Raw genomic sequence first — 54,466 nt, 5'->3', positions numbered from 1 at the left:
ACTCTCATCCGCCGCAACCTCTCTGGATCGCCGTATCCAGATGCTGCGCACGGCAATGGGGCCAGTCATCGCCGCTGCGCTGGCCGACCCCGACGTGGTGGAAATCATGCTCAACCCCGACCGCACCCTATGGGTGGATCGGTTGTCATCGGGCCGCATGCCGCTGGGCGTGGAGCTGTCCCAAGACGATGGCGAACGCATCATCCGGCTGGTGGCTGCGCACGTCGGCGCAGAGGTGCATCGCGGGCGGCCGCTGCTGACCGCCGAGCTGCCCGAAACCGGCGAGCGGTTCGAGGGCATCTTGCCGCCCGCAGCGCCCGGCCCAGCCTTCGCGCTGCGCAAGCGCGCCGTGAGCATCATCGGGCTGGATCGCTATGTGGCCGACGGCATCTTGACCACAGGCCAGGCCGAGTTCCTGCGCCGCGCCGTGCGTGAGCGCCAGAACATCCTGATCGCCGGGGCGACGAGCAGCGGCAAAACCACACTCGCCAATGCCTTGCTTGCGGAGATCGCCGCCACGGGCGACCGCGTGCTTGTGCTCGAAGACACCATCGAGCTGCAATGCGCAGCCCGCGACCATGTGCCGCTGCGCACCCGCGCTGGCGTCGTGTCTATGACCGAGCTGGTGCGGGCCACGATGCGCCTGCGCCCCGACCGCGTGATCGTCGGCGAGGTACGCGGCGGCGAAGCCCTGGACTTGGTTAAGGTGTGGGGCACCGGCCACCCCGGCGGCATCGCCACCATCCACGCCGGTTCCGCGCTGGGCGCGCTGCTGCGCCTCGAACAGTTGATTCTTGAAGTGGCGGTGAACCCACCGCGTGCGCTGATCGCCGAGGCGGTCAACGTCGTGATCCACATCGCCGGGCGTGGCCGCAAGCGCCGCGTCGAAAGCATCGCCCGTGTCGTCGGTTTCGACGGCACCGGCTATCGCCTGGCGGACGCGCTGGAAACACCGTTTCCCGAGCTGATGCCGGTTCCTCTCGCAGCCGATGCCGCTGCGCCTTCCTCGTCCCTTGACCTACCTGGAGAACTGCCATGACGCAGATGCACGTTCACGCTTTCCGTAATTCCGTAAATCCGGTTTCAACCATCGCACGCCTGCGGCGGCTGGCCGGCCCCGCGCACCACGGCCTGCTGCTGGCCGCAGTCATGCTGATGACGGCGGGCACGGCGAAGGCATCCGGCTCCTCGATGCCGTGGGAAGGCCCGCTGCAATCCATTCTGGAGTCGATTCAGGGGCCGGTGGCACGCATCGTCGCGGTCATCATCATCATCGCCACGGGCCTCGCGCTCGCCTTCGGCGACACGTCGGGCGGCTTTCGCAAGCTGATCCAGATCGTGTTCGGTTTGAGCATCGCGTTCGCCGCGTCCTCGTTCTTCCTGTCGTTCTTCAGCTTCTCCGGCGGGGCTGTCGTATGAGTGGCCCGGATAGCTTCGCGGCCGGCTTCGAGGTGCCGCTACATCGCTCGCTGACCGAGCCGCTCTTGATGGGCGGCGCACCGCGCACGGTGGCGATTGCCAACGGCACGCTAGCCGCTGCCGTCGGGCTGGGCCTGCAACTCTGGATTCCTGGCGTAGTGCTCTGGATCGTCGGTCACTCGCTGGCCGTGTGGGGCGCGAGGGTCGATCCGCAGTTCATGCAGGTCTTCGCCCGGCACATCAAGCACAAGCCGCTGCTGGACGTGTAGGAGACGCCGCCATGCTTAACCTTGCCGAATACCGCCAGCGGCCCGCCTTGCTGGCCGACTGGCTTCCCTGGGCTGGGCTGATCGCGCCGGGCGTGGTGCTGAACAAGGATGGCTCGTTTCAGCGCACGGCGCGCTTTCGCGGGCCTGATCTGGACAGCGCCACGCAGGGCGAATTGATCGCCACGACGGCACGGCTAAACAACGCGTTGCGCCGGCTGGGTTCGGGCTGGGCGCTGTTCGTGGAAGCCGAGCGCCAGTCGGCCGCGGACTATCCGCATTCCGACTTTCCCGAACCGCTGTCCTGGCTGGTGGACGAAGAACGCCGCGCTGCCTTTGAGGAATCGGGGAACCACTACGAAAGCAGCTATCACCTGACGCTAGCCTATCTGCCGCCGGAGGAATCCCGCGCTCGTGCAGCCAAGCTGCTCTACGAGCACGCGCCGGGCGATGGTGTGGACTGGCGCGGTCGGCTTGACGCCTTCCTGGCAGAAACGGATCGGGTTTTCGACCTGCTCGATGGCGTGATGCCAGAAATCGTCTGGTTGGACGATGCCGCGACGCTGACTTATCTTCACGCCACGGTGTCCACGCGGCGCTACCGGCTGGCCGTGCCCGAGGTGCCTTTCCACCTCGACGCACTGCTGGCCGATTCCGCCCTAGTCGGCGGCCTTGCGCCCATGCTGGGTGACCAGCATCTGCGCGTGGTGTCGGTGCGGGGCTTTCCGACCTCGACCTGGCCGGGCCTGCTGGACGACCTCAATCGCCTGGGCTTTGCCTATCGCTGGAGTACCCGGTTTCTCTGCCTCGATAAAGCCGAGGCGGAAAAGGAGCTGGGCCGCCTGCGTCGCCAGTGGTTTGCGAAACGGAAGAATGTCATTGCGCTACTGCGCGAAACCATCTTCCAGCAGGAATCGCCGCTGGTGGACACGGATGCCAGCAACAAGGCGGCCGACGCGGATGCCGCCTTGCAAGAGCTTGGCAGCGATCAAGTCGCCTTCGGCTACCTCACCGCCACGGTGACGGTGTTCGATGACGACCCTGCCGTAGCCGACGAAAAGCTGCGCATGGTGGAACGTGTCATCCAAGGACGTGGCTTCGTCACCATCCCCGAAACCTTAAATGCAGTCGATGCGTGGCTGTCGTCCATACCAGGCAATGCCTATGCCAACGTGCGCCAGCCCATCGTCTCGACGCTGAATCTGGCGCACATGATGCCGGTGTCCGCCGTGTGGGCTGGGCCGGAGAAAAACGCCCATCTCGACGGCCCGCCGCTGATCGTCACGCGCACGGATGGCGCGACGCCGTTCCGGCTGGTGACGCACATCGGCGACGTGGGGCATACGCTGGTCGCGGGGCCGACGGGCATGGGAAAATCTGTCCTGCTGGCGATGCTCGCCTTGCAGTTCCGCCGCTATGGCGGCTCGCGCATCTTCGCCTTCGACATGGGGCGATCCATGCGGGCGACGGTGCTGGGCCTGGGCGGCGAACACTACGACCTCGGCGCGGACGGCGCCATTGCCTTTCAGCCCTTGGCCCGTATCGACAGCGAAGGCTATCGCACCTGGGCCGCCGAGTGGATCGAAGGCCGCCTGCTGCATGAAGGCGTGACCGTCGGCCCCGACGAGAAAGCCGCCATTTGGTCGGCGCTCGGCAGCCTCGCTGGTGCGCCGGTGGAGCAGCGCACGATGACCGGGCTTTCGGTGCTGCTGCAATCGAACGCGCTGCGGCAGGCATTGTCGCCGTATGTGCTGGGCGGCGCGCACGGCAAGCTACTGGATGCCGACCGCGACCGGCTCGGCAGCGGCGACGTGCAGGGCTTTGAGATGGAAGAGCTAATGCACAGCCCCGCCGCCGTGCAAGCGGTGCTGCGCTACTTGTTCGCCCGCTTCGATGCACGTTTCGACGGTGCTCCCACGCTGCTGATTCTCGATGAAGCCTGGCTATTCCTTGATGAACCGTCCTTCGCGGCACGCATCCGGCAATGGTTGAAAACTCTGCGCAAGAAAAACGTGTCGGTGATCTTCGCCACGCAGTCGCTTGCCGACATCAAGGATTCGACCATCGCGCCCGCGATCATCGAAAGCTGCGCGAGCCGGATTTTCTTGCCCAACCCGCAGGCGACCGAGCCGCAGATTCGCACGGTCTACGAGGGCTTTGGCCTCAACAGTCGGCAAATCGAAATCGTCGCCACCGCGCAGCCCAAGCGCGACTACTACTACCAATCGCGCCTGGGCAATCGTCTGTTCGACCTCGACCTGGGGCCAGCCGCGCTCGCCTTCTCGGGCGCATCCACACCGCAAGACCAACGCGACATTGACCGAGTGCTGACGCAGGCCGGCGCTCCCGGCTTCGCCGGTGCGTGGCTACGCCATCGCGGCCTCGATTGGGCCGCCGACCTGCTGCCGTCCTCGCCGTCGGCGGCTTCTTTCCTCGCTACTCAACCCCTGGAGATTTCGCCATGAAGACCCGTGTACTTTCCGTTTCGCTCGCCGCCGCGCTGGCCGGCTCGCTGATGCTCGCTCAGCCAGCGGCGGCGCTCACTTTCGTTGATCCCGTCAACTTGGTGCAGAACACGCTGACTGCCATCCGCACGCTGGAGCAGATCAACAACCAGATCAACCAGCTCCAGAACGAAGCGCAGATGTTGATGAACCAGGCGCGCAACCTGGCGAATCTCGACTTCAACATCGTCAACCGGCTGCGCTCGACGCTCGCCACGACTGAACGCCTGATTGCCGAGGCGCAAGGGCTGGCCTACGACGTGCAGAGCATGGATGCCACGTTCTCGCGCCTGTACCCGGAGCAGTACGCCGCCACCATCAGCGGCGACCGCATGGCACAGGACGCACGCGAACGCTGGAAGAACACGCTCGACGGCCTGCACACCGCGATGCGGATGCAGGCGCAGGTGTCGCAGAACCTGACGCAAGACGAAAGCGCGCTGGCCGACCTCGTGAGCCAAAGCCAATCGGCCACGGGTGCGCTGCAAGCGATGCAGGCAACGAACCAGCTTCTCGCCTTGCAGGCCAAGCAGTCCATCCAGGCCCAGCAGCTCCAGATCACACAAGACAGGGCGGCCTCGCTGGAGCTGGCGCGGCAGGCAGCGGCCACCGAGCGCGCCCGCGAAGTGCGGCGGCGCTTCCTGGGCACCGGCACGCCGTACACACCGCAGTCCGTCAACTTCTACAACAACTGACGGGAGGCGGCCATGCGATGCGTTCCTGTCCTGCTGGCCGTGCTGCTGACCGCATGCGGCCAGCAGCCGGCTGAAGACCTGACCGCCACCTTGGCCGCCGATCCCGTGCGGCTCAAGGCGCTGCGCGCCCAATGCGCAGCCGACCGGCAAACCGCAGGCGAAGACACCTGTCGCGCCGCTGCCGAAGCCTTCCGGCGGCGCTTCTTCACCGGCCAGACTGGGCCGGACGAATACCGGACGCTGGCAGAACTGCCGCCGATTCCGGCGAGTTTCGACACGCCAACCGACGACGCGCCGGAAGGTGATGCGTCGCTCGCCGCTGCGGAGGACACGCCATGAACGACGTAACGATCATCGACAGATTCCTCGATACCTTCTCGCGCTACATCGACTCCGGTTTCGGTCTGCTGCAAGGCGAAGTCGCGTTCCTGACGGCCACTCTCATTGTCATCGACATGACCATTGCCGGTCTGTATTGGGCCATGAGCCATGCGACCGGCCAGGGCGAGGACGTGATCGCCAAGCTGCTGCGCAAGGTGCTTTACGTCGGTGCCTTCGCCTACATCATCGGTAACTTCAATTGGCTGTCGAGCATCGTGTTCCGCTCGTTCGCCGGGCTAGGCATCACCGCCACTGGCTCGGCCATAACGATGGAGAACTTCTTGCAGCCGGGTCGGCTTGCCAAGACCGGCATCGACGCCGCTGCGCCGATCCTCGACCAGATCGGTGACATGGCCGGCTTCCCCGAAGTGTTCGTGAACCTCGACCCCATCGTGGTGCTGTTCATCGCTTGGCTGGTGGTGATCCTCTGTTTCTTCGTGCTCGCGGTTCAGCTTTTCATCACGTTGATCGAGTTCAAGCTGACCACGCTTGCCGGCTTCGTCTTGATCCCGTTTGCGCTCTGGAACAAAACCTCGTTCCTCGCGGAAAAGGTGCTCGGCAATGTGGTTTCGTCAGGCATCAAGGTCTTGGTGCTGGCGGTAATCGTCGGCATCGGCTCGGGCCTGTTCGCGGAGTTCCAGGTTCATCCCGACGAGCCTTCCATCGACCATGCGCTTGTCGTGATGCTGGCTTCGCTTGCCTTGCTGGCGCTGGGCATCTTCGGCCCCGGCATCGCCACGGGCCTTGTGTCCGGTGCGCCGCAGCTCGGCGCGGGTGCGATGGCGGGCGCTGCCGTCGGCGCGGTAGGCACGGGTGTTGCCATCGGTGCCGCCGCGACCGGCGTGGGCGGTGCCGTCATGGCGGGCGCACGCATGGCCCCGGCCGCCGCAAAGCTGGCCGGGAGCGGCGCACGCGCCGCCACGTCGGCGGCCAGCAGCGCCAAGTCCGCATTCCAGGCCGGTTCCGCCGCTGCGGGCGGCGGGGCTAAAGGCGCGGCTGCGGGCCTCGGCAATGTCGCCAAGACCGGCGCGCAAGCGGCAGGCCGCCGAGCTGCATCGGGCGCTTCCGCTGCCGGTCAGAAGGTGGCCGACTCCTTCCGGGCAGGATGGAACGGTGCGGATGTCGGCGCTGCCGGTTCCGGCCAGGCCGCCGCAGGCGAAGGCGCAGCCAGCGCGCCGAAGCAAGAGCAACCCGCCTGGGCAAAGCGGATGCACCGCCGCCAGCAGATCACCCATGCCGCAACCACCGCAGCCCACACGCTGCGCAGTGGCGACGGCGGCGGCTCAGGGCAAGGCCCAAGCCTGCGCCCCGATGCGTGACCCGATACCTGACCACCAAGGAGAACCCTATGCGATTCAAACGCCCGCAGGTGCGCTATGCCGACACGCCGCAGCCTGCCACCCCGTACCAATCCGCCGCGCAGGTGTGGGACGAGCGCATCGGCTCGGCCCGCGTCCAGGCCAAGAACTGGCGTTTTATGGCCTTCGGCTGCCTCACGCTTGCGCTGCTGATGGCCGGTGGCCTGGTGTGGCGCTCGGCGCAGTCCATCGTCACCCCTTACGTCATCGAGGTCGATCAGTCGGGGCAGGTGCGCGCCGTCGGCGAAGCCGCCACGCCGTACCGGCCCGCCGATGCGCAGATCGCGCACCACCTGGCGCGCTTCGTGACGCTGGTGCGCTCGCTGTCTATCGATCCCATCGTGGTGCGGCAAAACTGGCTGGACGCCTACGACTACACCACCGACAAAGGCGCGGCGGTGCTCAACGACTACGCCAGCAAGAACGATCCTTTCGCCCGTGTTGGCCGCGAGTCGGTGACGGTGCAGATCACCAGCGTGGTACGCGCCAGCGATGCCTCGTTCAACGTCCGTTGGACGGAGCAACGGTTCATCAACGGTGCCCCCGCCGGGACCGAGCGATGGAACGCGGTGCTTTCCACCGTCCTGCAAACCCCGCGCACCGAACAGCGCCTGCGCAAGAACCCGCTGGGTATCTACGTCAACGGCCTGTCGTGGAGCCGCGAACTGGATTCTTCTGAAGGAGCCAAGCCATGAACCTGTCTTTCCGCTTATACGCTTTCGCGCTGACCGTGGTGGCCCTGTCGGGCTGCGCTTCGCAGGGCAAGCCGCCTCCGTCCATTTCGCTCGATGAGCCGGTGCAGGCACAGCCGCTGCCGGAGCCGCCTGCTCCAGTGGAAGTCGTCGCCATGCCCGAGCCGCTGGCGCTGCCAGCGCAGTTGAAGCCGCTGCACGAGTTGGACGCGGCCCCGGCTAAGCCGGAGCCGGCCGATGAGAAGGTGCGCGTTTCCCGTGCCAATGCCGAGGCGCGCATCGCGCCCACGCGCGAGGGCTACGTCAATGCGATTCAGGTGTGGCCCTTCACCGATGGTGCGCTCTACCAAGTCTATGCCGCGCCGGGACGCGTGACCGTGGTTTCCTTGCAGCCGGGCGAGGAACTAGTGACGGTCGCAGCCGGCGATACCGTGCGCTGGATCGTCGGTGACACGTCCAGCGGCAGCGGCGACGCGATGCGCATCAATGTGCTGGTCAAGCCCATCCGCTCAGGCCTCAAGACGAATTTGGTCATCACCACCAGTCGCAGAACATACCTGCTGGAACTGACCTCGACGGAAAAGGCATGGATGGCGTCGGTGTCCTGGGACTACCCAAAAGACCGGATGTTGGCCTTGCAGCGCCAGTCGCAGGCGGCTAGCGCCGCCGCACCGGTCGATACCGGACTGTCGCTGGAGAAGATCCGCTTCCGATATTCCGTCTCAGGCAGCAATCCGCCGTGGAAGCCGCTGCGCGCCTTCGACGATGGCGAGAAGGTCTATATCCAGTTCCCGCCGGGAATCGCCCAAGGCGAGCTGCCACCGCTGTTCGTCATCGGCGCGCAGGGCGACGGACAACTGGTGAATTACCGTTTTCGCTCGCCTTACTACATCGTGGATCGGCTGTTCGGCGCGGCCGAACTGCGCCTGGGCGGCGACAAGGGTGACGTGGTGCGTATCGAACGCACGGATGGCTTGGCGCGGAGGAACTGACCATGAGCCAGGACGACACTCCCGACCTCGCCACGCCGCATGCGGGCAAGGTGGCACCCGAGGCAGTTGCGCTGCGCGCCCAACCGCGCCCGGTCACGCGCCTGAACCGGCGCACGCTGGCCATCCTCGTCGGCGGTCTCTCGGTCGCTGTGCTCGGCGCGCTGATGTGGTCGCTGCAACCGCAGCGGCGCGGTGCAGGCGAGCAGACCGAGCTTTACAACGTCGATCGCGTCTCGAAGTCCGAAGGGTTGGACGCGCTGCCGGCGGACTACTCGAAGCTGCCGCCCCCCTTGGCGGCATCCGTGCCGGAGTTGGGGCCGCCGCTGCCAGGCGATCTTGGCCCGGCCATTGTGAAGTCGCAGCAGCCGGTGACGGCCGCCTACGCGGCCCCCGGCAACGACCCCAACGACGCGTTGCGCAAGGAAGCCGAAGCAGCAGCGGCATCGGCGGTGTTCTTCCGCTCTGGTTCGCAGAAGGCCGCGCCGGTGGCGCAGACACAGGTAGCCGCTGCGCCGGGCTTCACCGCCAATGCGGCCTTCGACCCGCTGGCGGCCGGGCCTGCGTCGACGGCGGCCCAGCCCGCCGACCCGACCGCCGTGCAGAACCGGCAAGACCAGAAAGAGGCATTCCAGAAAGCCGGAACCACGGAAGCCCGTGATTCCGGCAACCTGACGCTGCCGGCGTCGCCGTATCAGGTCATGGCCGGAACGGTGGTCGCCGGGGCGCTGGTGACGGGCATCAAGTCGGACTTGCCGGGCGATGTGATCGCCACAGTGACGGAGCCGGTCTATGACACGGCTACCGGCAAGTTCCTGCTGATCCCGCAGGGGTCACGCATCCTGGGCAAATACAACAGCCAGGTCAGCTACGGGCAGAGCCGCGTGCAAGTGGTGTGGAACCGGATCATCCTGCCCGACACGTCTTCGCTCAAGCTCGACAACTTGGCCGGCACCGATCCGGCCGGCTACGCCGGCTTGGAAGATGATGTGGATTGGCATTGGGATCGCGTCTTTGCCGGTGCGGCACTGACGACGCTACTGGGCATCGGTGCCGAACTGGCTGCGCCGGAGAACCGGCAGGACGGTGATCGCGTCATCATCGCCGGCCGCGATAGCGCCCAGGACAGCATCAATCAGGTCGGTCAGGAGATGACCCGGCGCAACCTCAACATCCAGCCCACCTTGACGGAGCGCCCCGGCTTGCCGGTTCGCATCATCGTCAACCGCGATCTGGTGCTGCGGCCGTACCAGCCACTTTTCTTCAACAGGGGGACTTCGCGATGACGACGCGCAAGCTACGGCTCGGGCCGCTGCCGAAAACGGAATCCACGAAGCTGACTTTTGCTTGCCCGGCCAGCCTGAAAGCCGACCTCGACCGCTACGCTACGCTGCACGCGCAGACCTACGGCGAGGCGGTCGATGCCACGGTGCTAATTCCGCACATGCTAGAAGCCTTCATGGTCGGAGATCGGGGATTCAGGAAGGGAGGCGCGGGCAAGGCCGCGCCGCCGAAGCCAAGCTGATGATGCCGGTTTCCGCTGGCGGCCATCCCTCAAACGCGCAGCCCAAGGCTGCGCGTTCTTCATTCTGGAGGACGGCGACCGATTGGGCTATGAAGACCAAACGCGGCTACCGCCTGCAGGCAACCGCCCCCGATGCAGCACGCTCGGGCTTTCTACCGCGAAGCTCCTATGTGGCTCCCAGCCCACAACGCCACAGCCCCGCAAGGCGGCCCGAAGTAGAGCCAAACCCGCACCCCATATAGACTTCCGGCCATCAGGCTGATTTCAACAATCGCTTGACTGCGGACATTTTTTATTGCCTGCGCGGCGCGCTCAATGCGTGGGCGATCGTCCCGTGAAGCGCACGGTGAAGCGCGCGCCGGGCGGCAGCTGGCCCGGATGGGCGTCGTCCAGCTGCACGCTGGCGCCGTGCTGGCGCGCGATCTCGACCACGATGGGCAGGCCCAGGCCGGAGCCGTCAGCCTCGGTGCCGAGCGCGCGGTAGAAGGGCTGGAAGATCAGTTCGCGCTCGGCCTCGGGCACGCCGGGGCCGGAATCCTCGATCTGGATCAGCACCACATGGCCGAAGGTGTCTGCCAGCACGCGCGCGGTGACCACGCCCGGGTGATCGGCGCTGGAGGGCGTGTAGTTCATCGCGTTGTCGAGCAGGTTGCGCGCGAGTTCCTTGAGCAGCGTGGCGTTGCCCTCCACCCAGACGCCCGGCGCACCGGGCTGCTCGCCTTCGTAGCCCAGGTCGATGTGGCGGTCCAGCGCGCGCGGCACGCAGTCGCGCACCACCTCGATGACCAGCCGCGCCAGGTCCACCGGCTGGCGCACCAGCACGCCGCCGCCTTCGGCGCGCGCCAGCGCCAGCAGCTGGTTGACGGTGTGCGTGGCGCGCATGCTGCTGCGGCCGATCTGCTGCAGCGAGCGGCGCAGCGCCTCGGTGTCGGAGCCCTCGCGCTGGGCCAGATCGGCCTGCATGCGCAGCCCGGCCAGCGGGGTCTTGAGCTGGTGCGCCGCATCGGCGAGGAAGCGCTTTTGCGTGGCGATGGATTCGTTGAGCCGCCGCAGCAGGTCGTTGACCGAATCGACCAGCGGCGCGACCTCCATGGGCACGGCCTTGTGGTCCAGCGGCGAGAGGTCGTCGGGCTTGCGCGCGCGGATGCGCTCTTCGAGCTGCGAGAGCGGCTTGATGCCGCGCGCCAGCGCCAGCCACACCAGCAGCACCGCCAGCGGCAGGATGGCGAACTGCGGCAGCATCACGCCCTTGATGATTTCAGTGGCCAACATGCTGCGCTTCTCGCGCGTCTCGGCGACCTGCACCAGCGCGGCGGGCGCGCCCGGCAGCGGCACGCGCACCCACAGGTAGGCGATGCGGATGTCGATGCCGCGCAACTCGGCATCGCGCAGCCGCACCTCGGCGGAGAAGGGCTTCTCGTCGTCGGGCGGCGGCGGCAGGCCGCGCTCACCCGAGAGGAAGCTGCCGTCCGGCGCCAGCACCTGGTAGTAGACGATGTCGGACTCGTCGGCGCGCAGGATCTCGCTGGCCGGCTGCGGCAGGTTGAACTGCACGCGCTCGCCCTGCACGGTCACCAGCTGCGCGAGCGCGTGGGCGTTGTATTCCAGCGCCCGGTCGAACGGCTTGTTGGCCAGGCCCTGCGCCACCAGCCAGGTCAGCGCCAGGCTGACGGGCCAGAGCAGCAGCAGCGGCGTGAGCATCCAGTCCAGGATCTCGCCGAAGAGGGAGCGCTGCTCGCGCTGGAAGATCTTCATGGCGCGGGCCGCGAATATTTGAAGCGAATGGGACCCGGGCGCAGGTGGATCAAGCGCATACAGCTATAAAAAACATAGCAAATGCGCAGCCGGCGCATCAGGCGGCGGGCCGTTCGGCGGGCGCCGCCACCCTTTCGAGGCAGTAGCCCAGGCCGCGCACGGTGGCGATGCGGATCGGGCCGCGCTCGATCTTCTTGCGCAGGCGGTGGATATAGACCTCGATGGCGTTGTTGCTCACCTCTTCGCCCCATTCGCAGAGGCGCTCGACCAGCTGCTCCTTGCTGACCAGGCGGCCGGCGCGCTGCAGCAGCACCTCCAGCAGGCCCAGCTCGCGCGCCGACAGCTCCACCATGCGCCCGTCGATGGTGGCCACGCGCCCGGCCTGGTCATAGACCAGCGGGCCGTGGCGGATGACGCTGGTGGTGCCGCCCATGCCGCGGCGCGTGAGCGCCCGCACGCGCGCTTCCAGCTCCTGCAGCGAGAACGGCTTGGCCATGTAGTCGTCGGCGCCGAAGTCCAGCCCCTTGACGCGCTCGTCCACGCTGTCGGCCGCGGTGAGGATCAGCACCGGCATGGCCGAGCCCCGGCCGCGCAGGCGCTTGAGCACCTCCAGCCCGTGCAGGCGCGGCAGGCCCAGGTCGAGGATGAGCAGGTCGAATTCGCTGTTGGCCATGAGCGCGGCGTCGGCCTCGGCGCCGCTCGCCACATGGTCCACCGCCGCGCCGGAGCCGCGCAGCGTGCGCAGCAGTCCATCGGCCAACACCTGGTCGTCTTCGGCGATGAGGATGCGCATGGGGAGGTCTCCTGGATTCTTCTGTGGGGCACGGCGGGGGGCGTGCAGCGATTCTAGGAGCGGGCCAGCCGCACGGGGGCGTTCACGCCGCGCTGCCGTCGCCGCCGGCATAGGCCTCCAGGCCCAGCGCGACCACGGCCGCCACCTCGGCGCCCACGGCGTCGCGGAACTCGGCCTCGGCCCGCGCCACCGCGCGCTGGAAGGCCTGCAGCCAGGCCCGCCCCGTGGCCGTGAAGCGCACGCGCCGCGCGCGCGCATCCAGAGGATCGGGCTCGCGCACGACGAGGCCCCAGGCCTCGCACTGGTCCACCAGCGCGGCCATGGACTGCTTGGCCATGCCGGCGCGCGCGGCCAGGTCGGTCAGCCGGTCGCCCTGCAGCGAGAGGTGCCGGGTGATGTGGATGTGCGCCGCGCTGACCTGCTCGCGCGCGGCGAGGTTGGAAAGCGCCAGCGGCACCTGCACGTCGTGCGCCATCAGTTCCAGCACGCGCGCATCGAAGCGGCGCATGGCGTGGCCCAGCAGCCGGCCCAGGTGGGTGAGGCGCCAGGCGTCGTCGCGCAGGTCGGCGGCCGAAGGGGTTGCAGGGTCGGTGGAAACCATACGGATATTGTCAGCCAAACTGACCATTTAATGCATTGCAGAGCAGATATACCGCCCCTACACTACTGTTCAAGCATCCAGCCTGTGCTTAACCGCAGACAGTCCTGGAACCACGCACCTCACCGTATCTCAAGGAGTTTTCCATGGACGTCGCCGTCAAGAACCCCAACCCCGCCCAGCCCGTCAACGCCGAAAAGGCCAAGGCCCTGCAGGCCGCGCTGGCCCAGATCGAGAAGCAGTTCGGCAAGGGCACGATCATGCGCCTGGGCGAAGGCGAGGTGATCGAAGACATCCAGGTCGTCTCCACCGGCTCGCTGGGCCTGGACGTGGCCCTGGGCGTGGGCGGCCTGCCGCGCGGCCGCGTGGTCGAGATCTACGGCCCGGAAAGCTCGGGCAAGACCACGCTCACGCTGCAGGTCATCGCGCAGATGCAGAAGCTGGGCGGCCAGTGCGCCTTCGTCGATGCCGAGCACGCGCTGGACGTGCAGTACGCGCAGAAGCTGGGCGTGCAGCTCTCCGACCTGCTCATCAGCCAGCCCGACACCGGCGAGCAGGCCCTGGAAATCGTGGACAGCCTAGTGCGCTCGGGCGCCGTCGATCTGATCGTGATCGACTCGGTCGCCGCACTCACGCCCAAGGCCGAAATCGAAGGCGAGATGGGCGACGCCCTGCCCGGCCTGCAGGCCCGGCTGATGAGCCAGGCGCTGCGCAAGCTCACCGCCACGATCAAGAAGACCAACTGCATGGTCATCTTCATCAACCAGATCCGCATGAAGATCGGCGTGATGTTCGGCAGCCCCGAAACCACGACCGGCGGCAACGCGCTGAAGTTCTACGCCTCCGTGCGCCTGGACATCCGCCGCACCGGCACCATCAAGAAGGGCGACGAGGCCATCGGCAACGAGACCAAGGTCAAGGTAGTCAAGAACAAGGTGAGCCCGCCCTTCAAGACGGCCGAGTTCGACATCCTCTTCGGCGAAGGCATCAGCCGCGAAGGCGAGATCATCGACATGGGCGTGGAAGCGCGCATCATCGAAAAGAGCGGCGCCTGGTACGCCTACAACGGCGAGAAGATCGGCCAGGGCCGCGACAACGCGCGTGAATTCCTGCGCGAGAACGCCGACCTCGCCATCGAGATCGAGAACAAGGTCCGCGAAGGCCTGGGCATCGCCCTGCTGCCCGGCGGCGCACCGGCCGAAGGCGCGGGCAAGACCGAAAAGGCCGCCAAGGCCGAGAAGTAAGCCGCAGCCCAACAGCAGCCCGCCCGGCAACGGGCGACGAGCTTGGGGGACCCCACAGCGCCAGGCGCCTTGCGAACGGGCGCCTGGCGCTTCCATTTCGATAGCATCCGCCACATCCACCATGGGTTTCGCCAGCCTCTCCCTCAAGGGCCGCGCCCTGCGCCTGCTGGCGCAGCGCGAGCATTCGCGCACCGAGCTGCAGGCCAAGCTGGCGCGCCACGTGCAGGAAGGCGACGACCTCGCCGCCGTGCTCGACGAGCTGGAGGCCAAGGACTTCATCAACGCCGAGCGCGTGGCCGAATCGGTGGTGAACCGCCGCGCCGCTCGCCTGGGCACCCAGCGCGTGGTGCAGGAGCTGCGCAGCAAGGGGCTGGACGACGCCCTGGTGCGCGCCACGGCCGAGCGCCTGAAGGACACCGAGTTCGAGCGCGCCCGCGAGGTCTGGCGCCGCCGCTTCGGCAGCCCGCCCGCCAGCCTGCAGGAGCGCGTGCGGCAGACCCGCTTCCTCGTCGCGCGCGGCTTCGGCGGCGACACGGTGCGCCGCGTGCTGGGCAGCGCGGCGGACGACGCCTCCGAAAGCGGCCACGGCGACCAAGGCGGCTGGGACGACGAGGCCTGACGGGCAGGCGCACTGCTGTCCATCCGGCTCATGCCGGCACGGCATAGCAGCCAGACCGCGCGGCCCCTCGCCACATCGGACGGCAGCGGGCATAGTGGCTCCCCGCCGCCCGCCCCGCAGGGCGGCGACCGAGAGGAGACATTCCGCATGCAGAGAAGACAACTGGCCGCCGCGCTGCTGGCGCTGGGCACGGCCCCCCTTTCCATCCTGGCACGGGCGCAGGGCGCGCTGTCCTCCCGCCCCATCCGCATCGTCGTGCCCTTCGGCCCGGGCGGCGTGGCCGACCTGACGGTGCGCAGCGTGGCGCAGAAGATGGCCGCCTCGATGGGCCAGAGCATCGTGGTGGACAACAAGCCGGGCGCCGGCGGCATCGTGGCGGCCGACGCCGTGGCCAAGGCCGCGCCCGACGGCCACACGCTGCTGCTGATGTCCAACGGCACGGCCGTGAGCGCCGGCCTCTTCGCCAGCCTGCCCTACGACACGCTCAAGGACTTCGCGCCCATTTCCACGCTGGGCTATTTCGACCTGGCCGTGCTGGTGCCCTCGGGCAGCAAGTTCGCGTCGATGCAGGCGCTGATCGCGCACGCCCGCGCCCATCCAGGGCAGCTCAACATCGCCACCATCAACACGGGCAGCACCCAGCATCTGGCGGCCGAGCTGCTCAAGAGCACGCTGGGCATCGACGTGCAGGTCGTGCCCTTCAACGGCACGCCGGCCGTGGTCACGGCGCTGCGCGGCGGCCAGGTGGATGCGGCGGTGGAGATCCTCGCGCCGGTGATGGCCCAGGTCACGGGCGGCGCCCTGCGCGCGCTGGCCGTGCTGGGCGCCCGGCGCGCACCCGCGCTGCCGAACACACCCACGGTGGCCGAAAGCGATGCCGCCGGCCGGGGCCTGGAAGTGGCCTCTTGGAACGCGCTGGCAGCACCCGCACGCACGCCGCCCGAGCTCATCGCCCGGCTCAACGGCGAGGTGCAGAAGGCCCTGGCCGCGCCCGATCTGAAGAAGACCCTGCAGGGCTTCGGCGTGGAGGCGTGCGGCAGCACGCCCGCGCAGCTGGCGGCCCTGCTGGCCAGCGAGGTGCAGCGCTGGTCCGCCGTGATCCAGCGGGCCGGCATCCCGAAGCAGTGAATGCCGCGGGCCCGCGAGGGCCCCGGCTCAGCCCAGCAGGCGTTCCGGGTTGGCGTCGAGCTTGGCAAGCGCCTCGCGCGTGGCGCGGGTGGTGATGCCCTCGTCGTCCTGCGCCACCAGCAGCCCGGCCTGCAGGTAGGCGCCCAGGCGGCGCAGCTGGATCAGGTAGTTGCGGCCATCGGGCGCGGCGAACAGGTGCAGCTGCCGGCGCGCGCTCCGCCAGGCGTACTGCACCTGCGCGGAGGAGCCGTTGTGGTCCAGCGTGAACCACTGGCCCGGCAGCAGTTCCTGCGCCGCCGCGAGGATCTCGGCCGGCACCGGGACGTCGTTGTCGGCCACCACGTGGATCGAGGAGGCGTCGATGCCCAGCAGCATCTCGATGCTGTCGGCATTGAGCGGCATGTCGCCCAGCATGTCCTCGGACAGATAGTCCTCCAGCCGGTCCAGCCGCTGCACCAGCGCGTCGATATGGGCCTGCGGAATGGAAGCGGTCTTGGAGAGGAAGGCGTCGGCCAGCGTGTCGGTCAGCACCTTCACCTGCGCGTCCTGCGCGGCTTCGTGGATGCCCACCAGCGCCAGGCCGTGGCGCACGCGCTGCAGCAGCGCCGGCAGGCTCTGGATGACCAGCGCCCGCTCGCTGCGGTTGGGCTTGGCGCTGGCGGCCCAGACCAGGTCGGCCGCCGTGCGCTTGAGCGCGGTGGTCTCGGCATGCCGAGGGCCGTCGCGCACGGCGGACAGCGCCAGCACCTCGGCCCAGGTCTTGAAGAGGAATTCGCGGATCTCGTCGCGCACCGGCATGTCCTTGAGCAGGGTGCGCAGCTCGATGGTGTACTGGATGGCGAGCGTCTCGCGCTGCTCGACCTGCTGCGCCACCGTGACCAGGCGCGCCGTGTCGGATCGCTCGGTCAGGAAGCCGGCGAGGAATTTCTCGAACTCGTCGTACACCAGCTGGAAGACGCGCTGCCCGGTTTCCGGATATTGCTCGATCACCTGCACCACGCGGCGGATCTCGCGTTCGATGGCGCTGCCGCTGATGTCCGACGGGTCGAAGCCCAGCACCACCGCGCCCATGCGGTCGATGAGCAGGCGCGCGGGGTGGTTCAGGTCGCCGAAGAACTTGGGCTCGGCCAGCGCCACGCGCAGCACCGGCACCTGCAGGCGGGCGAACCACACACGCACCGAAGGCGGAATGCGGTCTTCGCTCAGGATGCTCTGGAACATCAGGGCCACGACCTCGATGACGGCCTTCTCGCTCGGGGTGGAGGCCTTGTGCTTGAGCTCGGCGGCGCGCTCGCGCAGCTCGCCCGCCAGCTGCATGAGCGAGGCCGGGCTGTAGTCCTCGACCATGGTGGCCAGGGCGCTGACGTAGAAGCTGTCGGCCTGCACGCGCTGCGCCGCCAGCGCCTGGGCCAGTGCGGGAGACGGTGCCGAGAACGGCGCCATCGCCGCTGCGGCATCCACGCCTGAGCCTGCGCCGGCACCTGCAGCCGGCACTGCGTTGCCGGAAACGAAGCCCACGCCGGGCTGGCCCAGCAGGCGCCAGAGCTGCCCCATCACGCCTTGCGCCCGCATGCGGGCCCGGCCCATGGGCGTGGCCGCTGCGCCGCCCTCGCCAGGCGCCGCCGCATCGCCATGCCAGGCTGCGCCGCCCGCCTGCCTGGAGGCCTGCTGCGCCTGGGTGACGGGGCCCCCCATGCCGCGCCCCATGCCCTGCGTGGACGACGCGAAGCCCGTGGGAGCGCCCGCGCTGCCGCTGGTGCGGCGCACGCGGGAGCGCAGGTCGTTCATCGCCTGCACGCCCTGCGCCTCCAGCAGCGCGGTCACCTGCTGGTACTGCGCCTCGACGAGCCGGGCGAGCTCCCGCTGCAGCGTGTCCAGCGGCCATTGCAGGTCGGTGCGCGGCAGGCCCGCATGCACCCACTGGTCCACCAGCATGAGGCACAGGGCCTCGGGCCGCAGCACGTCGCCGCTTTCGAGCTCCATGCCGTCGAGCTGCAGCATGCGCTGGCGCAGGCCTTCGTAGGCGAGATCGGAATATTCGGCCACCGTGAGGGCCAGGCGCGAGGCGACGATCTTGTTTTCGACCACGTCGTCGCTCAGCAGCTCGAAGCCGTCGAGGGAGTCGGTCAGCGCACCGCGCCCGGTATTGACCACCGGCGCCAGGCTGCTGCGCCAGGCGAGGGCGAGGCCCTCGATCCAGGTGTGGTGGTATTGCTGGTAGCGCGTGAGCGCGTCACGCCAGGCCTGCATCTCGCGCTGGGTGGCGGTCTTGCCCGTCAGCGCGAGCAGGTAGTCGAGCAATTGCCCGTCCAGCGCGGGAAGGCCGGCGCACAGCCCCTCGACGAACCGGTGCCGCACGACACGGCCGAGACGGCGGTGGGCAGGGGATGAAGAGGCGGCGGCGCTTTGCATGGTGGAAGGATCTTAGCGGCGCCCCCAGACAAAGTCGTAGGGATAAACCGACGCCCTTTGACACAGATGGCCCTCTCTGCCGGACGAGGGCCGGACATCGCAGCCGCACGCCAGGCGCGGCTGCGGCGGTGCGTCAGACGGTGGCGCCTGCGTTCGGGTCGTTGGGGTCGCCTTCCTTGCGGGCCGGAGCCTTGACCAGGTCCTCGCGCTTGACGCCCAGCCACATGGCGATGGCCGCTGCCACGAACACCGACGAATAGATGCCGAACAGAATGCCGATGGTCAGCGCCAGCGCGAAGTAGTGCAGGCTGGGGCCGCCGAAGAAGAACATGGACAGCACCACCGCCTCGGTCGAGGCGTGGGTGATGATGGTGCGGCTCATGGTGCTGGTGATGGCGTGGTCGATGACCTCGCGCGTCTCCATCTTGCGGTACTTGCGGAAGGCCTCGCGGATCCGGTCGAAGATCACGACCGATTCGTTCACCGAGTAGCCCAGCACCGCCAGCACGCCCGCCAGCACGGCCAGCGAGAACTCCCACTGGAAGAAGGCGAAGAAGCCCAGGATGATGACCACGTCGTGCAGGTTGGCGATCACCGCGGCCACGCCGAACTTCCATTCGAAGCGGAAGGCCAGGTAGATCACGATGCCCAGCACCACCACGCCCAGGGCCATCAGGCCGCCGTGGACCAGTTCCTCGCCCACCTGCGGGCCGACGAACTCGGTGCGGCGCAGCGTCACGCCGGGGTCGGACGCCTTGAGCGCGCCCAGCACCTGCTCGCTCTGCTGTGCCGAGGTCACGCCCTTTTGCACCGGCAGGCGGATCATCACGTCGCGCGAGGTGCCGAAGTTCTGCACGATCACGTCGGCATAGCCCAGGCTGGAGACCGTGTCGCGCACCTTGCCGATGTCGGCGGTCTGCGTGTAGGCCACCTCCATGACGGTGCCGCCCGTGAATTCGACCGACAGGTGCAGCCCGCGCGTGAGCAGGAAGAACACCGCCAGCGCGAAGGTGATGAAGGACACCGCGTTGAGGACCAACGCGTACTTCATGAACGGGATGTCTTTCTTGATGCGGAAAAATTCCATGATCCGCTCCCTTTATTGGTTCTTGCCGGCCACCGGGCGCGCGGCTGCGCTCTCGGGTCTCCAGACCTGGCCGATGGACACGCTCTTGAGCTTCTTCTTGCGGCCATACCAGAGGTTGACCAGGCCGCGCGAGAAGAACACGGCCGAGAACATGCTGGTCAGGATGCCGATGCAATGCACCACGGCGAAGCCGCGCACCGGGCCGGAGCCGAAGGCCAGCAGCGCCAGGCCGGCGATCAGCGTGGTGACGTTGGAGTCCAGGATGGTCGCCCAGGCGCGCTCGTAGCCCGCGTGGATGGCCGCCTGCGGCGAGACGCCCGCGCGCAGTTCCTCGCGGATGCGCTCGTTGATCAGCACGTTGGAGTCGATGGCCACGCCCAGCGCCAGCGCCATTGCGGCGATGCCGGGCAGGGTCAGCGTGGCCTGCAGCATGGACAGGATGGCCAGCAGCAGCAGCACGTTCACCGACAGTGCGATGGACGAGATCACGCCGAACAGCGCGTAGTAGATGCACATGAACACCGAGATGGCGACGAAGCCCCAGACCACGCTGTGGATGCCGCGCTGGATGTTGTCCTCGCCCAGGCTCGGGCCGATGGTGTATTCCTCGATGATCTCCATGGGCGCGGCCAGCGAGCCGGCGCGCAGCAGCAGCGCGGTGTCGTTGGCTTCGGCCGTGGTCATGCGGCCGGAGATCTGCACGCGGCCGCCGCCGATCTCGCTGCGGATCACGGGTGCCGTGACGACCTCGCCCTTGCCCTTTTCGAAGAGCACGATGGCCATGCGCTTGCCGATGTTGTCGCGGGTGATGTCGCGGAAGATGCGCGAGCCCTTGGCGTCCAGCGTCAGGTTGACGGTGGGCTCCTGGGTCTGGCTGTCGAAGCCGGGCTGCGCGTCGGTCAGGTTGTCGCCGGTCAGGATGACCTGCTTCTTGACGATGATGGCCTGGCCGTTGCGGTCGAGGTACTTCTCGGAGCCGAAGGGCACGGGGCCGGAGCCCATCTCGGCGGAGCGGGCGTCGGAGCCCTCGTCCACCATGCGCACTTCGAGCGTGGCGGTGCGGCCCAGGATGTCCTTGGCCTTGGCCGTGTCCTGCACGCCGGGCAGCTGCACGATGATGCGGTCCAGGCCCTGCTGCTGGATCACCGGCTCGGCCACGCCGAGTTCGTTGATCCGGTTGTGCAGCGTGACCATGTTCTGCTTGAGCGCCTGCTCCTGCACGCGGCGCACGGCCTCGGGCTTGATGGTGGCGCGCAGGCGGAAGCCGTCGCCGTCGGGCGAGCTGGTGGTCTGCAGGTCGGCGAACTGGTCGGCGATGAGGTTGCGCACCGCCGTCAGCGTGGCGTCGTCGCGCACGCGGATGTCCACCGCATCGCCGTCGCGGGTGATGCCGCCGTGGCGGATGTTCTTGTCGCGCAGCGTGGTGCGCAGGTCGCCGGCCAGCGATTCGGCCTTCTTGGTCAGAGCCGCGGCCATGTCCACCTGCAGCATGAAGTGCACGCCGCCGCGCAGGTCCAGGCCCAGGTACATGGGGCGCGCATGCAGCGCCGTGAGCCATGCGGGCGAGCGCGACACCAGGTTCAGCGCCACGATGTAGGAAGGATCGTTCGGGTCGGTGACCAGGGCGCGCTGGATGGCGTCCTTGGCCTTGAGCTGGTTGTCGGGCGTGTCGAAGCGCGCGCGCACCGAGCTGCCTTCCAGCACGACCTGGTCGGCGGTGACGCCGGCCGCCTGCAGCGCGGTCTCGACCCGCTGCAGCGTGGCCGTATCCACCTTGACGGTGGACTTGGCCGAGGAGACCTGCACCGCAGGCGCCTCACCGAAGAAATTGGGCAGGGTGTAGAGCACCCCCACCAGCAGGACGATCACCAGGATCGCGTACTTCCAGACCGGGTAACGGTTCATGTTCGCGCTCTTCTATCAGTTATGGACCCAGGCCAGCGGACGCCGCGCAAGGGCCGCCCCGCAGCGCTGACGTCGTCCCCCTTCCCGTCGCACGGCGATGGGATAAGGGGGAAGCGGCGCAGCCGCTCAGGGGGTTGTCACTTACTTGACCGTGCCCTTGGGCAGCACCTGCGCCACGGCGCTGCGCTGGATCTGCACTTCCACGCCCGAGGCGATCTCGAGGTGCAGATAGCCTTCGGACAGGCGCGAGACGCGGCCCAGCAGGCCGCCGGAGGTGACGATCTCGTCGCCCTTGGCGATGGCTTCGATCATGGCGCGGTGCTCTTTCTGGCGCTTCATCTGGGGGCGGATCATGATGAAGTACAGCACCACGAACATGAGCACCAGCGGCAGCATGCCGGTGAGCGAGCCCATCAGGCCACCGCCGGTGGCGGCAGCGGCAGGAGCGGTTTGGGCGAATGCGGAAGAGATGAACACGGCGGGAAACTCCACGAAAGTGAGAGAAAGGGTCGATTCGGCAGCCCGCCCGGCAGCTTGCGCGGCCGGGCGGACGTAACCGCGCATTGTATTCGTGGCCCATGCCGGGGGTGCGTCATACCCCGGGCCCCACCGGGCCATGGCGGCCGGCAGCGCCGGCGGCGCTCCATCACGCGGCCCGGAAAGCCCGGCAGCGCCCGTGGCATGGGCGCATGCAGCTATCGAAAGAGGAGCAGCCGAGCAGCAGCCGGACCGTGCTCCGCCGCGTCAGGCGCTGCGGCGGCCGGCCTGCGGGTCGCGCCACTGGCCCATCAGCGCCGCCCACTGCGGGCGCACGCTGGCCAGGTGGCGGGCCTTGACGTGGCCGTAGCCGCGGATGCCTTCGGGCATGCGGGCGATCTCCACCGCCAGCGGCAGGCGGGCGGCGTTCAGCCCGGCCAGCAGCTCTTCGATGCAGGCGCGGTATTCCTGGATCAGCGCGCGCTCGGTACGGCGCTCCTCGGTGCGGCCGAAGGGGTCGAGCGCCGTGCCGCGCAGGCCCTTGCAGCGGGCCAGGATGGCGAAGGCGCGGCGCATCCAGGGGCCGAAGGCCTGCTTGACGGGCTCGCCGCGCTCGTTGGTGCGGCCCAGCAGCGGCGGCGCCAGATGGTGCACGACGCGGTAGTCGCCCTCGAACATGCCGTCGATGCGGGCGGCGAAGGCGGCGTCGGTGTGCAGGCGGGCGACCTCGTACTCGTCCTTGTAGGCCATCAGCTTGAAGAGGTAGCGCGCCACGGCCTCGGTCAGGCGCGTGCCGCTGCCCAGCCGGGCCTCGGCCGCCTGCACCTGGCCCACGAAGGCCTGGTAGTCGGCGGCATAGGCCGCGTTCTGGTAGGCGGTGAGGAAGTCCACGCGCTTGGCGATCATCTCGCCCAGCCCCGGCTTCTTCACGAACTGGATCACCTGCGCGGCCCGGAAGAGCGCCTGCACCGCGGCCAGGTCGTGCGCGCAGCGGCGGCCCCATTCGAAGGCGGCCTGGTTGTTCTCGACCTGCACGCCGTTGAGCGCCATCGCCCGCATCAGCGCCGCATGCGAGAGCGGCACCCGGCCCTGCTGCCAGGCGTAGCCCAGCATCAGCGGGTTGGTGTAGATGCTGTCGCCCAGCAGCTGGGTGGCGACCTGCTCGGCGTCGAAGGCACCCAGCCCTGCCTGCCCCACCGTGGCGGTGATGGCGGCTTCGCAGCTGCCGGTGGGGAACTGCCAGTCCGGGTCGTTCACGAAGCTGGCCGAGGGCGTGCCGTGCGTGTTGAGCGCCACGTAGGTGCGCCCGGGCTGCATGGCGGCCAGCGTGGTGCGGGTGGCGGCCACGATGGCGTCGCAGCCGATGACCAGGTCGGCCTTGGCCGTGTCCACCTTGGTGGTGTAGATGGCCTCGGGCCGGTTGGCGATCTGGATGTGGCTCCAGGTGGCGCCGCCCTTTTGCGCCAGGCCCGCGGAGTCCTGCGTGATGACGCCCTTGCCGTCCAGGTGCGCGGCCATGCCCAGCAGCGATCCGATGGTGATCACGCCCGTGCCGCCCACGCCCGCCACGACGATGCCCCAGGCCGTCTCGGCCACCGGCAGCACCGGCTGCGGAATGGGCGGCATGGCGGAGAGGTCGCCCTTCTTCTCCTTCCTGGGCTTCTTGAGCTTGCCGCCTTCGACGGTGACGAAGCTGGGGCAGAAGCCCTTCACGCAGGAATAGTCCTTGTTGCAGCTGTTCTGGTTGATGCGGCGCTTGCGGCCGAATTCGGTCTCCACCGGCTCGACCGAGAGGCAGTTGGACTGCACGGAGCAGTCGCCGCAGCCCTCGCAGACCAGCTCGTTGATGACCACGGTCTTGTCGGGCGTGGCCAGCGTGCCGCGCTTCCTGCGGCGGCGCTTCTCGGTGGCGCAGGTCTGGTCGTAGATGATGGCGGTGCAGCCGGGAATCTCGCGGAATTCGCGCTGGATCGCGTCCAGCTCGTCGCGGTGGTGCACGCTGACGCCCGCGGCCAGCGGCGCGCCCTGGTACTTGGCCGGCTCGTCGGTCACGATGACCAGCTTCGCCACGCCTTCGGCCGTGAGGCTGTTCATGATCTGCAGCACCGAGTGGCCCTCGGGCCGCTCGCCCACCTGCTGGCCGCCGGTCATGGCCACCGCGTCGTTGTAGAGCACCTTGTAGGTGATGTTGGCGCCCGCGGCGATGCTCTGGCGGATCGCCAGGAGCCCGCTGTGGAAGTAGGTGCCGTCGCCCAGGTTGGCGAAGACGTGCTTTTCCCGCGTGAAGGGCTGCTGGCCCACCCAGGTCACGCCCTCGCCGCCCATCTGCGTGAAGGTGGAGGTGTGGCGCCCCGGCATCCAGTTGACCATGTAGTGGCAGCCGATGCCGGCCACGGCGCGCGAGCCGTCGGGCACGCGGGTGCTGGTGTTGTGCGGGCAGCCGCTGCAGAACCAGGGCGTGCGGTCGCCCGTCTCCACCTTGAGCTCGGCCATGCCGCGCTCTCGCGCGTCGATCACGGCCAGGCGCTCGTCCATGCGCGCCGCCACGTCGGCCGGCACGCCCAGCTTCTTCAGGCGCTTGGCGATGGCGCGCGCGATGATGGCCGGCGTCAGGTCGGCCTTGGGGCGCAGCAGCCAGTTCTGGCTGGGGTTGGGCATGCTCCACTCGCCGCCGGAGTTGTCGCCCTCCACCTCGTCGAACTTGCCCAGCACGTTGGGACGCACGTCGGCACGCCAGTTGTAGAGCTCTTCCTTGATCTGGTATTCGATGACCTGGCGCTTTTCCTCCACCACCAGGATCTCCTGCAGCCCTTGCGCGAAGTCGCGGGTGATGGTGGCCTCCAGCGGCCAGACCACGTTCACCTTGTGCAGGCGCACGCCCAGCTGGTGGCAGACGTCTTCGTCCAGCCCCAGGTCGATCAGCGCCTGGCGCGTGTCGTTGAAGGCCTTGCCGCTGGCGATGATGCCGAAGCGGTCCTGCGGGCCGGCGATGACGTTGTAGTTGAGCCGGTTGGCGCGGATGTACGCGAGGGCCGCATACCACTTGTAGTCCATCAGCCGCGCTTCCTGCTCCAGCGGCGCGTCGGGCCAGCGGATGTGCAGGCCGCCGGGCGGCATGGCGAAGTCCTCGGGCAGCACGATCTTCACGCGGCCCGGGTCCACCGAGATGCTGCTGGACGACTCCACCACCTCCTGGATGGTCTTCATGCCCGCCCACACGCCCGAGAAGCGGCTGAGCGCGAAGGCGTGCAGGCCCATGTCCAGGATCTCCTGCACGCTGCTCGGGAAGAACACCGGCAGCCCGCAGGCCTTGAAGATGTGGTCGCTCTGGTGCGGCGCGGTGCTGCTCTTGCTGATGTGGTCGTCGCCCGCGATGGCGATCACGCCGCCGTGCCGGGCCGTGCCGGCCATGTTGGCGTGCTTGAAGACGTCGGAGCACCGGTCCACGCCCGGGCCCTTGCCGTACCAGATGCCGAACACGCCGTCGTACTTCTTCTGCTCGGGGTAGAGGTCCAGCTGCTGCGTGCCCCAGACCGCCGTGGCGCCCAGCTCCTCGTTCACGCCGGGCTGGAAGACGATGTGGTTGTCGGCCAGATGCTTCTTGGCCGCCCAGAGCGCCTGGTCGTAGCCGCCCAGGGGCGAGCCCCGGTAGCCGCTGATGAAGCCGGCCGTGTTCAGCCCGGCCACCGCATCGCGCTGGCGCTGCAGCATGGGCAGGCGCACCAGGGCCTGCACGCCGCTCATGAAGGCGCGGCCTTCCGGCAGGGTGTACTTATCCTCCAAGGACACCGTCTCAAGGGCGCGGCGGATGTGTTCGGGCAGCGGGGCGTTCATGGTCTTGTCTCTCCATCGTCGTGGGGCCGCGGCCTCGTGGGTGCGGCGGGTCGGCGCGCCCGGTGGGGCGGGGGCCTTTTCGGTCCAGTGTAGGGACGCGGGCCCGATATGTCCTTTCTCGTTCATGCCGTGTTTACCCTCGTTTCAGAAAGATCCTTTCTCGAAACAATCGCCATATGGAAGAACTGGACAGATACGACATCGCCATCCTCGGCGAGCTGCAGGCCGACGCGCGCCTGACCAATGCCGAGCTGGCCCAGCGCGTGGGCCTGTCGGCGGCGCCCTGCTGGCGGCGGGTGCGGGCGCTGGAGCAGGCCGGCTTCATCAAGGGCTACCGGGCGGAGATCGACCGCCACCGGATCGGCCTGGGCGTGCTGGCCTTCGTGCGGCTCGATGCCGACCGCAGCACGGGCGGGCTCACGCGCGAGATGGAAGAGGCCATCGCGCAGATTCCCGAGGTGATCGCCTGCCACTACATCAGCGGCACCGGCACCTTCGAGCTGCAGGTGGTGGCGCGCGACCTGGACAGCTTCTCGCACTTCGCCCGCAACGTGCTGCTGAACCTGCCCAACGTGAAGGACATGCACACCAGCTTCTCGCTGGGCGAGGTCAAGGCCGGCGGCGCGCTGCCGCTGGCGCACCTGGAGCGCGCCGTACGCAAATGAAATCAGCCGGCAGTGGCCCCAGAGGGCTGCAGCGCAGCGGCCACCTGGGCATTCCGCTATGCATTCAATAGCAATCTGATCGGCGCAGCGCTGCGCCACAATCACGCCCATGCTGCAACTCCAAGACATCCGCGACGCCGCCACCCGCCTGCAGGGCCAGGTGCTGGCCACCCCCTGCGTGGAATCCCAGACGCTCTCGCACATCGTCGGCGCCCAGGTGTTCCTCAAGTTCGAGAACCTGCAGTTCACCGCGTCCTTCAAGGAACGCGGGGCCTGCAACAAGCTCAGCCAGCTTTCGGCCGAAGAGCGCGCCCACGGCGTGGTCGCCATGAGCGCCGGCAACCACGCGCAGGGCGTGGCCTACCACGCGCACCGGCTGGGCATCCACGCCGTCATCGTCATGCCGCGCTTCACGCCCGGCGTGAAGGTGGAGCGCACGCGCGGCTTCGGCGCCGAGGTGGTGCTGCATGGCGACACGCTGGAAGAGGCCCGCGCCCACGCCTATGCGCTGGCCGACGAGCGCGGCCTGACCTTCGTGCACCCCTACGACGACGAGGCCGTGGCCGCCGGCCAGGGCACGCTGGGCCTGGAGATGCTGCAGGCCGTGCCCGATCTGGACACGCTGGTGATCGCCGTGGGCGGGGGCGGCCTCATCTCCGGCGTGGCGACGGCCGCCAAGGCGCTCAACCCGGCCATCGAGATCGTGGGCGTGCAGACCTCGCGCTTTCCGGCCATGGTCAACGCCGTCAAGGGCACGCAGCACCCGCAGGGCACCTCCACCATCGCCGAGGGCATCGCCGTGGGCCGCCCGGGCAAGATCACGCAGGAGATCATCACCCGCCTGGTGGACGACCTGGTGTTGGTCGAGGAAGGCGACATCGAGCAGGCCGTGCTGATGCTGCTGGAGATCGAGAAGACCCTGGTCGAAGGCGCGGGCGCCGCGGGCCTGGCCGCGCTGCTGCGCTACCCGGAACGCTTCAAGGGCCGCAAGGTGGGCCTGGTGCTCTGCGGCGGCAATATCGACCCGCTGCTGCTGGCCGCCATCATCGAGCGCGGCATGGTGCGCTCCGGGCGCCTGGCGCGCATCAAGGTCGGCGTGCGCGACGTGCCCGGCGCGCTGGCGCGCATCACCGCCACCGTGGCCGAGGCCGGCGCCAACGTGGAAGAAGTCCACCACCAGCGCGCCTTCACCATGCTGGCCGCGCAGAACGTCGAGGTCGAGCTGGTGCTGCAGACGCGCGGGCACGAGCACGTGCAGCAGGTGCTGCAGCAGCTGCGCAGCGCGCAGATGCAGGCCGACCTGATCTGATCGATCAGGCCCGCCCGGGGCCGCCCGCCCGGCCCCGGAGCACGTGATTCCTGTAGGAGAACGCGCCCATAGCGCGTCCCGAAGCCCTGCATTCACACCCGGTTGCAGGCTGCGGCGCAGGTTGTCGGCACACTGCGTTGCCATGCAGAAACCGCAACGACGCCACTTTCTCCGCACCCTCGGCCGCGGCGCCGCGCTGGCCTCCGCCGGCAGCCTGGGCCTGAACTGGACGCAAGCCTTCGCCGCGCTCAAGCCGCTGGGCCAGCCCCGGCCCTTCGACTTCGCCGCGCTGAAAGGGGAGGCCCGCACCCTCGCCGGCAAGCCCTACGTGCCGCCCGCCGCCACGCTGCCCGCATCGGTATCGGCGCTGGACTGGGACCAGTACCAGTCGATCCAGTTCCGGCCCGACCACGCCCTCTGGGCCGACGAGCACCTGCGCTTCCAGGCCAAGTTCTTCCACCTGGGCCTCTTCTTCAAGAAGCCCGTCCACATGTACGAGCTGGCGAACGGCCAGGCCCAGGAGCTGGCCTACGACCCGGCCATGTTCGACTACGGCAAGAGCGGCCTGAAGGCCGGCGATCTGCCGCCCGACCTGGGCTTCGCGGGCTTTCGTCTCAACTTCCACACCGACCCGGTGCGCGACGTGGCCGCCTTCCTGGGCGCGAGCTATTTCCGCGCCGTGGGCGGCGAATGGCAGTACGGCCTCTCGGCCCGGGGCCTGGCCATCGACACCGGGATGCAGCAGCCGGAGGAGTTCCCCGACTTCACCGCCTTCTACCTGGAGCGCCCGGCGCCCGGCTCCAACACCGTGGTGGTGCTGGCCCTGCTGGATTCGCCCAGCATCAGCGGCGCCTACCGCTTCGCCATCACGCCCGGCGACGTGCAGGTGATGGAGATCGACGCCGCGCTCTACCCGCGCAAGCAGATCGAGCGCATCGGCATCGCGCCCTGCACCAGCATGTTCCAGCACGGCGAGAACGACCACCGCATGGCCAACGACTGGCGCCCGGAGATCCACGATTCCGACGGCCTCTCGATGTGGCGCGGCAACGGCGAATGGGTCTGGCGCCCGCTCACCAACCCGCCCACGCTGCAGTTCAACGCCTTCGCCGACGAGAACCCGCGCGGCTTCGGGCTGCTGCAGCGCGACCGCAACTTCGACCACTACCAGGACGACGGCGTGTTCTACGAACGCCGTCCCTCGCTCTGGGTCGAGCCCAAGGCCGACTGGGGCAAGGGCTCGATCCAGCTGGTGGAGATCCCCACCGTCGATGAAACCTTCGACAACATCGTGGCCTTCTGGAACCCGGAGCGCAAGCCGCAGGCCGGCGAGGAGTGGCTGGTGGGCTACCGCCTCTTCTGGGGCGCCGACACGCCAGCGCACCTGCCGCTGGCGCGCTGCGTGGCCACCCGCACCGGGCTGGGCGGCGTGGTGGGCAAGCCGCGCACGTATTTCTCGTGGCGCTTCGCGGTGGACTTCGCGGGCGAAAGCCTGCTGGGGCTGGGGCGCGACGCCAAGGTGGAGCCGGTCATCACCGTGAGCCGCGGGCAGGTGGAGACCACCTCGGCGCGCCCGCTCGAAGCCATCAACGGCTGGCGCGCCATGTTCGACCTGCGGCCCGGCGACGACAGCACCGAGCCCATCACCATCCGCCTCTTCCTACGCGAGAACGGCCGCCCGATCACCGAGACCTGGCTCTACCAGTGGGTGCCGCCCGCGCAGGCTGATCGCAAACCCTACTGAACGCCGCCGTGCCGCGGCCACTAGAATGGCCTGCAGCACGCTTGTAGCAACGCACGCACGCCACCGCAGGAGACACCGACCATGGCCCACGACACCAGCACGGCACCCCACGCCGGCGAAACGAACGCCCCCGACGCCATCGAGGCCGTGGTGCCGCTCATGCCCCTGGTGCTGCCCGCCGTGGGCGCCGTCATCATGTTCCTGCTGGCGTTCATCGCCATCTACATGGCCTGACGGCGCACCGCGCACCGCCCGACTGCAAGCCCCGCACCGCGGGGCTTTTTGCATTTCGGGCGCCCTGCGGTGCCGTCTTTCGCCTTCGTATCCGTATCCGTCTTTTTTCTTCGCAAGGAACCCTTCCCATGAGACCCGGCCACGCACTCGTCCTCTTCTCCGGCGGGCAAGACTCCACGACCTGCCTGGCGTGGGCGCTGACCCATTTCGAGCATGTCGAGACCATCGGCTTCGACTACGGCCAGCGCCACCAGGTGGAGCTGCAGGCCCGCACCGAGGTGCTGGCCGCCGTGCGCGAGCGCTTCCCGCAATGGGCCGGCCGGCTGGGCGAGGACCACATGGTCGATCTGGCCGTGCTGGGCCAGATCAGCGACACTGCCCTCACCCGCGACACCGCCATCCAGATGACCGCAGCCGGCCTGCCCAACACCTTCGTGCCCGGGCGCAACCTGCTCTTCTTCCAGCTGGCCGCCGCCGTGGGCTACCGGCGCGGCCTGCACACGCTGGTGGGCGGCATGTGCGAGACCGACTTCTCGGGCTACCCCGACTGCCGCGACGACACCCTCAAGGCGCTGCAGGTGGCCGTCTCGCTGGGCATGGGCCAGCGCTTCACCTTCGAGACCCCGCTGATGTGGATCGACAAGGCCGCCACCTGGGAGCTGGCCCGCGAGCTGGGCGGCGACGCGCTGGTGGACATCATCGTGCGCCAGTCGCACACCTGCTACCACGGCGTGCGCGACACCCTGCACAGCTGGGGCTACGGCTGCGGCGAATGCCCGGCCTGCGCGCTGCGGCGCGCCGGGCACGAGCAGTGGGCGGCGCGCAGCGGCGCCTGAGCCTTCATTCGCGTCAGGCGGCGCTGCCCTTGACGAGGTTCACCGCCAGGCGCAGGCCCTGCAGATAGCTGTCCACGCCGAAGCCGGCGATCTGGCCCTTGGCGATCTCGGCGATCACCGAGTGGTGCCGGAAGGCTTCGCGCGCATGGATGTTGGACATGTGCACCTCGACGATGGGGCACTTCAGGATGGCCAGCGCATCGCGGATGCCGTAGCTGTAGTGCGTCCAGGCGCCGGCGTTGATGAGCACGCCCTCCACCTCGTCGAAATACGCTTGGTGGATGCGCTCGGCCATCGCGCCTTCGAAGTTGGTCTGGAAGCACTCGACCTCCACGCCCAGCTCGCGGCCCAGCGTGACGAGCTGGGCATCGATCTCGGCCAGCGTGGTCGTGCCGTATTGCTTCGGATCGCGCTTGCCGAACATGTTCAGGTTGATGCCGTGGAGTACGAGGAAGGTCATCGAAAGAGTCCTTGAGATCGCCATGCACGATGGCGTTGGGATGGAAAAGAAGAAGAAGAGGAAGAAGAAAACGAAAAGGAAAAGGGGAACAGCAAGGCCTCAGCCGCCGCAGCCCGTGGGCACCACGGCGCCCGTGCGCGCGGCCTCGGCGATCGCCTCGACCACCCGCAGGTTCTGCAGCCCGTCGCGCACCGACACCAGCGGCTGCGCCGTGCCGGCCACCACGTCGCAGAAATGGGCCAGCTGGCGCTCCAGCGGGTCGGCCCGCAGGGCGTCGAGCGTAGCCTCCGCAAAGGGCTCGAACCACGAGCGGTCTGGCTCCCGCGCGTAGGTCTTGAGCCGCATGGTGGGCACCGACAGCGTGCCATGGGTGCCGGCGATGACGTAGCAGTCTTCGTCCGGGTAGGTCGCGTAGTCCGGATTCTCCTGCGAAGTCTGCTCCCAGCTGCGCGCCGAGGCCGCGGTGTCCGACAGCAGGAAGCTGCCCAGCGCGCCGCTGGCGAAGCGCAGACTGATGGCCGCCGTGTCCTCCACCGCGAAGCCGCGCACCGCGTTCGACGCCATGGCCTGCACGGCCACGATCTCGCCGCACAGCGAGCGCAGGTTGCCGATCTCGTGGATCAGGTTGATGAGGATCGGCCCGCCGCCCGGCTGGCAGCGCCAGGGCGCGGCGTCGAAATAGCCGGCAGGCTTGTAGAAGGTGGCGCTGCCCTGCACGGCCACCAGCCGGCCCAGCCGCCCTTGGCGGATCACCTCGCGCGCCTGCGCCAGAAGCGGGCTGTGCGCGCGGTGGTGGCCCACCAGCAGCCGGGCCCCGGCCGCCTCGGCGGCGCGCAGCAGGCGCTCGCCCTCTGCGAGCGTGTGGGCCACGGGCTTTTCGATCAGCGCCGCGACGCCGGCCTCCACGCAGGCGAGCGCCTGGTCCACATGCAGCGCGTTGGGCGTGGCCAGCACCACGCCATCGGGCCGCTGGGCGGCGAGCAGCGCGGCCAGGTCGGGAAAGAGCGGCACGCCCGCTGCCTGCGCGCAGGCCTCGGCGCCGGGCGATGGGTCCACGATGGCGGCCAGCCGGCAGCGGGGCTGGGCCTGGATGAGTTCGATGTGCCGCCGGCCGATGATCCCGGCGCCCGCGACGGCGATGTTCAGTGTGGTCATGTGCTGGTCTTGTCTCCGGATGAGCCGCGCCGCATAGCGTAACGGCGCCCTGCCGGGCCCCTCGCGCCGGCGGCTTTCGCACGCTCCAAATCACACATAACCCCATGCATCTTTTGCATGGATTTCCCTGGTGTCTGACAGACACGCGGAGGGTGCCTTCATAAAATCGTCATTCCAGCCGACCCGTGGAAGGCCGGGCACCCAGGCTTTCAACGGCCTGCAGCCCCCGCGCACCCGACCACCCGCCGACTGAGCATTCCGCCGTTTTCTCAAAGGCAGCGCTCAGGAGTTCGACTAGCGTTTGCCGGCAGCCCGCACCGCCGTGCGGCGCGCTTCCTTTGAAAAAACGGTTTTTTCAACTCCAGGAAGCTCCCGATGAACGCACCCACCATGCAAGGCCTCGATCTCCAGGCCCCCGCATACGTCAAGAACGCCCGCCTGCTGGCCTGGGTGGCCGACATGGCCGCCCTCTGCAAGCCCGCCAGGATCCACTGGTGCGACGGCTCGCAGGAAGAGTACGACCGCCTCTGCCAGCAGCTGGTGGACGCCGGCACCTTCAAGAAGCTCAACCCCGCCAAGCGCCCCGGCAGCTACCTGGCCTGGTCCGACCCGTCGGACGTGGCCCGCGTGGAAGACCGCACCTACATCTGCTGCGAGAAGAAGGAAGACGCCGGCCCGACCAACAACTGGATGGCCCCGGCCGAGATGCGCAGCACGCTGCAGCCTCTCTTCGACGGCTGCATGGCCGGCCGCACGATGTACGTCGTGCCCTTCAGCATGGGCCCGCTGGGCTCGCCCATCGCGCACATCGGCATCGAGCTCTCCGACAGCCCCTACGTGGCCGTCAACATGAAGATCATGACCCGCATGGGCAAGGCGGTGTACGACGTGCTGGGCGTGGACGGCGAGTTCGTGCCCTGCGTGCATACCGTGGGCGCGCCGCTGGCCGCCGGCCAGCAGGACGTGTCCTGGCCCTGCAACAAGACCAAGTACATCGTGCACTACCCAGAGACGCGCGAGATCTGGTCGTACGGCTCCGGCTACGGCGGCAACGCGCTGCTGGGCAAGAAGTGCTTCGCGCTGCGCATCGCCTCCACCATGGGCCGCGACCAGGGCTGGCTGGCCGAGCACATGCTGATCCTGGGCGTCTCCAACCCCGAAGGCAAGAAGTACCACGTGGCCGCGGCCTTCCCCAGCGCCTGCGGCAAGACCAACTTCTCGATGCTGGTGCCCCCGAAGGCCTTCGAAGGCTGGAAGGTCACCACCATCGGCGACGACATCGCCTGGATCAAGCCCCAGGCCGACGGCAGCCTGCGCGCCATCAACCCCGAAGCCGGCTACTTCGGCGTGGCCCCCGGCACCAACTACCACACCAACCCCAACTGCATGGCCAGCCTCGACAAGGACGTGATCTTCACGAACGTCGCGCTGACCGATGACGGCGACGTGTGGTGGGAAGGCATGGAAAAGGACACCGGCAGCCTGCCGGGCCACCTGATCGACTGGCAGGGCAAGGACTGGACGCCCCAGATCGCCAAGGAAACCGGCGCCAAGGCCGCCCACCCCAACGCCCGCTTCACCGTGGCCGCCACCAACAACCCCGCGCTGGACGAAGCCTGGGACGACCCCAAGGGCGTGAAGATCGACGCCTTCATCTTCGGCGGCCGCCGCTCCACCACCGTGCCGCTGGTGACCGAGGCCCGCAACTGGACCGAAGGCGTGTACATGGCCGCCACCATGGGCTCCGAGACCACCGCAGCCGCCGCCGGCCAGCAGGGCGTGGTGCGCCGCGACCCCTTCGCCATGCTGCCCTTCATGGGCTACAACATGAGCGACTACTTCCAGCACTGGCTGAGCCTGGGCGAGAAGCTCGCCGCCTCCGGCGCCACGCTGCCGCGCATCTACACGACCAACTGGTTCCGCAAGGACGAAGCCGGCAAGTTCGTCTGGCCCGGCTACGGCGAGAACATGCGCGTGCTCAAGTGGATGATCGACCGCATCGAAGGCCGCGCCACCGGCCAGGAAACCGCCTTCGGCGTGGCTCCGAGCTATGCCGAGATCAACTGGAGCGGCCTGGACTTCACGGGCGCGCAGTTCGAGACCGTGACCCGCATCGACAAGGCCGCCTGGGCCGACGAGCTGAAGCTGCACACCGCGCACTTCGACCAGCTGGCCTACCACCTGCCCGCGCAGATGCTGGCCACCAAGGCCCAGCTGGAAGAGCGCCTGGCCGCCTGAGCGCCTGATGCCGCCGCGCTGACCCGGCCCTGCCCGCCCCGCGCGGGCAGCGACCCACAGAAGCCCCGCACCACGCAAGTGGCCGGGGCTTTTTCATGCCCTGGCGCAGGATCTACAAGCGCCTGCAGCTATTGATTCGATAGCAAACAGCTGCCAGGCGAGTCGCCGCGCCTCACCCCAGCGGCCCGCGCGAGCGCGTGGCCTCGTCCAGCAGCCAGGCGCGGAAGGCCGCGAAGGCCGGCAGGTGCATGCGGTCGGGCCGGTAGCAGAGGTAGTGGCCCTGCTCCACCACCACCGGCTCGCCGCAGGGCACGCGCAGCGTGCCTTCGGCCAGCTCGTCTTCGACCAGCACGCGCGGCACCAGGGCCAGCCCCAGGCCGCTGCGCGCCGCCTGGATCAGCGCCGAATACTGGGCGAAGCGCGGCCCGGCCGCCACCCAGCTCTCGGCCACGCCGTGCTGGCCCGCCCAGCGCGGCCAGGCGGTGGCGGCCTCTTCGTGGTGCAGCAGCGTGTGGCCCAGCAGGTCGGCGGGCGTGTGGATGCGGTGCGGGCCTTCGAGCAGCGCGGGCGAGGCGACCGGCACGAACTCCCGCCCGGCGATGTATTCGGCCACCACGCCGGGCAGCTCGGCCGGGCTGTAGCGGATGGCGGCATCGACCTGCGGCGGCAGGTTTTCGGTGGGCGCGAGGTGCCGGCTGAAGCCCAGCGTGACCTGCGGATGGCGGCGGCTGAAGGCCGGCAGGCGCGGGATCAGCCAGCGCGTGAGAAAGGTGGGCACGCTGGCCAGGGTGACCACGCCCGCATCGCCGCCGCCTGCGCGCGCCTCGAAGCTCGCGGCCTCCAGCGCGCGAAGCGGGCCGGCGATCTTCTGCCAGTAGGCCCGGCCCTGCGGCGTGAGCTGCACGCCGCGCCCCTGCTTGCGCAGGACCGGCACGCCCAGAAAGGCCTCCAGCCCCGCGATCTGCTTGCTGACCGCGCTCACGGTGAGGCACAGCGCCTCGGCGGCGCGGGTCAGGCCCTCGTGCCGGGCCACGGCATCGAAGGCCAGCAGTTCCTGGATGGTGGGGCAATCGCGCTTCACGGAACTCCTCCTGGTGGCCGGCAAAACGCCGGGCTCCGGTGCCCGGGCGAGCGCATGATACTTTCCAAAAGCTCAAGCTTTGTCATGCAAGCTTCACGCAAGCCTACGCACTGATTCCTAGAATTCCGGCACACGCACCGCCGTCCAGTCGCTGCCGGAAAGTATCCGGCCCCGCTGCGCGGCCACCGCCCCCACACACCCCACCGTTCCCGCACGAAAGCAGCGCCCTTGGTTCGCGGCATCACCCTTCTCTACGGCCTCTACCTGCTGCTGCCCATGGGCCTGCTGGTGCTGGGCAGCTTCGGCCAGAGCTGGACCAACACGCTGCTGCCCACGGGCGTCACCGGCCATTGGTATGCCGAGCTGTGGCAGGACCCATCTTTCCGCAAGGCCTTCGGCAGCAGCCTGGTGGTGGCGCTCTCGGCCTGCGCCATCGACGCGCTGCTGGCGCTGCCGCTGGCTTACGCGCTCTACCACGGCGCGCGGCGCGGCGGCGGCATGGCGGCGCGGCTGGTGTCGGCCATGCCGGTGGCGGTGCCGGCGATCACGCTGGGCTTCGGCTACCTGCTGGTCTTCAACACCGACACCCTGCCCTGGCTGGGCAGCACGCCGCTCCTGGTGGCAGCGCACGCCATCGCCACCCTGCCCTACCTCACCAACACCCTGCTGACCGACCTGCGCCACCTGGGCCTGGAGCGGCTGGAGCAGGCCGCGGCCACGCTGGGCGCGGGCGAATGGCAGCGCTTCACCGGCATCGTGCTGCCCAGCCTGCGGCAGAGCCTGCTGTCGGGCCTGGTGATGGTGGCGGCGCTCTCGATCGGCGAATTCAACCTCTCCAACCTGCTGGCGGGCTTCCAGAACCGCACCTATCCGGTGGTGCTGCTGCAGGCCTTCTACGGCGCCACGGGCTTCGCCTGCGCCGCCACCGTGGTGCTGCTGCTGCTCGCCGGCATCGCGGCGCTGCTGTCGTCCACCGTTTTCCGCAAGTCCCCATGAGCCTCGTCTTCGATCAGGTCAGCTACCGCTATCCCGGCTCCGCGCAGGGCCTGCACGATGTCTCCTTCGACGTGGCGGCCGGCGAGCTGGTGGCCGTGATCGGGCCCAGCGGCTCGGGCAAGTCCACCCTGCTCAAGCTGGTGGCGGGCCTGGAGACGGGCCACGGCGGGCGCATCGTGCTGGGCGGGCAGGACATGGCGGGCACGCCGGTCCACCAGCGCGGCATCGGCATGGTGTTCCAGAGCTACGCGCTCTTTCCGCACCTGAGCGTGCAGGACAACGTGGCCTACGGCCTCACGCTGCGCAAGGTGCCGGCCGCCGAGCGCCGCCGCCGCGCCCTGGAACTGCTGGAGGTGGTGGGCCTGGCCGAACACGCGCAGCGCGCCGTCACGCAGCTCTCGGGCGGGCAGCAGCAGCGCGTGGCGCTGGCGCGGGCCCTGGCCATCGACCCGCGCGCGCTGCTGCTCGATGAACCGCTTTCCGCGCTGGACGCCAGCGTGCGCGGCCACCTGCGCGACCAGATCCGCAGCCTGCAGCAGCGCTTCGGCGCCACCACGCTGCTGGTCACGCACGACCAGGAAGAGGCCCTGGCCATGGCCGACCGCGTGGCCGTGCTGAAAGACGGCCGCCTGCTGCAGATGGCCACGCCGCGCGCGCTGTACGAGCGGCCCGCCTGCCGCGCGGTGGCCGAATTCGTGGGCCTTTCGACCCTGCTGCCCGCCCGCGTGAGCGCCGCAGGCCGCGTGGACGCGGGCTTCGCCGAGCTGGCCGTGCCCACCGCCGGCCGCGCCGTGGGCCAGGCCGTGCATGTGCTGTTGCGGCCCGAGCACGTGCGCGCCGACCCGCCCCCGGGCACGCCCAACCGCCTGGCCGGCACGGCCGGCGCCCAGCGCTACCTGGGCGCGGTCACGCGCTACGACTTCGCCATGGCCGGCGCGCCCCGGCCGCTGCTGTGCGAAGGCGCGCAGCCGGCCCGCGAGGCCGTCGCCATCGCGCCCGAGCACCTGCAGCTGCTGGACGACTGACCGGCCGCGCTCTTCGCCTTCATCCCCCGTCTTTTCCCTTCATCCAGGAGCTTTCCCCATGCAACGCAGACACCTCCTCCAGGCCGCCGGCAGCCTGCCCCTGGCCTCCTGGCTCGCGCCCCGCGCCGCCTTCGCCTTCGAGGGCGCCGAGCTCTATGCCGGCGAGCGCGCCCTGTACGACGAGGCGAAGAAGGAGGGCCTGTGCGTCTCCTTCGACACCGGCCCCGAATGGGCCAACTGGAAATCGCTGTTCCGCGACTTCAAGAAGCGCTACCCCGAGATCGAGCTGACCTACAACGACCTGGGCTCGGCCGCCACCGTGGTCGCGCTGGAGAAGATGCGCCGCCGCCCGCAGGCCGACACGGCGTATTACTTCGCCGCCTCGGCCGTCGATGCGGTCAGGAAGGACGTGGTCGCGCCCTTCAAGCCGCTGCACTTCGAGCAGCTGCCCGAGGTCTTCCGCGACGCCGAAGGCCGCTGGTTCACCATCCACACGCTGAACATCGCCTTCCTGGTCAACAGGAAGCTGGTCAGGAACGTGCCCGCCGGCTGGGCCGACCTGCTCAAGCCCGAATACAAGGGCGCCGTCACCTACCTGGACCCGCGCAGCACCGGCGTGGGCCAGGTGATGGCCTTCGCCGCCGCCTACGCCAACGGCGGCAGCGTGGACAACGTCAAGCCCGGCATCGACTACCTGGGCCGCCTGCATGCCGCGGGCAACGTGCAGCGCGTGGAAGGCACCACGCCCTACGCCAAGTTCCTCAAGGGCGAGATCCCCGTCTGGATCGGCTACGAGAACGACGGCCTCAAGGCCAAGTACAGCGACGGCATGGGCGACGACTGCGCGGTGGTCATCCCCAGGGAGGCCAGCGTGGCTGCGCCCTACGCCATCAGCCTGGTCAAGAACGGCCCCAACCCCAACGCCGGCAAGCTCTGGCTCAACTTCATCATGAGCACGGCCGGCCAGCAGCTCTTCGCCCAGGGCTTCGTGCGCCCGGCCGTGCCCGGCACGCCGCTGCCCGCCGACATCGCCGCCAAGATGCCCGCCGCGCCGCAGATCCGCCCGCTCGACGTGGTCAAGGCCGCCGCCCGCAAGGCCGAGGTGGACCAGCTCTGGGCGCAGGTGGCACTGGCCGGCAAGTGATCGACCGACGTGCACCGATGATCCGCCGCTTCGGCGCCTGGCCCGCCTGGGCCTTCATGGCGCTCTTCTTCGCGCTGCCGCTGGCCGCGCTGGTGCCCGAGGCCTTCGCCGAGCACGGCAGCGCCTTCGGCCGGCTCTTCGCCAACCCGCTGCTGCCCGGCGCGCTGCGCAACACGCTGGCGCTGGGCCTCACGGCGGGCGGCGTCTCGGCCCTGGTGGGCACGGCCGTGGCCATCGAGCTGGCGCGCCAGCCGGCCGCGCGCAGGCGCTGGATGATGGCTCTCCTGGGCTTGCCGCTGGCGTTCTCGGGGCTGGTGATCGCCTACGGCTTCATCCTGGCCTTCGGCCGCGCCGGCTTCGTCACCCAGCTGCTGGCCGGCCTGGGCGCCGACCCGGCGCGCGTGGGCGGCTGGATCTACGGCGCGGGCGGCCTGGGCCTGGCCTATGCCTATTACCTGGTGCCGCGCGTGGCGCTCTCGCTCTACCCGGTGTTCGCCAACCTCGACCGGCGCCCCATGCTGGCCGCGCGCACCCTGGGCGCCACGCGCTGGCGCGCCTTCAACGACACGGTGCTGGCCGAGGTCGCGCCCTCGGTGCTGTCCAACGCCTGCCTGGTGGCGGCCATCGCCATGGGCACCTACGGCACGGCGCTGGCCCTGGCGGGCACGCAGCTCAACATCCTGCCGCTGATGCTCTACGCCCAGGTGGGCGACGGCGGCTCGGACTTCGGCGTGGCGGCGGCCCTCTCGCTGCTGCTGATGGCGCTGTGCGTCATCGTGATGGGGGCGGGCGACGCACTGGCGCGCCGGCGCGATCGGACCAAGCATGCAAGCACACCGCACTGAGACATCGACAGGCGCCGCCGACGAAGGCGCCTTCCTGGACACCCTGCCGCCCGCCGTGCGCGCCGCCCTGCAGCAGATGGCCGAGCGCCAGCGCGGCCCGCGGCGCCACCGGCGGCCGGTGGGCATCATCGGCCCGGGCGATGGCGGCGAGCGCGAATGCAGCGCCGCGCGCCAGGTGGCCCGGGCGCTGGCCGGGGCGGGCCTGGCCATCGTCTGCGGCGGGCGCGGCGGGGTCATGGCCGCCGCATCGCAGGGCGCGGCCGAGGCCGGGGGACTGGCCATCGGCATCCTGCCCGAGGAGGACGAGCGCCACGCCAACGCCTGGCTGGGCGTGGCCCTGCCCACCGGCATGGGCGAGATGCGCAACGCCCTCATCGCCCGCAGCGCCGTGTGCCTGGTCGCCATCGGCGGCAACATGGGCACGCTCTCGGAAATGGCGATGGGCCTCAAATGGGGCACGCCCGTCTTCGTGATGCACGGCGACGTGGCCCTGCCCGGCGCGGTGCCGGTGGCGGACGTGGCCGGAATGCTGGCCCGCGTGGCGGACTGCCTGCTGGGCTGAACCGCCAGCGCGGAGGGGCCGCGCGCCGGCGGCCCCTTTCCCTTCAAGCTTTCAAAGCCTTTTTGCGCTGCAGCGCGCACGCAGCCTGCGCGTACAGCTATCTTCTCAATAGCAAACGCTTTGCAGCGCCCATGAAAAAGGGCACCTTGCGGTGCCCTGAAAGCTTCTTTTCGGATCTGCGGGCTCTGGGGCCCGGCGGGATCAGTAGTAGCGGCGGACGTTGTCCACGGCGATGCCGTTCATGGCGCGGCTCAGGTCGGCCATGATGCGGGCGTCGCGCAGGGCGGCGTTCCAGGTGCGCTCGTCTTCCTCTTCGCGGCGCAGGGCTTCGGCCCACAGGGCATACTGGGCGCGCAGGCTCACGACCACGCGGCGGATCGGGCCGGCCAGCAGGGCCAGGGCGGCGAAAGCGACCATCCACAGCACCATCCAGGCAGCCAGCAGGTGGCCTTCGCCCCAGCTGTCGATGAACTTGTTGGCCACCACCAGCAGCGAGGCCACGATGGCGGCGAGCAGCAGGGAGGCGCCGGCACGGGCGCTGGTGACGTTGGCGTAGGCGCCCTTGAGGGTGGCGGCGGCGTTCTCGACGCGCTGCACGCCGGGGTGTTCGGTGCGGTAATCGACTTGGACGAAGCTGGTCATGATGTGGAACCCTTGTAAGCCGCTTGTGGCGAAATTGCCGGGCTAGTGGGGTGAATCATAGGGTTTACCCCAACCACGGTCCACTTTATATCTTGAATTCCAGTCATTCACTTCAGTGATGGTTTAGGCATGCAGCCCCTGAATTTCAGAACCTTCGACCTGAACCTGCTGCGCGTGTTCGACGCCGTGATGTCCGAACGCAACCTGACCCGCGCCGCCGAGACGCTCTCGCTCACCCAGCCGGCCGTGAGCAACGCGCTGCGCCGGCTGCGCGATGCGCTGGGCGACGAACTGCTGGTGCGCAGCGGCCAGGGCGTGGAGCCCACGCCGCGCGCGCAGGCGCTCTGGCCGGCGGTGCGCGCCGCGCTGGCGCAGCTGCAGCAGTCGCTGGCGCCGGGCGAGTTCGACCCCGCCACGGCCAACACCGCCTTCGTGCTGGCCATGGCCGATGCGACGGGCGCCATGCTGATCCCGCCGCTGATGGAGATCCTCGAACGCGAGGCGCCGGGCGTCTCGCTGCGCGTGGTGCCGCTGACCACGCGCGACCCGCGCCAGCTGCTGGACGACGAGGCCGCCGACCTGGCCGTGGGCTACTTTCCCGCCGTGATGGCCGACCTGACGGCACGCGCGCAGTCGGGCAACCTGGTCGCCTACGAGAGCACCCGCATCTACGACGGCGAATACGTCTGCGTGATGCGCCACGGCCACCCGCTGGCGGGCGTGCCGCTCACGCTCGACCGCTTCTGCGCGGCGCGCCACCTGCTGGTGAGCTTCTCGGGCCGGCCCTACGGCTTCATCGACGAGGCGCTGACGGCGCTGGGGCGCGAGCGGCGCGTGGTGCTCACCGTGAACCAGTTCTTCACCGCCGGCCGCGTGGTCGCCTCCAGCGACCTGCTGACCGTGCTGCCGAGGCACTTCGTGGGCGTGGCCAGCCTCAAGGACGAGCTCGTCTGGCGCCCCCTGCCCATGCCGCTGCCCACGGTGCATGTCGATGCGCTCTGGCACCGCAGCCGCCGGCACGACAGCGGCCACCGCTGGCTGCGCGACGCCATGGAGCGCTCGGGCCGCCGCAGCGGCGCGCCCCACGAGGCGCTCACGCCACAATCGACGAAATGACGCAAGCGACCCCGACGAGGCAGAAGAAGACCACCATCCAGCTGCTGTCCGACCTGCACCTGGAAACCCACCCCCACTTCACCGCCACCCCCGCGCCCGGCGCCGACGTGCTGGTGCTGGCGGGCGACATCGGCTCCTACCAGTCCGGCTCGCAGCTGGAAGACGACGATTTCGGCCTGGCGCGCTTCTCGCCCCTGCCCCAGCACGCGGGCTGGCCGGTGCCGGTGCTGTTCGTGCCGGGCAACCACGAATACGACGCGCAGGACTTCGACGCCGCGCGCGCCCGGCTGCAGCGCACCTGCGAGCGGCTGGGCATCGCCTGGCTGGACCGCGCCACCCTGGCCCTGGGCGGCGTGCGCTTCGTCGGCACCACGCTCTGGAGCGACTTCGACGCCCTGGCCGACAACGAGCACGCCCACGACCCCACGCGCCGCCTGCGCCTGCGCGAGAAGGCCTTCCGCGCCGCGAATTTCTACCTGAAGAAAACGGGGGGCACGCGCGCGGGCGAGCCCTTCCTGGCCGAGGCCATGCGCGAAGAGGCCCTGGCCTGCCAGGCCTGGCTGCGCGATGCGCTCGCCGCGCCCTGGGCCGAGGGCCCCACGGTGGCCGTCACCCACTTCGCGCCCAGCCTGCTGAGCGCCGACCCGCGCTACGGCCTGGTGCCCGGCACGGCCGGCTTCTGCAACGCGCTCGACGATCTGCTGCCCCATGCCGACCTCTGGCTGCACGGCCACCTGCACGCGCCCAGCGACTACACCGTGCAGGGCACGCGCGCCGATGGCACGCCCTGGCACTGCCGCGTGGTCGCCAACCCGCTGGGCTATGCCCGCAAGGGCGAGCAGGCATCGTTCCAGCCGCACGGAACCGTGACCGTATGATGGGCCGCGCAGGGCCCCCGCCCTGCGCAGCGCCCGGCACAAGAACCTGTTCAGGGATGACCCAGGTCAAGACGACAGACGCGCGCCCGCTTTAGTCTGGCATTCCAACCCTGGAGACACGCATGAACATCCTGCTCGCCGTGGACGGCAGTCCCTACACCAAGAAGATGCTGGCCTACCTCGCCACCCACGAGGAGTTGCTGGCCGGCACGCACAGCTTCACCGCCGTCACCGTGCAGCCGCAGCTGCCGGCACGCGCCCGCGCCGCCCTGGGCAAGCAGGTGGTGGACAAGTACTACGCCGACGAGGGCGAGAAGGTCATGGCGCCGGTGGACAAGTTCCTCGCCCGCCACGGCGTGCAGATCAAGACCATCGTCAAGGTGGGCCCGGTGGGCGAAACCATCGCCAAGGTGGCCGACTCGGGCCGCTACGACCTGCTGGTGATGGGCACGCACGGCCACGGCGCGCTGGGCAACCTGGTGATGGGCTCGGTCAGCACGCAGGTGCTGGCCAACAGCCGCGTGCCGGTGCTGCTGGTGCGCTGAGCGCAGCGGGCGCCTGTCGGCGCCTTTCAGCGCCGCGCGGCGAGGCCCGCCAGGCAGGTCTGCATCGCCCAGTCCACGATCTGCGCGTCGCTGTGGCTGCCGCGCTCGCGCAGCATGGTCAGCATGGGGTCGGCCGAGCGCGCGAAGAGCGCGCACACGATCACCTCGGCCGGCAGGGCGGTGCTGATGTCGCCCGACTGCTGCGCCTCCTGCACCCATTCCTGGATGCGCTTGCGCAGCGCCTGCAGCGATGCCTGATAGGGCTCGCAGACCGCCAGGGCGGCAGCCAGGCTCGAATTGCGGCTCAGCATGAGCGGCATCTCGTCGGTGAGCTGCAGTTCGAGCAGCGAGCGCAGGAACGCGCTCAGCCGCTCGAAGGCCGACAGCGCCGGGTCCAGGCCCGCCACGAACTGGTTGGCACGGTCCACGGCATGCACCATGGCGGCGGCGCAGAGTTCGTCCTTGCCCGCGAAGTGCTTGTAGAGGCTGGCTTTGGCGATGCCGGCGGCACAGGCCACCTCATCCACGGTCATGGCTTCGAAGCCCTTTTCACCCATCAGACGGCTGGCCGCGATGATGATGGCTTGCTCGCGCGCATGGTGCATCTGTTCCTTGAAGGAGCGGCGGAGCTGCAAAATGTTCATCGCTACGATCTTATCGATAGCTTGACTCAAACAGGACGAAACACGGGCCGTCGGCCTACAAAATGTTGCGACACTGTCACACGTCGCAACATCGGGGCCTCTGGCAGGGGTCAGGCGGGCGTGGACAGCAGCGCGCGGGCGGCGGCGCTGGTGAGCGCATCGGTCATCGCGTCCAGCACGTCGGACTCCAGATTCCAGCAGTGCCAATAGAGTTGCACCGGCAGCGTATGGCCGGCGGCCAGGTCCACCAGCCGGCCATCGTCCAGCAGCGGGCGGGCCAGCGCCTCGGGCACCACGCTGGCGCCCCAGCCGGCGACCACGGCCCGCACCTGGCCTTCGGAGCTGGGCACGAAGAGCTGCTGCAGCGCCACCCGCTTCAGGCCGAAGGTGCGCGCGACGAATTCCGCCTGCAGGTCGTCCTTGCGGTTGAAGGCGACGAAGGCCACGTCGCGGAAGTTGTGCGCCGTCAGCCCCTGCGGCAGGTAGCGGCGGGCCAGGTCCGGCGCGGCCACGGCCACATAGGGCATGGCGCCCAGAGGCACCACCTTGCAGCCGCGCAGCGCGTTCTTCAGGGTGGTGACGCAGCCCAGCACCTGGCCCGAGCGCAGCCATTCCTGGGTGAAGTCCTGGTCGTCCGCGATGATCTCCAGCGGCAGGCGCTGGCGCACCAGGGCCTGCAGCGCGTCCAGCGCCCAGGTGGCGATGCTGTCGGCGTTGATGGCGATGGAGATGCGCTCGTCCTCGCGCCCGCCGCCCGGCGCGCTGGGCGCCAGGTCCTGCAGGTCGCGCTCCAGGTCGGCGCGCAGCAGGCGCATCTGCTTGGTGTGCTTGAGCAGCAGCTGCCCGGCGCTGGTGGGCTTGAGCGGCCGGCTGCGCACGATGAGCACCGAGCCCACCTGCGCCTCCAGCGCGCGCAGCCGCTGCGAGACGGCCGACTGCGTGACGTTCAGGCGCTGCGCCGCGCGCTCGAAGCCGCCCTCTTCCACGATGGCGGCCAGGCACTCCAGGGCGGCGGGATCGTAGGTGCTCATGGCGGGCTCTCTATAAGTGTGGCTGATGAATTTGGAGCAAGTTTAATTTCGCTTTTAATTCAAGCCAACGCGCAGCACACTGCCCAGCCATGAAAACCATCGTTCTCGGCGCCGGCATCATCGGCATTTCCACCGCCTGGCATCTGCTCGAGCAGGGCCATGAGGTCACTGTGGTCGATCGCCAGCCCGACGCGGCGCTGGAGACGAGTTTCGCCAACGCGGCGCAGATCTCGGTGAGCTACTGCGAGCCCTGGGCCAACCGCGACGCGCCCTGGAAGGCGCTCAAGTGGATGTTCGACAAGGAAGCGCCGCTGCTGTTCCGCCCGCAGTTCGACTGGGAGCAGTGGCGCTGGAGCCTGAAGTTCCTGGCGCAGTGCAACGACGCCGCCTTCGAGCGCAACGTGCAGCAGATCGTGGCCCTGGGCGCCTACAGCCATGAGGCGCTGAAGGACGTGGTGCGCGCCACCGGCATCGAATACAACCGTCTCGAGCGCGGCATCGCCCACTTCTATACCGACGAGAAATCCTTCGACGCCGCCGGCCATGCCGTGGACCTGATGCGCCGCTACGGCGTGCAGCGCCGCCTGGTCAGCCGCGACGAGCTGCTGAAGATCGAACCGGCCTTCAAGGCCTACGGCGACCGCATCACCGGCGGCACCTACACCAGCACCGACGAGAGCGGCGACGCCCGCGTCTTCACCCAGGCCCTGGCCCGCCGCTGCGCCGAGCGCGGCGTGCAGTTCCTCTACGGCCACGACGTGGTGCGGCTGAACCAGGCCGGCGGCGCCATCGAAACCGTCACCGTGCGGGCCCACGAAGCCGGCGCTGCCCTGCAGACCCTGACCGGCGATGCCGTGGTGGTGGCCTGCGGCAGCTACAGCGCGCCGCTCTTGCGCACGGTGGGCGTGAATCTGCCCATCTACCCCGGCAAGGGCTACAGCGCGACCTTCCCGCTGCTCAAGCCCGAAGGCGCGCCCATGGTCTCGACCATCGACGACGGCAAGAAGATCGCCATGAGCCGTCTGGGCGGCTTCCTGCGCGTGGCCGGCACCATCGAGCTGGGCGGCTACGACCTGTCGCTGGACAGCGCGCTGGCCCGCGCCCGCTGCCACATGCTCTCGCGCCGCATCGCCGAGATCCTGCCCGGCGTGTGCGACACCCGCACGCCCGAAGAAGGCGGCAACCCGCAGTACTGGACCGGCCTGCGCCCGGCCACGCCCACCAACATCCCCTACATCGGCAAGACCCGCGTGGGCAAGCTGTGGGTGAACGCCGGCCACGGCACGCTGGGCTGGACGCACGGCGCGGGCTCGGGCAAGGCCATGGCCGAACTGCTCTGCGGCCGGCGCCCGGCCATGGCCTTCGGCTTCCTGGGCATGGACGCCCCGGCAGGCCGCGCCTCGGCCACGCCCGTGGCCGCCTGACCCGCTCCTGAACTGAACTGAGCGCCGGCGCGGGGCCCCGAAGGCCCCCAAGGCCCCGCCGCCCTCACGCCGGGCGCGGGCCCGGCACGCCGTCTTCCACCACGAAGCGCGCCTGCGTCGCCACGGCGCTGTCGGCGCGCGCCACGTCCTGCACGGCGCGCAGCGTGGTCGTCCAGCCGGAAGGCGTCACCTCCGCCACGCCGTAGCCGCGCTGGTCGGCACGCGCCAGCAGCACGTGCGGATTGCGCTGCACCATCTTCTGCGCCTGCTCGGGCGTCACATGGCTGGCCGAAGCGATCGAGGTGCCGCAGAACTCGCTGGCGATGGCGGGCGAGCGCGCGTCGGCGACATCGGCCGGCACGCGGCAGACGTAGTTCTGGTGGATGTCGCCGCCGAGGAAGACGGTGTTGCGCGGCTGCGCGCCGGCCACCGCATCGAGCAGGCGCTGGCGGGCGACGGGGTAGCCGTCCCAGGTGTCGGTGCTGTAGCGCTCCTCGGGCCAGGCGCGGGCGTTGCGCTGCGAAAACAGCGTCTGCTGCGCCAGCACGCTCCAGCGCACGCCGCCGGCCGCGTCCTGCGCCAGGCCCTGCGCCAGCCAGCGTTCCTGCTCCATGCCCAGCAGCGAGCGGGCCGGGTCGCGCAGTGGCGGGCAGGCCTGGGGCGACACGCTGCCCTCGGGCGGCGCGCCGGCCGCGCGGCAGGCCTGCAGGTCGCGGTACTGGCGCGTGTCCAGCACGTGGAAATCCAGCAGCCGCCCCCAGCCGTAACGCGCGTGCACGCGCACGGCGTCCAGCGTGCCCAGCCCGCCCAGCCCCCGGCGCAGCGCGCTGGCACGCAGCGGCATGTTCTCGTAGAAGGCCTGGTAGCCGGCGTTGCGGCGCGCGAGGAAGCCCTCGGCCGGGCCCTCGCCGAAGAGGCCGGCGTAGTCGTTCTGCACCTCGTGGTCGTCCCAGGTCACGATCCAGGGGCAGGCGCGGTGCGCGGCCTGCAGGTCGGCATCGGTGCGGTAGAGCGCGTAGCGGTCGCGGTAGTCGGCCAGCGTCGTGGCCACCGGCAGCGTGTGGGTGCGCGCCAGCGGATGGCGCGGCGGCTTGGCCGGCATGGCGTATTCGTAGATGTAGTCGCCCAGGAACAGCACGGCGTCCAAGTCTTCGTCCACCATGTGGCGGTAGGCGGCGTAGTGGCCGTGCTCCCAGCGCTGGCACGAGGCGAAGGCCAGGCGCATGCGCTGCGGCAGCGCCTCCGGCGCCGGGGCGGTACGGGTGCGCGCCACGGGCGTGGCCGCATCGCCGTGCATGAAGCGGTAGAAGTACCAGCGGTCCGGCTCCAGGCCGGCCACCTCGACATGCACCGCATGGCCCAGCGGCGCCAGCGCCGTGGCCTGGCCCCGGCGCACGATGCGACGAAAGCCTTCGTCCTCGGCGACTTCCCAGCGCACGGTCAGCGCGTCGGGCAGGGGGCGGCGGGGCGTGCCGGCGGGCACGGTGCCGGGCACCGGGCCGTCCAGCAGGCGGGTCCAGAGCACGAAGCCGTCGGGCGACGGCGCGCCGCTGGCCACGCCCAGCGGAAAGAGCGCGCGCTGCGCCAGGGTGGCGGACCAGCTCCAGCGCGGCTGCCAGGTCGCGGCAGCGGCGGCCGCTGCCAGGCGGATGAGTTCACGGCGTTGCATGGATCGGTCTCCCGGCGGCACGGCGGCCGGCCGGCCACCCGTGCGCCTGTCGATGCACTACGATTTTCATAGCAGCCTGCGCTTGATATGCGAGGGCTGCGGGCCTATTCCGCCGAATGTTTGCGCTCAGTGCGCGTTGCGGGCGGGGGCATCGGCCAGATTGTTGTCCATCCAGCGCAGCAGGTCGCGCCACATCTGCAGCACCTGGCCGTCATCGGGCATGTGCAGTTCGTGCTTGAGCTCGATGGTCACCACCGGCATGCCCTGGCGCACGCTGCCGTAGTGGCCCAGCGAGCCCGGGAAGATGCCCAGCTGGTCCAGCCGCAGCTGGCCCAGGCGGTTGGGCGGCGGCAGCGGGCCGTCGTAGTCGAGCACGCCGTAGGGCGCGTGGATGCTCACCACCAGGTCGGGCTTGAAGTCCGTGTCCATCTGCGTGTGCAGGAAGCGCGACTCGGGCTCCGACAGCGGCGTGGGCCCGGGCCAGCGGCGTGGGTCGCGCCGGGTGCGCTTGTCCCAGTAGATGGGCGCGTCGCGCTCCCAGTTCGGCGTGGGGAAGTTGCGGTTCAGATCGACGCCGTGCGCGTTCACGCGCGTGGGCTTCCTGGCCAGCAGCCCGTCGGGGTTGAGCACGGGGATGAAGCGCCAGTGCACCGGCTGGCGCGAAGCCACGGCGCCGTCCTGCGCCAGCTCGATCCAGCGCATCGCCAGCGCGGCGGCGGTCAGCTCGTCGCCATGCATGGCGCCGACGACCAGCACGCGCAGCGGACGCTCGGCCGGGCCCGCCGCCTTCGCGCCCGGACCGGAGGCCTTGGGCGGCAGCACGTCGCGCCAGTAGAGCGGCGTGCCCTGCACCGAGAAGGCGCCGCTTTCGGCCAGATGCGTGGCGGCGCAGTCCTTGGCGCTGATGGTGGGCAGGCGCTTGAGCAGGCGCTCGCAGGCGGCCGCGGCGGCCTGGGGCGATGCGGCCTGCACGGCCGCAGGCGCCGTGGCGGGCGGCGCGGCTGCGGGGGCCTGGGTGGCCGAGGGCTGCGGCGGCACGGCGATCACCATCTCCACCGGCTTGGGCGCTTCGGGCAGCGGCAGCCGGGCGGCCGGGCCCAGCAGGCGCAGCGGCGCATCGGCGCCTTCGGCGAAGAGCGCCGCGCCCAGCGCGCCGCGCGCGGTGTCGAGCCCTTCGTGCGGCGATCGCGCCAGGCGCAGGCCACCGGCAGCGAGGGCCAGGGCGGCAAGAGCCACCAGCGCGGCAGGCCAGCGCCACGGCTGGACGGAGGCGACGGCGGTCCCGCCCGCCGGCATGCGGTCAGCGGCGGGGCGCATCAGTGCAGCACCCGGGCGCGGGCCGTGGCGAGGAAGTCCAGCAGCGCGCCGTCGAAGGCGTCGGGGGCTTCCAGCTGCGGCCAGTGGCCGACGTTCGGCAGCGAGAGATGGCGCGCGTCGGGCAGCACATGGGCCAGGGCCTGCAGCGCCTCGGGCGGGGTGCAGCGGTCATCGCCGCCGCCCACCAGCAGCACGGGCAGCTGCAGCCGGGCGAAGTCGGCCGCGCTGCGCGCGAAGGCCGGCAACGCATGCAGCGCACGCCGGTAGGCCGAGGGATTGACCTGGCCCAGCGCGTGGCCCGCCAGGCGCAGGCCTTCGGGCAGCGCGCCGCTGCCGGCCTGGCGCGGCACCAGGGCCTGCGCCAGTGCTTCCATGGACTGGCCGGCGTCCAGCGCCGCCAGGCGGGGCGCCACCCAGGCGCTTTCGCCGGCCTCGTCCAGCGCCGGGCCGCCGGCGCACAGCACCAGCCGGCGCACCGACTGCGGCTGGCGCAGCGCCACTTCCAGCGCCAGCATGGCGCCCAGGCCGTGGCCCACCAGCGAGACGGGGCCGCATTGCAGCGCCTCGATCAGCCGCGTGCAGGCCAGCGCCAGCCCCTTGAAGCCGTAGGGCTCGATCGGCGCGCTGCGGCCGTAGCCCGGCATGTCCCAGGCGACGGCTCGGTAGCCGGCGCTGGCCAGGGTTTCGACCTGCGGGGCGAAGGTGAGGTGATCGCCGTCCGCGTCATGCAGCATGAGAACGGTGTGGCCGGAGCCGAGGGTGGTGAAAGTGGGGAGCAGCGACATGGACGAGAGGCAGGGGCACTACGGCGCGGGCAGCCAGAGCGGCCCACGCGACCCAGCGAAGCGGTTCCGGGCAGGCGCTGCATCGCGGGCGGTACAGCGAAGTACGAGACGTTGCGGCGGCGACGCCAGAAGGGTTGGGGGGGCCGCGCCCCGTGCGCGCGGCAGCGGGGCGGAGGCCGGCCCATAATAGCCGACCCCTCCCTTCCCGACCGCCGCGCGCGCCTTTGCCTGTGACCCAGACCCCGCCCCGCATGACCACCGCCCGCCCGCCGGAATTTTCCGCGCGCGAATTCCGCGATGCACTGGGCATGTTCGCCACCGGCGTGACCATCGTCACCGCCCGTGCGGCCGACGGCTCGCTGGTCGGCATGACGGCCAGCTCGTTCAATTCGGTGTCGCTCGCGCCGCCGCTGGTGCTCTGGAGCCTGGCGCACAAGGCCTCGTCGCTGCAGGCCTTCGCGGCGGGCTCGCACTACGCCATCAACGTGCTGGCGGCGGACCAGCAGGCGCTGGCCGAGCGCTTCGCCACGCGCGGCATCGACCGCTTCGCGGGCGTGGAGCACCGCCCGGGCATCGCCGGCGCGCCGGTGCTGGCCGGGGCCGTGGCGGTGTTCGAATGCTTCAACCGCAGCCAGTACGTGGAGGGCGACCACACCATCTTCGTGGGCGAAGTGGAGCAGTGCAGCCACCACGCGGGCGCATCGCCCCTGCTCTACCACGGTGGCATGTTCTACGCCGAACACCCGCTGGGCCGGGCCCCGGCCATGGCGGGCGCCACCCAGAAATGAGAGCAGCCAGCCCTTGTGCACCAAGGGCTGGCTGCGGTTCTGACCTCATGAAGAGACTGGCCGCACGCGGCCCAGCCTCTTTTACTTGGCGGCGGTGTCGGGCAGCTCGATCTTGACTTCGAGCACTTCCAGGTTGTCCTGGCGCTCGAGCTGCACCTTCAGGTCGTCGGGGCTGATCTTCACGTACTTGGAGATCACGGCCACGAGTTCGCGCTGCAGCGCGGGCAGGTAGTCGGGCTCGGAGGCATTGCGGCCGTTGCGCTCGTGCGCCAGGATGATCTGCAACCGCTCCTTGGCGACGCTGGCGGTCTTCTTCTTTTCGCCGAGCAGGAAAGAGAGGAACGAAGCCATGGACTACCTCCCGCCGAAGATGCGCTTGAAGAAGCCGGGCTTCTCTGCCTCGACGAAACGCATCGGCTTGTCTTCGCCCAGGAAGCGCGCCACCACGTCCTTGTAGGCCTCGGACACGTCGGTGCCCTGCAGATGGATGGCGGGCGTGCCCTGGTTGGAAGCGGTGAGCACGCTCTCGGACTCGGGCACCACGCCGATGAGATCGATGCGCAGGATGTCCTGGATGTCCTCCAGGCTCAGCATCTGCCCGTCCTGCACGCGGCCGGGATTGTAGCGCGTGATGAGCAGGTGTTCCTTGATGGGCTCGCCGCCTTCGATGGCGCGCTTGGTCTTGCTGCCCAGCATGCCCAGGATGCGGTCGGAGTCGCGCACCGAGGAGACTTCCGGGTTGGTCACCAGCAGCGCCTCGTCGGCGAAGTGCATGGCCATGAGCGCGCCGCTCTCGATGCCGGCAGGCGAGTCGCAGACGATGTATTCGAAGTCCATCGCGGCCAGGTCTTTCAGCACCTTCTCGACGCCTTCCTGCGTGAGCGCGTCCTTGTCGCGCGTCTGGCTGGCGGCCAGCACGAACAGGTTGTCGCACTGCTTGTCCTTGATGAGGGCCTGGTTCAGGTTGGCCTCGCCATGGATCACGTTGATGAGGTCATAGACCACGCGGCGCTCGCAGCCCATGATGAGGTCGAGGTTGCGCAGGCCGACGTCGAAGTCGATCACGGCGGTCTTGTGGCCGCGCAGAGCAAGGCCCGATGCGAAGCTGGCACTGGTGGTGGTCTTGCCCACGCCCCCCTTGCCGGAGGTGACGACGACGATTTTGGCCATGTTGTGCTGATTCCCTGAAATGATGATCGCGGTGGACCTGAAATGATGTGGCGGATGGACCGAAGAAGGCGGGCGCGGCGGCGTCAGAGCGGCTCGATGAGCAGCTTCTCGCCATCGAGCCGCACCTGCGCCGGCTTGCCGCGCACGTTGTCGGGCAGCTCGGTTTCGGTGGTGCGGTAGATGCCTGCGATGGAGAGCAGCTGCGGCTCCAGGCAGGTGCTGAAAATGCGGGCGCCGGTGTTGCCGCGCGCGCCGGCGATGGCCCGGCCGCGCATGGGCGCGTAAATGTGGATGTTGCCGTCGGCGATGACCTCGGCGCCGAAGCTCACCACGGCCATCACCACCAGGTCGCCCCCCCGGGCATAGACCTGCTGGCCGGAGCGCAGGGGCTTGTCCAGCACCACCGTGGTGGGGCCGGCGACCGGCACCTCGACTTCGCGCACGACCTCGCGGATCACCTCGCGCACCGGCGCGGGCGCGGCGGGGCGGGCCGGGGGCGCCTCGGGCGCGGCCACCAGGCCGGCGGCGAGCGCGGCCTCCATCTGCGCCGGGCTGCCGCCGCGCACCGCCACGGGCTGGGTGTGCAGTGCGCGCAGGGAGGCGCTCAGGGCGGCGAAATCGACGGGCTCCTCGGCGTCGCGCACGGCGGCCAGGTCGATCAGCACCGGGTCGTTGTCGAAGAAGCCGGGATCGTCGGCCAGGCGCGCGGCCAGGTCGGCAGCGAGCACGGCGGCATCGGTGGTCTTGAGCGCCACCGCCACCACGGGCAGCTGGGCGCTCTTGAGTTCAAAGCTGGTGCGGGCAGCGCCCGCCGTTTCGACGGCCATGGAGCAGGAGGTGCGAGGAGGGAACGCTGCGCAACGAAGAACAGGAAGGGGCGAACCCCGGACCCGGCGCACGGCACGCGCGCGCACGGGAAAGCGGGCAAGTGTACCGTGGGCGGACCGCGCAGAGTTGCGTCAGATCGTGTCACGCCCTCGCCGGGCCACACCGGAGCGCGTACGGCGCACCCGGCACACCAATACCCGTCAAAATGGCTTTCAGCCCTTTTCCAGCCTGCGCAGGCAGCTATCGAAAGAGAAGCACCAGCCCCTCAGAACGTGTTTACGATCTCGCAGGGGATCGCGTTGGAGCGCAATCGGGATGAGTGGATGCTTCGGATGCGCCGCATGGGCTCATGCCCATGCAAGCAGCCGGGGCGTCCAATCGCCCGATTTCGCTCCAACCCGAAGGGCAGCTACGTCGGCGGGCGGTCTGCGGCGTTGCGGCGCTTGTGGATAGCTGTGCTATCCACTGCGCACCGCGCCTTGCATCCCATCCCGCCGACGTAGCTGCGTGACCCCTGGGAGATCGTAAACACGTTCTCAGCCCCGGGGGCGGCGCAGCGATCTCAGAGCTTGGGAATGCGGATGCGGCTGATCATCAGCGAGCCCGACAGCGCGAACAGCAGCACCAGCGGGTGCAGCGTGAAGCCGCCCAGCAGCACGCGGCCGAACCAGAGCTGCTCGCCCACCGCGCCCATGGCGGCGGCCAGCGACATGAGGCCCACCAGCACGATGGAGGTGGGAATGGGCGTGCCCTCGAAGTACTTGACCTTGCCGGAGCCCTCGGAGAGCGTTTCGGCCGTGACGTTGTAGCGCGCCAGGCGCGAGACGCCGCAGGCCACGAAGTAGGCCAGCACGATGCGGTCGTACAGCCCCTGCATGCCGCAGGCGTAGGCGATGATGGCCGGCGCCACGCCGAAGGAGATCACGTCGGCCAACGAATCCAGCTCGCGCCCCATGGCCGAGGATTTCTGCCGCCAGCGCGCGATGCGGCCGTCGAGCACGTCGAAGATGAGCGCAGCCAGCACCAGCGCGGCCGCGAAATGGATGTGCCGCACCTCGCCCGCGGCCAGGTAGGTCATGGACGAGAACAGCGCGCCCACGCCGCACACGGCATTGCCCAGCGTGAACCAGTCCGCGAGATGGAACTCGCGGATCATCGAAAAGCGCTTGGGGGCGGGTGCATTCATGGAAACGGGTCCTCGGAGGAAGCAGGAAGACAGACAGACAGAGAAAGGCGGGCGGGCAGGCAGGCGATCGGCCGGATGGGCGGCGACGGCCAGGCGGCCCGCCAGCGGACCATTATGGAACGGGCCCATGGCAGCTCCCGTCAGGCGAGTCCTACGGGCGAACGCCCGGGCACAGGCTCAGCCGGGGAGGCAGCCCACCCGGTTGCGGCCTTCGCGCTTGGCCTGGTAGAGCCCGGCGTCGGCGCGGGCCAGCAGGCTGTCGAGCGTGTCGCCGGGCTGCAGCGCGCTCACGCCCAGGCTGGCCGTGACGCGCACCGCGCCGCCGCCGGGCAGCGCGGCCTCGATGGCGGCGATGCGCGCGCGCAGCTGCTCGGCCAGGGCCAGCGCGTCATGGAAGCCGGTGGCGGGCAGCAGCACGCCGAACTCCTCGCCGCCCAGCCGGCCCAGCAGGTCGCAGGCGCGGATGCG

The 54,466-nt window shown here is 69.5% G+C and carries 52 protein-coding genes (2 of these 52 only partly in view); 30 read left to right on the top strand and 22 right to left on the bottom strand.

Features of this window, described 5'->3' with window-relative positions:
• The 11 genes in view from trbB to BM070_RS04260 are tightly spaced (at most 29 nt apart) and all read left to right on the top strand, a layout consistent with a single transcriptional unit that may run on beyond the window.
• Positions 1-1,039: the 3' portion of a P-type conjugative transfer ATPase TrbB gene (gene trbB / locus BM070_RS04310; protein ID WP_004883088.1), read on the top strand. It extends 29 nt beyond the left edge of the window; 1,039 of the gene's 1,068 nt are visible here — the last part of the coding sequence; the start codon falls outside the window, past its left edge; the stop codon is at positions 1,037-1,039.
• The gene (locus BM070_RS04305; RefSeq protein WP_004883090.1) at positions 1,036-1,419 is read left to right on the top strand and encodes a TrbC/VirB2 family type IV secretion system protein; all 384 of its coding nucleotides are present in this window, start codon (positions 1,036-1,038) and stop codon (positions 1,417-1,419) included. The genes trbB and BM070_RS04305 overlap by 4 nt, the downstream gene beginning before the upstream one ends.
• Positions 1,416-1,688, top strand: a complete 273-nt coding sequence (locus BM070_RS04300) for a VirB3 family type IV secretion system protein (RefSeq protein WP_004883097.1) — start codon at positions 1,416-1,418, stop codon at positions 1,686-1,688. The genes BM070_RS04305 and BM070_RS04300 overlap by 4 nt, the downstream gene beginning before the upstream one ends.
• An 11-nt stretch (positions 1,689-1,699) precedes the next feature.
• Complete coding sequence (gene trbE, locus BM070_RS04295; protein WP_004883099.1) at positions 1,700-4,150, top strand: conjugal transfer protein TrbE; 2,451 nt, start codon at positions 1,700-1,702, stop codon at positions 4,148-4,150.
• Positions 4,147-4,884, top strand: coding sequence for a P-type conjugative transfer protein TrbJ (gene trbJ / locus BM070_RS04290; protein WP_004883101.1), 738 nt, complete (start codon positions 4,147-4,149; stop codon positions 4,882-4,884). The genes trbE and trbJ overlap by 4 nt, the downstream gene beginning before the upstream one ends.
• A 12-nt stretch (positions 4,885-4,896) precedes the next feature.
• On the top strand, positions 4,897-5,223 hold the full coding sequence (locus tag BM070_RS04285) for a hypothetical protein (protein ID WP_004883103.1): 327 nt from the start codon (positions 4,897-4,899) through the stop codon (positions 5,221-5,223).
• Complete coding sequence (gene trbL / locus BM070_RS04280; RefSeq protein ID WP_004883106.1) at positions 5,220-6,584, top strand: P-type conjugative transfer protein TrbL; 1,365 nt, start codon at positions 5,220-5,222, stop codon at positions 6,582-6,584. The genes BM070_RS04285 and trbL overlap by 4 nt, the downstream gene beginning before the upstream one ends.
• A gap of 29 nt (positions 6,585-6,613) precedes the next feature.
• Positions 6,614-7,318, top strand: a complete 705-nt coding sequence (gene trbF, locus BM070_RS04275; RefSeq protein WP_004883108.1) for a conjugal transfer protein TrbF — start codon at positions 6,614-6,616, stop codon at positions 7,316-7,318.
• Entirely contained in the window at positions 7,315-8,307 is a 993-nt protein-coding gene (trbG, locus tag BM070_RS04270; RefSeq protein WP_004883112.1) for a P-type conjugative transfer protein TrbG, read from the top strand. Before trbF ends, trbG begins: the two co-directional genes overlap by 4 nt.
• A 2-nt stretch (positions 8,308-8,309) precedes the next feature.
• Complete coding sequence (locus tag BM070_RS04265; protein WP_004883119.1) at positions 8,310-9,590, top strand: TraB/TrbI/VirB10 family type IV secretion system protein; 1,281 nt, start codon at positions 8,310-8,312, stop codon at positions 9,588-9,590.
• A complete protein-coding gene (locus tag BM070_RS04260; RefSeq protein WP_004883121.1) occupies positions 9,587-9,829 on the top strand; it encodes a DUF2274 domain-containing protein in 243 nt (80 codons plus the stop codon). Before BM070_RS04265 ends, BM070_RS04260 begins: the two co-directional genes overlap by 4 nt.
• A gap of 312 nt (positions 9,830-10,141) precedes the next feature.
• Here BM070_RS04260 and BM070_RS04255 read toward each other — a convergent pair whose 3' ends face one another.
• The 3 genes from BM070_RS04255 to BM070_RS04245 all read right to left on the bottom strand — a co-directional run bounded on the left by BM070_RS04255 (position 10,142) and on the right by BM070_RS04245 (position 12,978).
• A complete protein-coding gene (locus BM070_RS04255) occupies positions 10,142-11,584 on the bottom strand; it encodes a sensor histidine kinase (protein WP_092937911.1) in 1,443 nt (480 codons plus the stop codon).
• A gap of 97 nt (positions 11,585-11,681) precedes the next feature.
• The gene (locus BM070_RS04250; RefSeq protein WP_092937909.1) at positions 11,682-12,377 is read right to left on the bottom strand and encodes a response regulator; all 696 of its coding nucleotides are present in this window, start codon (positions 12,375-12,377) and stop codon (positions 11,682-11,684) included.
• An 82-nt stretch (positions 12,378-12,459) separates the two neighbouring features.
• Entirely contained in the window at positions 12,460-12,978 is a 519-nt protein-coding gene (locus tag BM070_RS04245; RefSeq protein ID WP_092937907.1) for a MarR family winged helix-turn-helix transcriptional regulator, read from the bottom strand.
• Between the two features lie 143 nt (positions 12,979-13,121).
• Here BM070_RS04245 and recA point away from each other — a divergent pair, with 143 nt between their 5' ends.
• The 3 genes from recA to BM070_RS04230 all read left to right on the top strand — a co-directional run bounded on the left by recA (position 13,122) and on the right by BM070_RS04230 (position 15,966).
• The gene (recA, locus tag BM070_RS04240) at positions 13,122-14,219 is read left to right on the top strand and encodes a recombinase RecA (RefSeq protein WP_092937905.1); all 1,098 of its coding nucleotides are present in this window, start codon (positions 13,122-13,124) and stop codon (positions 14,217-14,219) included.
• 121 nt (positions 14,220-14,340) lie between these two features.
• Positions 14,341-14,838, top strand: a complete 498-nt coding sequence (gene recX, locus BM070_RS04235) for a recombination regulator RecX (protein ID WP_092937903.1) — start codon at positions 14,341-14,343, stop codon at positions 14,836-14,838.
• Positions 14,839-14,985: 147 nt separating this feature from the next.
• Entirely contained in the window at positions 14,986-15,966 is a 981-nt protein-coding gene (locus BM070_RS04230) for a tripartite tricarboxylate transporter substrate-binding protein (protein WP_092937901.1), read from the top strand.
• A 27-nt stretch (positions 15,967-15,993) separates the two neighbouring features.
• On the opposite strand, the gene BM070_RS04225 is transcribed toward BM070_RS04230, so the two are convergent.
• From BM070_RS04225 to BM070_RS04205, 5 genes are all read right to left on the bottom strand, one after another.
• On the bottom strand, positions 15,994-18,378 hold the full coding sequence (locus BM070_RS04225) for a DUF1631 family protein (protein ID WP_092937899.1): 2,385 nt from the start codon (positions 18,376-18,378) through the stop codon (positions 15,994-15,996).
• A 133-nt stretch (positions 18,379-18,511) separates the two neighbouring features.
• Positions 18,512-19,465, bottom strand: a complete 954-nt coding sequence (gene secF / locus BM070_RS04220; protein WP_092937897.1) for a protein translocase subunit SecF — start codon at positions 19,463-19,465, stop codon at positions 18,512-18,514.
• Positions 19,466-19,477: 12 nt separating this feature from the next.
• A complete protein-coding gene (secD, locus tag BM070_RS04215; RefSeq protein ID WP_092937895.1) occupies positions 19,478-21,370 on the bottom strand; it encodes a protein translocase subunit SecD in 1,893 nt (630 codons plus the stop codon).
• A 141-nt stretch (positions 21,371-21,511) separates the two neighbouring features.
• The gene (yajC, locus tag BM070_RS04210) at positions 21,512-21,847 is read right to left on the bottom strand and encodes a preprotein translocase subunit YajC (RefSeq protein WP_092938150.1); all 336 of its coding nucleotides are present in this window, start codon (positions 21,845-21,847) and stop codon (positions 21,512-21,514) included.
• A gap of 267 nt (positions 21,848-22,114) precedes the next feature.
• On the bottom strand, positions 22,115-25,681 hold the full coding sequence (locus BM070_RS04205; RefSeq protein WP_092937893.1) for an indolepyruvate ferredoxin oxidoreductase family protein: 3,567 nt from the start codon (positions 25,679-25,681) through the stop codon (positions 22,115-22,117).
• Positions 25,682-25,857: 176 nt separating this feature from the next.
• Here BM070_RS04205 and BM070_RS04200 point away from each other — a divergent pair, with 176 nt between their 5' ends.
• From BM070_RS04200 to queC, 5 genes are all read left to right on the top strand, one after another.
• Positions 25,858-26,346, top strand: coding sequence for an Lrp/AsnC family transcriptional regulator (locus tag BM070_RS04200; RefSeq protein ID WP_092937891.1), 489 nt, complete (start codon positions 25,858-25,860; stop codon positions 26,344-26,346).
• 109 nt (positions 26,347-26,455) lie between these two features.
• Positions 26,456-27,655 carry a threonine ammonia-lyase gene (locus BM070_RS04195; RefSeq protein ID WP_092937889.1) on the top strand — a complete coding sequence of 400 codons (1,200 nt, stop codon included), beginning with the start codon at positions 26,456-26,458 and terminating at the stop codon, positions 27,653-27,655.
• Between the two features lie 142 nt (positions 27,656-27,797).
• Positions 27,798-29,399 (top strand): OpgD/OpgG family glucan biosynthesis protein, encoded by a 1,602-nt coding sequence (locus BM070_RS04190; RefSeq protein ID WP_092937887.1) that lies wholly within the window; start codon positions 27,798-27,800, stop codon positions 29,397-29,399.
• Positions 29,400-29,480: 81 nt separating this feature from the next.
• Positions 29,481-29,633: a hypothetical protein gene (locus tag BM070_RS24745; protein ID WP_175518417.1), complete on the top strand. Its 153-nt coding sequence runs from the start codon at positions 29,481-29,483 to the stop codon at positions 29,631-29,633.
• A gap of 128 nt (positions 29,634-29,761) precedes the next feature.
• Positions 29,762-30,469 carry a 7-cyano-7-deazaguanine synthase QueC gene (gene queC, locus BM070_RS04185; protein ID WP_092937885.1) on the top strand — a complete coding sequence of 236 codons (708 nt, stop codon included), beginning with the start codon at positions 29,762-29,764 and terminating at the stop codon, positions 30,467-30,469.
• Positions 30,470-30,482: 13 nt separating this feature from the next.
• Here queC and aroQ read toward each other — a convergent pair whose 3' ends face one another.
• Both aroQ and BM070_RS04175 read right to left on the bottom strand, forming a co-directional pair.
• Complete coding sequence (aroQ, locus tag BM070_RS04180; RefSeq protein WP_092937883.1) at positions 30,483-30,929, bottom strand: type II 3-dehydroquinate dehydratase; 447 nt, start codon at positions 30,927-30,929, stop codon at positions 30,483-30,485.
• 99 nt (positions 30,930-31,028) lie between these two features.
• Positions 31,029-32,084: a Gfo/Idh/MocA family protein gene (locus BM070_RS04175; RefSeq protein WP_092937881.1), complete on the bottom strand. Its 1,056-nt coding sequence runs from the start codon at positions 32,082-32,084 to the stop codon at positions 31,029-31,031.
• A 375-nt stretch (positions 32,085-32,459) separates the two neighbouring features.
• Between BM070_RS04175 and BM070_RS04170 the strand changes: the two genes are divergently transcribed.
• Positions 32,460-34,322 (top strand): phosphoenolpyruvate carboxykinase (GTP), encoded by a 1,863-nt coding sequence (locus tag BM070_RS04170; protein WP_092937879.1) that lies wholly within the window; start codon positions 32,460-32,462, stop codon positions 34,320-34,322.
• Positions 34,323-34,494: 172 nt separating this feature from the next.
• On the opposite strand, the gene BM070_RS04165 is transcribed toward BM070_RS04170, so the two are convergent.
• The gene (locus BM070_RS04165) at positions 34,495-35,403 is read right to left on the bottom strand and encodes a LysR substrate-binding domain-containing protein (protein WP_092937877.1); all 909 of its coding nucleotides are present in this window, start codon (positions 35,401-35,403) and stop codon (positions 34,495-34,497) included.
• Between the two features lie 276 nt (positions 35,404-35,679).
• Between BM070_RS04165 and BM070_RS04160 the strand changes: the two genes are divergently transcribed.
• The 5 genes from BM070_RS04160 (at position 35,680) to BM070_RS04140 (ending at position 39,975) form a co-directional block, all read left to right on the top strand.
• Complete coding sequence (locus tag BM070_RS04160; protein WP_092938148.1) at positions 35,680-36,399, top strand: ABC transporter permease; 720 nt, start codon at positions 35,680-35,682, stop codon at positions 36,397-36,399.
• A complete protein-coding gene (locus BM070_RS04155; RefSeq protein WP_092937875.1) occupies positions 36,396-37,424 on the top strand; it encodes an ABC transporter ATP-binding protein in 1,029 nt (342 codons plus the stop codon). Before BM070_RS04160 ends, BM070_RS04155 begins: the two co-directional genes overlap by 4 nt.
• Positions 37,425-37,482: 58 nt before the next feature.
• Complete coding sequence (locus BM070_RS04150) at positions 37,483-38,568, top strand: extracellular solute-binding protein (protein ID WP_092937873.1); 1,086 nt, start codon at positions 37,483-37,485, stop codon at positions 38,566-38,568.
• A gap of 17 nt (positions 38,569-38,585) precedes the next feature.
• Positions 38,586-39,413 carry an ABC transporter permease gene (locus BM070_RS04145; protein ID WP_175518414.1) on the top strand — a complete coding sequence of 276 codons (828 nt, stop codon included), beginning with the start codon at positions 38,586-38,588 and terminating at the stop codon, positions 39,411-39,413.
• Between the two features lie 76 nt (positions 39,414-39,489).
• Positions 39,490-39,975, top strand: coding sequence for a TIGR00725 family protein (locus BM070_RS04140; protein WP_434803161.1), 486 nt, complete (start codon positions 39,490-39,492; stop codon positions 39,973-39,975).
• Positions 39,976-40,176: 201 nt separating this feature from the next.
• On the opposite strand, the gene BM070_RS04135 is transcribed toward BM070_RS04140, so the two are convergent.
• Positions 40,177-40,617, bottom strand: a complete 441-nt coding sequence (locus tag BM070_RS04135; protein ID WP_092937869.1) for a hypothetical protein — start codon at positions 40,615-40,617, stop codon at positions 40,177-40,179.
• A 129-nt stretch (positions 40,618-40,746) separates the two neighbouring features.
• Between BM070_RS04135 and BM070_RS04130 the strand changes: the two genes are divergently transcribed.
• The 3 genes from BM070_RS04130 (at position 40,747) to BM070_RS04120 (ending at position 43,156) form a co-directional block, all read left to right on the top strand.
• Positions 40,747-41,733: a LysR family transcriptional regulator gene (locus BM070_RS04130; RefSeq protein ID WP_092937867.1), complete on the top strand. Its 987-nt coding sequence runs from the start codon at positions 40,747-40,749 to the stop codon at positions 41,731-41,733.
• Positions 41,730-42,611 (top strand): metallophosphoesterase, encoded by an 882-nt coding sequence (locus BM070_RS04125; RefSeq protein WP_092937865.1) that lies wholly within the window; start codon positions 41,730-41,732, stop codon positions 42,609-42,611. The genes BM070_RS04130 and BM070_RS04125 overlap by 4 nt, the downstream gene beginning before the upstream one ends.
• Positions 42,612-42,733: 122 nt before the next feature.
• Complete coding sequence (locus BM070_RS04120) at positions 42,734-43,156, top strand: universal stress protein (protein WP_092937863.1); 423 nt, start codon at positions 42,734-42,736, stop codon at positions 43,154-43,156.
• 26 nt (positions 43,157-43,182) lie between these two features.
• Here BM070_RS04120 and BM070_RS04115 read toward each other — a convergent pair whose 3' ends face one another.
• Both BM070_RS04115 and BM070_RS04110 read right to left on the bottom strand, forming a co-directional pair.
• Positions 43,183-43,800 (bottom strand): TetR/AcrR family transcriptional regulator, encoded by a 618-nt coding sequence (locus tag BM070_RS04115; protein ID WP_175518413.1) that lies wholly within the window; start codon positions 43,798-43,800, stop codon positions 43,183-43,185.
• 110 nt (positions 43,801-43,910) lie between these two features.
• Positions 43,911-44,831, bottom strand: coding sequence for a LysR family transcriptional regulator ArgP (locus BM070_RS04110; RefSeq protein ID WP_092937861.1), 921 nt, complete (start codon positions 44,829-44,831; stop codon positions 43,911-43,913).
• 89 nt (positions 44,832-44,920) lie between these two features.
• On the opposite strand from BM070_RS04110, the gene BM070_RS04105 reads away from it, so the two are divergent.
• Positions 44,921-46,255, top strand: a complete 1,335-nt coding sequence (locus tag BM070_RS04105; protein ID WP_092937859.1) for a D-amino acid dehydrogenase — start codon at positions 44,921-44,923, stop codon at positions 46,253-46,255.
• 64 nt (positions 46,256-46,319) lie between these two features.
• Here the strand turns inward: BM070_RS04105 and BM070_RS04100 are convergent, their stop codons facing one another.
• The 3 genes from BM070_RS04100 to BM070_RS04090 all read right to left on the bottom strand — a co-directional run bounded on the left by BM070_RS04100 (position 46,320) and on the right by BM070_RS04090 (position 50,026).
• Positions 46,320-47,924 (bottom strand): alkaline phosphatase D family protein, encoded by a 1,605-nt coding sequence (locus BM070_RS04100; RefSeq protein WP_092937857.1) that lies wholly within the window; start codon positions 47,922-47,924, stop codon positions 46,320-46,322.
• A gap of 126 nt (positions 47,925-48,050) precedes the next feature.
• Entirely contained in the window at positions 48,051-49,241 is a 1,191-nt protein-coding gene (locus BM070_RS04095) for a M14 family zinc carboxypeptidase (RefSeq protein WP_092937855.1), read from the bottom strand.
• Positions 49,241-50,026 (bottom strand): alpha/beta fold hydrolase, encoded by a 786-nt coding sequence (locus tag BM070_RS04090; RefSeq protein ID WP_092937853.1) that lies wholly within the window; start codon positions 50,024-50,026, stop codon positions 49,241-49,243. The genes BM070_RS04095 and BM070_RS04090 overlap by 1 nt, the downstream gene beginning before the upstream one ends.
• A 251-nt stretch (positions 50,027-50,277) precedes the next feature.
• On the opposite strand from BM070_RS04090, the gene BM070_RS04085 reads away from it, so the two are divergent.
• Positions 50,278-50,814 carry a flavin reductase family protein gene (locus BM070_RS04085; protein WP_092937851.1) on the top strand — a complete coding sequence of 179 codons (537 nt, stop codon included), beginning with the start codon at positions 50,278-50,280 and terminating at the stop codon, positions 50,812-50,814.
• A gap of 81 nt (positions 50,815-50,895) precedes the next feature.
• Here BM070_RS04085 and minE read toward each other — a convergent pair whose 3' ends face one another.
• The 5 genes from minE to BM070_RS04055 all read right to left on the bottom strand — a co-directional run.
• Positions 50,896-51,165 carry a cell division topological specificity factor MinE gene (minE, locus tag BM070_RS04080; RefSeq protein WP_092937849.1) on the bottom strand — a complete coding sequence of 90 codons (270 nt, stop codon included), beginning with the start codon at positions 51,163-51,165 and terminating at the stop codon, positions 50,896-50,898.
• Between the two features lie 3 nt (positions 51,166-51,168).
• The gene (minD, locus tag BM070_RS04075) at positions 51,169-51,984 is read right to left on the bottom strand and encodes a septum site-determining protein MinD (protein ID WP_092937847.1); all 816 of its coding nucleotides are present in this window, start codon (positions 51,982-51,984) and stop codon (positions 51,169-51,171) included.
• A gap of 83 nt (positions 51,985-52,067) precedes the next feature.
• Positions 52,068-52,811 carry a septum site-determining protein MinC gene (gene minC, locus BM070_RS04070; protein WP_092937845.1) on the bottom strand — a complete coding sequence of 248 codons (744 nt, stop codon included), beginning with the start codon at positions 52,809-52,811 and terminating at the stop codon, positions 52,068-52,070.
• 563 nt (positions 52,812-53,374) lie between these two features.
• Positions 53,375-53,998, bottom strand: coding sequence for a CDP-diacylglycerol--serine O-phosphatidyltransferase (gene pssA / locus BM070_RS04060; protein WP_092937841.1), 624 nt, complete (start codon positions 53,996-53,998; stop codon positions 53,375-53,377).
• A 177-nt stretch (positions 53,999-54,175) separates the two neighbouring features.
• Positions 54,176-54,466, bottom strand: the 3' portion of a protein-coding gene (locus BM070_RS04055) for a diguanylate cyclase (protein ID WP_092937838.1). The gene runs 5,193 nt beyond the window's last position; the window shows 291 of its 5,484 coding nt (coding positions 5,194-5,484); its start codon lies off the right edge, out of view — the gene reads right to left on this strand; its stop codon occupies positions 54,176-54,178.

This window comes from Paracidovorax wautersii (assembly GCF_900113035.1).
GTDB classification, from domain to species: Bacteria; Pseudomonadota; Gammaproteobacteria; order Burkholderiales; family Burkholderiaceae_C; genus Paracidovorax; species Paracidovorax wautersii.
Note: the sequence above shows the minus strand (reverse complement) of the source record. Positions and strands in the feature narration are given on the sequence as shown.

What these genes read in the sequence shown, in the direction of transcription:
- BM070_RS04305 (WP_004883090.1), top strand. Translation starts at nt 1,036, where the DNA reads ATGACGCAGATGCACGTTCACGCTTTCCGTAATTCCGTAAATCCGGTT.
- BM070_RS04300 (WP_004883097.1), top strand. Translation starts at nt 1,416, where the DNA reads ATGAGTGGCCCGGATAGCTTCGCGGCCGGCTTCGAGGTGCCGCTACAT.
- trbE (WP_004883099.1), top strand. Translation starts at nt 1,700, where the DNA reads ATGCTTAACCTTGCCGAATACCGCCAGCGGCCCGCCTTGCTGGCCGAC.
- trbJ (WP_004883101.1), top strand. Translation starts at nt 4,147, where the DNA reads ATGAAGACCCGTGTACTTTCCGTTTCGCTCGCCGCCGCGCTGGCCGGC.
- BM070_RS04285 (WP_004883103.1), top strand. Translation starts at nt 4,897, where the DNA reads ATGCGATGCGTTCCTGTCCTGCTGGCCGTGCTGCTGACCGCATGCGGC.
- trbL (WP_004883106.1), top strand. Translation starts at nt 5,220, where the DNA reads ATGAACGACGTAACGATCATCGACAGATTCCTCGATACCTTCTCGCGC.
- trbF (WP_004883108.1), top strand. Translation starts at nt 6,614, where the DNA reads ATGCGATTCAAACGCCCGCAGGTGCGCTATGCCGACACGCCGCAGCCT.
- trbG (WP_004883112.1), top strand. Translation starts at nt 7,315, where the DNA reads ATGAACCTGTCTTTCCGCTTATACGCTTTCGCGCTGACCGTGGTGGCC.
- BM070_RS04265 (WP_004883119.1), top strand. Translation starts at nt 8,310, where the DNA reads ATGAGCCAGGACGACACTCCCGACCTCGCCACGCCGCATGCGGGCAAG.
- BM070_RS04260 (WP_004883121.1), top strand. Translation starts at nt 9,587, where the DNA reads ATGACGACGCGCAAGCTACGGCTCGGGCCGCTGCCGAAAACGGAATCC.
- BM070_RS04255 (WP_092937911.1), bottom strand. Translation starts at nt 11,584, where the DNA reads ATGAAGATCTTCCAGCGCGAGCAGCGCTCCCTCTTCGGCGAGATCCTG.
- BM070_RS04250 (WP_092937909.1), bottom strand. Translation starts at nt 12,377, where the DNA reads ATGCGCATCCTCATCGCCGAAGACGACCAGGTGTTGGCCGATGGACTG.
- BM070_RS04245 (WP_092937907.1), bottom strand. Translation starts at nt 12,978, where the DNA reads ATGGTTTCCACCGACCCTGCAACCCCTTCGGCCGCCGACCTGCGCGAC.
- recA (WP_092937905.1), top strand. Translation starts at nt 13,122, where the DNA reads ATGGACGTCGCCGTCAAGAACCCCAACCCCGCCCAGCCCGTCAACGCC.
- recX (WP_092937903.1), top strand. Translation starts at nt 14,341, where the DNA reads ATGGGTTTCGCCAGCCTCTCCCTCAAGGGCCGCGCCCTGCGCCTGCTG.
- BM070_RS04230 (WP_092937901.1), top strand. Translation starts at nt 14,986, where the DNA reads ATGCAGAGAAGACAACTGGCCGCCGCGCTGCTGGCGCTGGGCACGGCC.
- BM070_RS04225 (WP_092937899.1), bottom strand. Translation starts at nt 18,378, where the DNA reads ATGCAAAGCGCCGCCGCCTCTTCATCCCCTGCCCACCGCCGTCTCGGC.
- secF (WP_092937897.1), bottom strand. Translation starts at nt 19,465, where the DNA reads ATGGAATTTTTCCGCATCAAGAAAGACATCCCGTTCATGAAGTACGCG.
- secD (WP_092937895.1), bottom strand. Translation starts at nt 21,370, where the DNA reads ATGAACCGTTACCCGGTCTGGAAGTACGCGATCCTGGTGATCGTCCTG.
- BM070_RS04205 (WP_092937893.1), bottom strand. Translation starts at nt 25,681, where the DNA reads ATGAACGCCCCGCTGCCCGAACACATCCGCCGCGCCCTTGAGACGGTG.
- BM070_RS04200 (WP_092937891.1), top strand. Translation starts at nt 25,858, where the DNA reads ATGGAAGAACTGGACAGATACGACATCGCCATCCTCGGCGAGCTGCAG.
- BM070_RS04195 (WP_092937889.1), top strand. Translation starts at nt 26,456, where the DNA reads ATGCTGCAACTCCAAGACATCCGCGACGCCGCCACCCGCCTGCAGGGC.
- BM070_RS04190 (WP_092937887.1), top strand. Translation starts at nt 27,798, where the DNA reads ATGCAGAAACCGCAACGACGCCACTTTCTCCGCACCCTCGGCCGCGGC.
- BM070_RS24745 (WP_175518417.1), top strand. Translation starts at nt 29,481, where the DNA reads ATGGCCCACGACACCAGCACGGCACCCCACGCCGGCGAAACGAACGCC.
- queC (WP_092937885.1), top strand. Translation starts at nt 29,762, where the DNA reads ATGAGACCCGGCCACGCACTCGTCCTCTTCTCCGGCGGGCAAGACTCC.
- aroQ (WP_092937883.1), bottom strand. Translation starts at nt 30,929, where the DNA reads ATGACCTTCCTCGTACTCCACGGCATCAACCTGAACATGTTCGGCAAG.
- BM070_RS04175 (WP_092937881.1), bottom strand. Translation starts at nt 32,084, where the DNA reads ATGACCACACTGAACATCGCCGTCGCGGGCGCCGGGATCATCGGCCGG.
- BM070_RS04170 (WP_092937879.1), top strand. Translation starts at nt 32,460, where the DNA reads ATGAACGCACCCACCATGCAAGGCCTCGATCTCCAGGCCCCCGCATAC.
- BM070_RS04160 (WP_092938148.1), top strand. Translation starts at nt 35,680, where the DNA reads ATGGGCCTGCTGGTGCTGGGCAGCTTCGGCCAGAGCTGGACCAACACG.
- BM070_RS04155 (WP_092937875.1), top strand. Translation starts at nt 36,396, where the DNA reads ATGAGCCTCGTCTTCGATCAGGTCAGCTACCGCTATCCCGGCTCCGCG.
- BM070_RS04150 (WP_092937873.1), top strand. Translation starts at nt 37,483, where the DNA reads ATGCAACGCAGACACCTCCTCCAGGCCGCCGGCAGCCTGCCCCTGGCC.
- BM070_RS04145 (WP_175518414.1), top strand. Translation starts at nt 38,586, where the DNA reads ATGATCCGCCGCTTCGGCGCCTGGCCCGCCTGGGCCTTCATGGCGCTC.
- BM070_RS04140 (WP_434803161.1), top strand. Translation starts at nt 39,490, where the DNA reads ATGGCCGAGCGCCAGCGCGGCCCGCGGCGCCACCGGCGGCCGGTGGGC.
- BM070_RS04135 (WP_092937869.1), bottom strand. Translation starts at nt 40,617, where the DNA reads ATGACCAGCTTCGTCCAAGTCGATTACCGCACCGAACACCCCGGCGTG.
- BM070_RS04130 (WP_092937867.1), top strand. Translation starts at nt 40,747, where the DNA reads ATGCAGCCCCTGAATTTCAGAACCTTCGACCTGAACCTGCTGCGCGTG.
- BM070_RS04125 (WP_092937865.1), top strand. Translation starts at nt 41,730, where the DNA reads ATGACGCAAGCGACCCCGACGAGGCAGAAGAAGACCACCATCCAGCTG.
- BM070_RS04120 (WP_092937863.1), top strand. Translation starts at nt 42,734, where the DNA reads ATGAACATCCTGCTCGCCGTGGACGGCAGTCCCTACACCAAGAAGATG.
- BM070_RS04115 (WP_175518413.1), bottom strand. Translation starts at nt 43,800, where the DNA reads ATGAACATTTTGCAGCTCCGCCGCTCCTTCAAGGAACAGATGCACCAT.
- BM070_RS04110 (WP_092937861.1), bottom strand. Translation starts at nt 44,831, where the DNA reads ATGAGCACCTACGATCCCGCCGCCCTGGAGTGCCTGGCCGCCATCGTG.
- BM070_RS04105 (WP_092937859.1), top strand. Translation starts at nt 44,921, where the DNA reads ATGAAAACCATCGTTCTCGGCGCCGGCATCATCGGCATTTCCACCGCC.
- BM070_RS04100 (WP_092937857.1), bottom strand. Translation starts at nt 47,924, where the DNA reads ATGCAACGCCGTGAACTCATCCGCCTGGCAGCGGCCGCCGCTGCCGCG.
- BM070_RS04095 (WP_092937855.1), bottom strand. Translation starts at nt 49,241, where the DNA reads ATGCGCCCCGCCGCTGACCGCATGCCGGCGGGCGGGACCGCCGTCGCC.
- BM070_RS04090 (WP_092937853.1), bottom strand. Translation starts at nt 50,026, where the DNA reads ATGTCGCTGCTCCCCACTTTCACCACCCTCGGCTCCGGCCACACCGTT.
- BM070_RS04085 (WP_092937851.1), top strand. Translation starts at nt 50,278, where the DNA reads ATGACCACCGCCCGCCCGCCGGAATTTTCCGCGCGCGAATTCCGCGAT.
- minE (WP_092937849.1), bottom strand. Translation starts at nt 51,165, where the DNA reads ATGGCTTCGTTCCTCTCTTTCCTGCTCGGCGAAAAGAAGAAGACCGCC.
- minD (WP_092937847.1), bottom strand. Translation starts at nt 51,984, where the DNA reads ATGGCCAAAATCGTCGTCGTCACCTCCGGCAAGGGGGGCGTGGGCAAG.
- minC (WP_092937845.1), bottom strand. Translation starts at nt 52,811, where the DNA reads ATGGCCGTCGAAACGGCGGGCGCTGCCCGCACCAGCTTTGAACTCAAG.
- pssA (WP_092937841.1), bottom strand. Translation starts at nt 53,998, where the DNA reads ATGAATGCACCCGCCCCCAAGCGCTTTTCGATGATCCGCGAGTTCCAT.